At 36.9% G+C, this 52843-nt stretch carries 52 protein-coding genes (1 of these 52 running past the window's edge); 39 read left to right on the forward strand and 13 right to left on the reverse strand.

Annotated features, from left to right (window positions below):
• Positions 1-319, forward strand: partial view of a ferritin-like domain-containing protein gene (locus tag ES948_RS03485; RefSeq protein WP_152183547.1) — the 3' end only. 497 nt of this gene lie to the left of the window's left edge; 319 of the gene's 816 nt are visible here — the last part of the coding sequence; the start codon falls outside the window, past its left edge; its stop codon occupies positions 317-319.
• 1 nt (position 320) lies between these two features.
• On the opposite strand, the gene ES948_RS03490 is transcribed toward ES948_RS03485, so the two are convergent.
• Both ES948_RS03490 and ES948_RS03495 read right to left on the reverse strand, forming a co-directional pair.
• Positions 321-803, reverse strand: coding sequence for a nitrous oxide reductase accessory protein NosL (locus ES948_RS03490; RefSeq protein WP_152183548.1), 483 nt, complete (start codon positions 801-803; stop codon positions 321-323).
• Between the two features lie 64 nt (positions 804-867).
• The gene (locus ES948_RS03495; RefSeq protein ID WP_343029870.1) at positions 868-2868 is read right to left on the reverse strand and encodes a nitrate- and nitrite sensing domain-containing protein; all 2001 of its coding nucleotides are present in this window, start codon (positions 2866-2868) and stop codon (positions 868-870) included.
• Between the two features lie 144 nt (positions 2869-3012).
• On the opposite strand from ES948_RS03495, the gene ES948_RS03500 reads away from it, so the two are divergent.
• From ES948_RS03500 to ES948_RS03510, 3 genes are read left to right on the forward strand one after another with little or no spacing between them, the layout of a single operon-like run.
• A complete protein-coding gene (locus tag ES948_RS03500) occupies positions 3013-3819 on the forward strand; it encodes an NAD+ synthase (protein WP_152183550.1) in 807 nt (268 codons plus the stop codon).
• A 13-nt stretch (positions 3820-3832) separates the two neighbouring features.
• Positions 3833-4966, forward strand: coding sequence for a DegT/DnrJ/EryC1/StrS family aminotransferase (locus tag ES948_RS03505; RefSeq protein WP_188109439.1), 1134 nt, complete (start codon positions 3833-3835; stop codon positions 4964-4966).
• Between the two features lie 7 nt (positions 4967-4973).
• The gene (locus ES948_RS03510; RefSeq protein WP_152183551.1) at positions 4974-5855 is read left to right on the forward strand and encodes a tetraacyldisaccharide 4'-kinase; all 882 of its coding nucleotides are present in this window, start codon (positions 4974-4976) and stop codon (positions 5853-5855) included.
• Here the strand turns inward: ES948_RS03510 and ES948_RS03515 are convergent.
• Entirely contained in the window at positions 5848-6396 is a 549-nt protein-coding gene (locus tag ES948_RS03515; protein WP_246153813.1) for an HdeD family acid-resistance protein, read from the reverse strand. The genes ES948_RS03510 and ES948_RS03515 overlap by 8 nt on opposite strands.
• Before the next feature lie 133 nt (positions 6397-6529).
• On the opposite strand from ES948_RS03515, the gene argB reads away from it, so the two are divergent.
• The 13 genes from argB (at position 6530) to ES948_RS03580 (ending at position 18408) form a co-directional block, all read left to right on the forward strand.
• Positions 6530-7381, forward strand: coding sequence for an acetylglutamate kinase (gene argB, locus ES948_RS03520; protein ID WP_152183552.1), 852 nt, complete (start codon positions 6530-6532; stop codon positions 7379-7381).
• 46 nt (positions 7382-7427) lie between these two features.
• Positions 7428-7712: a DUF2018 family protein gene (locus ES948_RS03525; protein ID WP_152183553.1), complete on the forward strand. Its 285-nt coding sequence runs from the start codon at positions 7428-7430 to the stop codon at positions 7710-7712.
• Positions 7713-7724: 12 nt separating this feature from the next.
• Positions 7725-8141, forward strand: a complete 417-nt coding sequence (locus tag ES948_RS03530; protein ID WP_425505067.1) for a hypothetical protein — start codon at positions 7725-7727, stop codon at positions 8139-8141.
• Positions 8142-8150: 9 nt separating this feature from the next.
• Positions 8151-9038: a polyprenyl synthetase family protein gene (locus ES948_RS03535; RefSeq protein ID WP_152183555.1), complete on the forward strand. Its 888-nt coding sequence runs from the start codon at positions 8151-8153 to the stop codon at positions 9036-9038.
• Positions 9038-10318 (forward strand): glutamyl-tRNA reductase, encoded by a 1281-nt coding sequence (gene hemA / locus ES948_RS03540; RefSeq protein WP_152183556.1) that lies wholly within the window; start codon positions 9038-9040, stop codon positions 10316-10318. The genes ES948_RS03535 and hemA overlap by 1 nt, the downstream gene beginning before the upstream one ends.
• A gap of 3 nt (positions 10319-10321) precedes the next feature.
• Positions 10322-12025, forward strand: coding sequence for a proline--tRNA ligase (locus ES948_RS03545; protein WP_152183557.1), 1704 nt, complete (start codon positions 10322-10324; stop codon positions 12023-12025).
• On the forward strand, positions 12026-12460 hold the full coding sequence (locus tag ES948_RS03550; RefSeq protein WP_152183558.1) for an FxsA family protein: 435 nt from the start codon (positions 12026-12028) through the stop codon (positions 12458-12460).
• Positions 12423-13247 carry a thioredoxin domain-containing protein gene (locus ES948_RS03555; RefSeq protein ID WP_246153814.1) on the forward strand — a complete coding sequence of 275 codons (825 nt, stop codon included), beginning with the start codon at positions 12423-12425 and terminating at the stop codon, positions 13245-13247. Before ES948_RS03550 ends, ES948_RS03555 begins: the two co-directional genes overlap by 38 nt.
• Positions 13248-14207, forward strand: coding sequence for a hydroxymethylbilane synthase (hemC, locus tag ES948_RS03560; RefSeq protein WP_152183560.1), 960 nt, complete (start codon positions 13248-13250; stop codon positions 14205-14207).
• 2 nt (positions 14208-14209) lie between these two features.
• Complete coding sequence (locus ES948_RS03565; RefSeq protein ID WP_152183561.1) at positions 14210-16024, forward strand: menaquinone biosynthesis decarboxylase; 1815 nt, start codon at positions 14210-14212, stop codon at positions 16022-16024.
• 97 nt (positions 16025-16121) lie between these two features.
• The gene (locus tag ES948_RS03570) at positions 16122-16457 is read left to right on the forward strand and encodes a cytochrome C (RefSeq protein ID WP_152183562.1); all 336 of its coding nucleotides are present in this window, start codon (positions 16122-16124) and stop codon (positions 16455-16457) included.
• 95 nt (positions 16458-16552) lie between these two features.
• The gene (gene argH / locus ES948_RS03575) at positions 16553-17938 is read left to right on the forward strand and encodes an argininosuccinate lyase (RefSeq protein WP_152183563.1); all 1386 of its coding nucleotides are present in this window, start codon (positions 16553-16555) and stop codon (positions 17936-17938) included.
• A 5-nt stretch (positions 17939-17943) separates the two neighbouring features.
• Positions 17944-18408: an OsmC family protein gene (locus tag ES948_RS03580; RefSeq protein ID WP_152183564.1), complete on the forward strand. Its 465-nt coding sequence runs from the start codon at positions 17944-17946 to the stop codon at positions 18406-18408.
• A 12-nt stretch (positions 18409-18420) separates the two neighbouring features.
• Here ES948_RS03580 and ES948_RS03585 read toward each other — a convergent pair whose 3' ends face one another.
• Both ES948_RS03585 and ES948_RS03590 read right to left on the reverse strand, forming a co-directional pair.
• The gene (locus tag ES948_RS03585) at positions 18421-19578 is read right to left on the reverse strand and encodes a murein transglycosylase domain-containing protein (RefSeq protein ID WP_188109440.1); all 1158 of its coding nucleotides are present in this window, start codon (positions 19576-19578) and stop codon (positions 18421-18423) included.
• Positions 19579-19582: 4 nt separating this feature from the next.
• On the reverse strand, positions 19583-19939 hold the full coding sequence (locus ES948_RS03590) for a histidine triad nucleotide-binding protein (protein WP_152183566.1): 357 nt from the start codon (positions 19937-19939) through the stop codon (positions 19583-19585).
• Between the two features lie 113 nt (positions 19940-20052).
• On the opposite strand from ES948_RS03590, the gene pheS reads away from it, so the two are divergent.
• The 4 genes from pheS to ES948_RS03610 are packed head-to-tail and all read left to right on the forward strand — an operon-like array spanning position 20053 to position 25488.
• Entirely contained in the window at positions 20053-21045 is a 993-nt protein-coding gene (pheS, locus tag ES948_RS03595) for a phenylalanine--tRNA ligase subunit alpha (RefSeq protein WP_152183567.1), read from the forward strand.
• Positions 21042-23378: a phenylalanine--tRNA ligase subunit beta gene (gene pheT, locus ES948_RS03600; RefSeq protein ID WP_152183568.1), complete on the forward strand. Its 2337-nt coding sequence runs from the start codon at positions 21042-21044 to the stop codon at positions 23376-23378. The genes pheS and pheT overlap by 4 nt, the downstream gene beginning before the upstream one ends.
• The gene (aroA, locus tag ES948_RS03605; protein ID WP_152183569.1) at positions 23378-24661 is read left to right on the forward strand and encodes a 3-phosphoshikimate 1-carboxyvinyltransferase; all 1284 of its coding nucleotides are present in this window, start codon (positions 23378-23380) and stop codon (positions 24659-24661) included. The genes pheT and aroA overlap by 1 nt, the downstream gene beginning before the upstream one ends.
• On the forward strand, positions 24658-25488 hold the full coding sequence (locus ES948_RS03610; protein WP_152183570.1) for a 4-hydroxy-3-methylbut-2-enyl diphosphate reductase: 831 nt from the start codon (positions 24658-24660) through the stop codon (positions 25486-25488). The genes aroA and ES948_RS03610 overlap by 4 nt, the downstream gene beginning before the upstream one ends.
• On the opposite strand, the gene ES948_RS03615 is transcribed toward ES948_RS03610, so the two are convergent.
• Together ES948_RS03615 and ES948_RS03620 are read right to left on the reverse strand one after the other, a co-directional pair.
• Positions 25485-25760, reverse strand: coding sequence for a hypothetical protein (locus ES948_RS03615; protein ID WP_152183571.1), 276 nt, complete (start codon positions 25758-25760; stop codon positions 25485-25487). The genes ES948_RS03610 and ES948_RS03615 overlap by 4 nt on opposite strands.
• A 31-nt stretch (positions 25761-25791) precedes the next feature.
• Positions 25792-27696: a hypothetical protein gene (locus tag ES948_RS03620; protein ID WP_152183572.1), complete on the reverse strand. Its 1905-nt coding sequence runs from the start codon at positions 27694-27696 to the stop codon at positions 25792-25794.
• Positions 27697-27833: 137 nt separating this feature from the next.
• Here ES948_RS03620 and ES948_RS03625 point away from each other — a divergent pair, with 137 nt between their 5' ends.
• The 3 genes from ES948_RS03625 to serA are packed head-to-tail and all read left to right on the forward strand — an operon-like array spanning position 27834 to position 31572.
• Complete coding sequence (locus ES948_RS03625; protein WP_152183573.1) at positions 27834-29492, forward strand: 30S ribosomal protein S1; 1659 nt, start codon at positions 27834-27836, stop codon at positions 29490-29492.
• 9 nt (positions 29493-29501) lie between these two features.
• Complete coding sequence (locus ES948_RS03630) at positions 29502-29984, forward strand: hypothetical protein (RefSeq protein WP_152183574.1); 483 nt, start codon at positions 29502-29504, stop codon at positions 29982-29984.
• Position 29985: 1 nt separating this feature from the next.
• Positions 29986-31572 (forward strand): phosphoglycerate dehydrogenase, encoded by a 1587-nt coding sequence (gene serA / locus ES948_RS03635; RefSeq protein WP_152183575.1) that lies wholly within the window; start codon positions 29986-29988, stop codon positions 31570-31572.
• A gap of 45 nt (positions 31573-31617) precedes the next feature.
• Here serA and ES948_RS03640 read toward each other — a convergent pair whose 3' ends face one another.
• From ES948_RS03640 to ES948_RS03660, 5 genes are read right to left on the reverse strand one after another with little or no spacing between them, the layout of a single operon-like run.
• On the reverse strand, positions 31618-31887 hold the full coding sequence (locus ES948_RS03640) for a hypothetical protein (RefSeq protein ID WP_152183576.1): 270 nt from the start codon (positions 31885-31887) through the stop codon (positions 31618-31620).
• 59 nt (positions 31888-31946) lie between these two features.
• On the reverse strand, positions 31947-33644 hold the full coding sequence (locus ES948_RS11135; protein ID WP_152183577.1) for an efflux RND transporter permease subunit: 1698 nt from the start codon (positions 33642-33644) through the stop codon (positions 31947-31949).
• A 1-nt stretch (position 33645) separates the two neighbouring features.
• Positions 33646-35262 carry an efflux RND transporter permease subunit gene (locus tag ES948_RS11140; protein ID WP_152183578.1) on the reverse strand — a complete coding sequence of 539 codons (1617 nt, stop codon included), beginning with the start codon at positions 35260-35262 and terminating at the stop codon, positions 33646-33648.
• Position 35263: 1 nt separating this feature from the next.
• The gene (locus ES948_RS03655; protein WP_152183579.1) at positions 35264-36019 is read right to left on the reverse strand and encodes an efflux RND transporter periplasmic adaptor subunit; all 756 of its coding nucleotides are present in this window, start codon (positions 36017-36019) and stop codon (positions 35264-35266) included.
• Positions 36020-37384, reverse strand: coding sequence for a TolC family protein (locus tag ES948_RS03660; RefSeq protein WP_152183580.1), 1365 nt, complete (start codon positions 37382-37384; stop codon positions 36020-36022).
• 114 nt (positions 37385-37498) lie between these two features.
• Here ES948_RS03660 and ES948_RS03665 point away from each other — a divergent pair, with 114 nt between their 5' ends.
• The 3 genes from ES948_RS03665 to ES948_RS03675 all read left to right on the forward strand — a co-directional run bounded on the left by ES948_RS03665 (position 37499) and on the right by ES948_RS03675 (position 41339).
• Entirely contained in the window at positions 37499-39466 is a 1968-nt protein-coding gene (locus ES948_RS03665; RefSeq protein ID WP_152183581.1) for a thioredoxin domain-containing protein, read from the forward strand.
• A 93-nt stretch (positions 39467-39559) separates the two neighbouring features.
• Positions 39560-40009 (forward strand): DUF4395 domain-containing protein, encoded by a 450-nt coding sequence (locus ES948_RS03670; protein WP_152183582.1) that lies wholly within the window; start codon positions 39560-39562, stop codon positions 40007-40009.
• A 19-nt stretch (positions 40010-40028) separates the two neighbouring features.
• Entirely contained in the window at positions 40029-41339 is a 1311-nt protein-coding gene (locus ES948_RS03675) for an APC family permease (protein WP_152183583.1), read from the forward strand.
• Between the two features lie 110 nt (positions 41340-41449).
• On the opposite strand, the gene ES948_RS03680 is transcribed toward ES948_RS03675, so the two are convergent.
• Entirely contained in the window at positions 41450-41764 is a 315-nt protein-coding gene (locus ES948_RS03680) for a hypothetical protein (RefSeq protein ID WP_152183584.1), read from the reverse strand.
• A 153-nt stretch (positions 41765-41917) separates the two neighbouring features.
• Here ES948_RS03680 and ES948_RS03685 point away from each other — a divergent pair, with 153 nt between their 5' ends.
• The 12 genes from ES948_RS03685 to ES948_RS03740 all read left to right on the forward strand — a co-directional run bounded on the left by ES948_RS03685 (position 41918) and on the right by ES948_RS03740 (position 52810).
• The gene (locus ES948_RS03685; protein ID WP_152183585.1) at positions 41918-42358 is read left to right on the forward strand and encodes a heme-binding domain-containing protein; all 441 of its coding nucleotides are present in this window, start codon (positions 41918-41920) and stop codon (positions 42356-42358) included.
• A gap of 91 nt (positions 42359-42449) precedes the next feature.
• Complete coding sequence (locus tag ES948_RS03690; protein WP_152183586.1) at positions 42450-43703, forward strand: TolC family protein; 1254 nt, start codon at positions 42450-42452, stop codon at positions 43701-43703.
• A complete protein-coding gene (locus ES948_RS03695; RefSeq protein ID WP_152183587.1) occupies positions 43696-44835 on the forward strand; it encodes an efflux RND transporter periplasmic adaptor subunit in 1140 nt (379 codons plus the stop codon). The genes ES948_RS03690 and ES948_RS03695 overlap by 8 nt, the downstream gene beginning before the upstream one ends.
• Positions 44835-45980, forward strand: coding sequence for an ABC transporter permease (locus ES948_RS03700; RefSeq protein ID WP_152183588.1), 1146 nt, complete (start codon positions 44835-44837; stop codon positions 45978-45980). The genes ES948_RS03695 and ES948_RS03700 overlap by 1 nt, the downstream gene beginning before the upstream one ends.
• Before the next feature lie 2 nt (positions 45981-45982).
• Positions 45983-46699, forward strand: a complete 717-nt coding sequence (locus ES948_RS03705) for an ABC transporter ATP-binding protein (RefSeq protein ID WP_152183589.1) — start codon at positions 45983-45985, stop codon at positions 46697-46699.
• 11 nt (positions 46700-46710) lie between these two features.
• Positions 46711-47874: an MFS transporter gene (locus ES948_RS03710; protein WP_152183590.1), complete on the forward strand. Its 1164-nt coding sequence runs from the start codon at positions 46711-46713 to the stop codon at positions 47872-47874.
• An 81-nt stretch (positions 47875-47955) separates the two neighbouring features.
• Positions 47956-48174 carry a hypothetical protein gene (locus ES948_RS03715; protein WP_152183591.1) on the forward strand — a complete coding sequence of 73 codons (219 nt, stop codon included), beginning with the start codon at positions 47956-47958 and terminating at the stop codon, positions 48172-48174.
• A gap of 12 nt (positions 48175-48186) precedes the next feature.
• The gene (locus ES948_RS03720; RefSeq protein WP_152183592.1) at positions 48187-48399 is read left to right on the forward strand and encodes a hypothetical protein; all 213 of its coding nucleotides are present in this window, start codon (positions 48187-48189) and stop codon (positions 48397-48399) included.
• A gap of 16 nt (positions 48400-48415) precedes the next feature.
• Positions 48416-50740 (forward strand): putative bifunctional diguanylate cyclase/phosphodiesterase, encoded by a 2325-nt coding sequence (locus tag ES948_RS03725; protein ID WP_152183593.1) that lies wholly within the window; start codon positions 48416-48418, stop codon positions 50738-50740.
• Positions 50741-50756: 16 nt separating this feature from the next.
• Positions 50757-51077: a hypothetical protein gene (locus ES948_RS03730; protein WP_152183594.1), complete on the forward strand. Its 321-nt coding sequence runs from the start codon at positions 50757-50759 to the stop codon at positions 51075-51077.
• Positions 51077-51703 (forward strand): type III pantothenate kinase, encoded by a 627-nt coding sequence (locus ES948_RS03735; RefSeq protein ID WP_152183595.1) that lies wholly within the window; start codon positions 51077-51079, stop codon positions 51701-51703. Before ES948_RS03730 ends, ES948_RS03735 begins: the two co-directional genes overlap by 1 nt.
• 60 nt (positions 51704-51763) lie before the next feature.
• Positions 51764-52810 carry an IS256 family transposase gene (locus ES948_RS03740; protein ID WP_188109441.1) on the forward strand — a complete coding sequence of 349 codons (1047 nt, stop codon included), beginning with the start codon at positions 51764-51766 and terminating at the stop codon, positions 52808-52810.
• Positions 52811-52843 lie beyond the last annotated feature (33 nt).

Here is a 52843-nt window from a genome sequence, read left to right on the forward strand (position 1 = left end):
GGAAGCAAATGGGCTTGATGCAACACCGATGATACTCAAAAAGCTCAAAAAACTTCCAAAGAGCCAAATGATAGAGAAGATCATAGAGAACCTGGAGATTATTTTAGATGAAGAGGTTGATCATGTCAAAAAAGGAGATGTCTGGTTTAAGTATGCCTGTGAGAGAGAAAGTGTAAGTGAGGATGTCTATTTTGACATTATTGCAAAATATTACCCTCGCGGTTTTTTACGGCCAAATGATCTGAATATCGATGCACGTAAAGAAGCAGGATTTTCCTGCTCTGAATTAAAAGTGATGGCAAAAAGAGAGGTTTGTTAAATTAAAAATCTTTTTTTGCTTCATTGTAAGCTGCATTAAAGTCCATAACAGTTCCACCGTTTTCTTTGGCAAACTTTGCGGCATCTTCGAGATTTTTAAATGCATATTTACTTATCATACTCATAGTTCCTTTTTTCTTTGAACCTACAACATAGTATGCTTTTGTAGCATCGATGAACTTTAGAGATGTCACATCTACTACTTTGATATCTTTCGTATCTGCATGGTTATGCTCTTTATCATCTACAAGGCAGTGCAGTGAACAGTACTGTTTCTCTTTACCATCAACATTTGCAGCATGGTTCGTTTTATAAAACATTGGAAGATTCATGCCACAAACAGGACAAGATTCCTTACCTTTTTGAACAATAGTTGCTTCTTGCGGTGAAACTGATTGAAAGAGCTCCATTATCTTATCTGCGTTGAGAATAACAAGTGAACTGGCAATAATCAGTCCTGCTAAAAGTATTTTGATTGCTTTCATTGAGATCCTTTAAAAAAGTACCTGTATTTTAGTAAATAATTGTTACATTAGTGTTAAGGGAGGATTATTCTTGCATAAAAGAGCTCGTATCTCTATAATAATCACGAATTTGTAGAAACTCATCAAGATGTTCAAAGAAAATATCGACGAGTTGCGGGTCAAAATGTTTTCCTCTCTCTTCTTTTAAAAATTTAAAAATGCGTTTATCATCCCATGCTTTTTTATAACATCTATCAGAACCAAGTGCATCAAAGACATCGGCAAGTGCAGTGATACGACCATAGATATGGATTTTTTCACCTTTTAAGCCTCTTGGATATCCACTGCCATCATATTTTTCATGATGCTCATAAGCAATGATAGCAGCTGTTTTTAGAAGTGGTTTGTCTGAATCTCTAAAGAGCTCATAGCCAATGTTAGCATGTGTTTTCATCGTTCTCCACTCTTCTTGTGTCAGTTTTCCCGGCTTGTTCAAGATTGAGTCGGGGATACCGACTTTCCCAATATCATGCATAGGGGATGCTGTTTTTAGATAGGTGATTTCTTGAATAGAGAGACCATAATAATGAGCGAGCAGTTCAGAATATTTTGCAACTCTTTTCACATGAAAACCTGTCTCTTGAGAGCGTGTTTCACCGATCTCACCCATTCGATAGATCAGATCTTCTTGAGTATGTTCTAAATCTTCATGAAGTTTTACCACTTTGGTGATATCGTTACGAATGGCGATGAACTCCTCAATCTCCCCATCATGGTTCAAGATAGGATTTATCGTTACCTCTACGATATAAGAACCTCCATCTTTTTTCTTATTTTTTACAATACCGTACCAGGGTTTTTTAGCCAGTATGGTTTCCCACATATTTTTAAATGCGGATTTTGGCATGTCAGGATGTCTTACTATGTTATGTGGCTTTCCTAAAAGCTCTTCTCTTGCATATCCGGATATGGAACAAAACCTGTCATTGGCATAGATGATTTTTCCTGTGATATCTGTTTTTGATACGATGCCGCTTCTGTCAACTGCATTTTTATACTCATTTAAAAGACGAATATTTTTAATGATCTCATTTTTTAGTTTTAAACTAATCCAAAAGGTGAAAAAGAGTATAAGTAAAAAGAGTAAAATATCGATATAAAGTTCTATCATAGTGTTGTTGATTTTATGTGTTATATATATGTCAATATTAGAGAGGTATTTTTTTTCAATTTGATAGAATTGATTGATAACATGTGTCGTTTTTTGAAACCATACTTCCGGATTTTCCAAACTCTTTTGAGGAGTATGTGAAAAGTATGCAGTTGTTACTGTTTCAATGTATTGATAATCACTGCTTGATTTTACGTTGTCTAAAAGTTCTAAGAAATCTTTGGAGGCTACAGATTCATAACGATGCATGGATGTATCGTACATCCCTTTTGCATGAATTGCTCTGTGAATGAGTTCTTTATCAATTTTGTTTTGGGTCAAAATACCATTAAAGGTACCTCGTATCTGTCCAAGAGCCTCTTTCATAAAAGAGAGGTTTGTGTAGCATTGGAGCTTGTTGTTTAAAAAGGTGTCATCAACATGAATGGCACTTTTAAGATAGATAAACTGTATATGCTTAATTCTTTTTGTAAAAAAATCAAATGCATTGCTTGTTGCAATCTCTTTAGTATCAATCTTTTTGCGTATTTGTGTCACAATTCTTTTTTTCGCAAGATAACTCTCTTTATCTTTGCCATAAATCTGCAAAGAATTTTCAAATGCTGTATCTACAGCTTTGCGTATTTGAAGAAGTTTTTGTTTGAACTTTTCACCATCGCTTCCAAGATAGCCACTGCTCAAACCTCTTTCTTGCTGCAGATGATTGATAAGTTTTGATATCTCTGTAATATGTGTGACATTCGCTTTTAAAGTATGCAGTTCTGTAAGCTTATTGTATGAGTTGATAATAAAAAATACAAAACCAATAGTAATAATAATGAGAGGAATAAAGGTCGAAAATTTTAATTTTTTGATAACACTTTGTGACTTTATAAGATCTCCTTTGTATCTTTTTTGTAATAATACTTTATATATGTTACATTTATGTTAAAAAAAACTATATCTCTTTAGAGAAAATTCTCATTGAATAAAAATAAAAGCTATACTTTCATAGAGTTTTGTTACAAAACTTCGATATAATTTATTTTGTTAATAATTTTTAAAGGTTTTGTAGAAAAAATGAGTAAATATTCTCAAATAACTGACTATCTTGTACGTTTTTTAGAAAATGAAGTAAAAAAAACAGGAATTCAAAAAGTTGTGGTCGGTTTAAGTGGCGGGCTCGATTCTGCAGTTGTTGCAGTTTTGGCACAAAAAGCCTTTGGAGATGACTTACTGTGTGTGAAGATGCCATCACAATACTCTTCACAAAGTTCTTTGGATGATGCCGATGCTCTGTGTAATGACTTTGGTCTAAGAAATATTACCTGCTCTATCGCACCGATGCTAGAAGCCTATGAAGCGATGCATCCTGAGTTAGACAATCTTCGCAAAGGAAACTTTTCAGCACGAATGCGGATGGCGACACTTTTTGATATCTCGGCACGTGAAAATGCACTTGTGCTGGGTACGAGTAACAAGAGTGAGCTGATGCTGGGGTATGGAACACTCTATGGTGATCTGGCATCGGCCGTCAATCCCATAGGAGATCTCTATAAGAGTGAAGTTTTTGAACTAGCAAGATATCTGGGAGTAACAGAGGCTATTATCAAAAAGGCACCGTCGGCAGATTTATGGAGTGGTCAGAGTGATGAAGCGGATTTGGGCTACACTTATGCTCAGCTTGACGGGGCAATGAAACTTTATGTAGATGAGAGACTCTCACGTGAGGATGTCATTGCAAAAGGGGTTGATGCGAAGATGCTAGATATGATTATACAGAGAATCTTTCGTAACCATTTTAAGCGAAAGATGCCAGTGATTGCAAAGCTTACATCACGAACATTGGGACATGATTTTAATTATCCACGGGATATAACCCTATAAGAAAGGAAAAAGTATGAAAAAAACGATAACAATACCATTTAGCAGATATGAAAGCTCACGTGAGGCACATTCTAATGTGAGTGACGCACTCGATGGTGAAGATATCAAACAGGTAGAAGAGCTTGAAGCTGAATTTGCAGCTTATGTTGGAGCTTCATATGCACTGGCAACTTCACATGGAACAGCGGCACTGCATTTAGCGATGTTGGCACTTGATTTAAAGCGGGGTGACAAAGTGGTCTGTTCGGTAAATGCACATCCGAGTATTCCTGAAGTTGTACGCCATTTTGATGCAGAACCTGTGTTTATTGATATTGAAGAGGATACATACAATATCAATCTTGACAAACTTGAAGCTTATCTCGATGCGAACAGCTCAAAAAAGCTCAAGGCTGTCATAGTAACACATCTTGGTGGTGTGACTGTGGACTTGGAACGTCTCTATGCTATGGGTAGAAGTTATGGTGTAAAAATTGTTGAAGATGCGAGTGATGCTCTTGGTGCAACCTATAAGGGTAAGAAGATTGGCTCAACAGGAGCGGATATAGTATGCTTTAATTTCTCTCCGCATCTGAAGAAAAACATCTGTAATGGTGGTATGCTTGTAACAGATGATGATGAGATTATTGAGCGTGCAAGACTGCTTGCAAATCATGCAATGGTACGTGATGAGGATGCACTCGAATATATCTATGATGTTGTAGATATTGGAAATGATTACCTTTTAAGTGAGCTCAATGCTGCTTATATTCGTGCACAGATTACAGAACAAGATGAAAACATCAAGCGCCAAAAAGAGATAGCAAAGATGTATTCAGAAAGTCTTGATGGTGTAGAGCATGTTACTGTTCCACAGATGATTAACGAAGAGAATCCTTTTTCTTTATATATCATCAAAATAGATAAAAACCGCGACTCTTTTGCAGTTGCTCTGCGTGAGGAGGGAATAGGTACAGGATTACATTATATTCCTCTGCATCTTTTAACATACTATAAATCAAAATATGCACTGCGTGTCAATGATTTTCCAGTTGCGCTTCGTTCATTTCAGCAGGTACTCTCTTTACCAATCTATGCAAATATGAGTGATGAGGATGTGGAAAAAGTGATTTCTACTATTAAAAAGATAGCAAAAACAAGAGTATAGTATATCTTTGAAAAAAACAGTAGTTTTGTGGGTTGAGAAGTACTTCTACAACCCTTCGCTGCTGCAAAAATTTCTCTCATATTTCCTTCTGCCACTCTCATGGCTCTATTGCTTTATCATGTATTTGCGATATAAACTCAAAACGCCCCAAGATTTTGGTATTAAAATCATCAGTGTCGGTAACTTGACAGTCGGTGGCAGTGGAAAAACTCCTCTTGTAACTGCTTTGGCAAAGAAAGAGAAGGACCCTGCCATCATTTTACGCGGTTATGGAAGAGTATCGCGAGGTTTGGTCATTGTCAAAGATAAAACCGAGATACTGTGTGATGTTGCAACAAGTGGTGATGAAGCGATGATATATGCAAAAAAGCTGCCTCACGCAACGGTCATTGTCAGTGAAGATAGAAAACCGGCCATCATAAAAGCAAAAGAGCTAGGTTGTGATATCGTTTTTCTTGATGATGCGTATTCAAAACATGATATTAAAAAGAGAGATATTATCATTGATGTTGCTACAAAGAATGGTTTCTGCCTGCCAAGCGGACCGTATCGTGAGCGTTTATGGAGTTCTAAAGAGGTAAAGGTTCTGCGTGAGGATGTTGATTTCTCCCGTGAGGTTACTCTTGTTGATGCAACAGCAAAGATGTCACTTGTGACTGCCATAGCAAGACCACAACGACTAGACAGATATCTGCCGGATAATATTGTGGCAAAACACTATTTCCCTGATCATTATAGTTTTTCAAAAGAGGAACTTAAGAAGATATTAGCCCAGGATGGTGCAACGTCACTTCTTGTAACATATAAAGATTATGTAAAGATAGAGCATTTTGGCCTGAAACTTTCACTTCTTGATCTGGAAGTAAAAGTCAAAGCAGATATTATTTAGACATTTTTTTAAAGATGGAACCTGTAATCAGGAGTGCGATACCATCAAAAAAGAGGCTAAATCCTACAAGTAATCCGATAAGATAGAGTGAGCTAAACGGCCAACCAACGATAAATAAAATACCAATGAGCATAGAGAATATTGCATTGATCATCCACCATATCCAGCCTTTTGCAGGACGCATAGAAAGTGCCAGAGAAAAACCTGCAAAGGAGTCCATAAAGAAGTATATTGCAAGAAGCAGTCCTACCGTCCCCACACCGCTCATTGGATAAAAGATTATAAAGAGTGAAATAGCAATGAGAATGAAGCTCTTCAACCATCCAAAAATATCACTTTTGTTACTAACGTAGGTAAAATAGCCTGCCATAAATCCTGCAAACATCATCAACCATGCTACAAAAGTAACTGTTGCATAGGTCATAAAGACAGGTTCAACAATGCCCACAATTCCTAAAATAATAAAAATAATACCTGTAATCTTTGAGTATTTACTGAATTTTTCAAATAAATCTTCTTCTATGGGATATTTCCACATCATAAATCCTTTTTTAATCTAACTTCCAAAAGTATAATACTATTAAGACAATCACAATGTTATTTATGTAGCATTTATCAGTAAATAATATAAAATTAGATAAAATTCTCCATTATATTGCAAGAAGGATAAAGCATTGCAAGCAAAAATAGAGACTGTAAAAACACTCCTTGAGGCACTTCCGTTTATACGTGAATTTAGAAAAGAGATAGTAGTTATAAAATATGGTGGTTCAGCACAGACATCACCACAACTAAAAGAGAAGTTTGCCGAAGACATTTTATTGATGCACCTTGTAGGTATTAAACCTGTTATCATTCACGGTGGTGGTAAAAAGATCACCGATATGTTAGAAGCTTTGAAAATCGATACGAAGTTTATCGATGGACAGCGTGTCACAACAAAAGAGACGATGCGAATTGTTGAGATGATACTCAGTGGTGAGATAAACAAAGAGATCGTTTCCCTTCTCAATTCTCATGATGCAAAAGCGATAGGTATCAGTGGAAAAGATGCACACTTTATTACGGCTCAAGCAAAAGATTTTGAGAAGTGGGGGCTTACCGGTAATATAAACAAGGTAAAATCTGATGTAGTGCTAAACCTTGTAAAAGATGGCTTTATCCCTGTTATTGCACCAATTGCTGCGGGTGAGGAGATGGGACATCCCGGATTTAACATCAATGCAGATTTGTGTGCTTCTTATGTGGCAAAATCAATCGGAGCAAACAAGATTATCTTCTTAACAGATACTCCGGGTGTGTTAGATAATGAAAAGAACCTACTCTCATCTTTAACAAAAGAAGAGGTTGAAAAGCTTAAAGACAATGGGACTATTCACGGCGGTATGGTACCAAAGGTAGATGCCTGTCTTGAGGCGATTGACGGGGGTGTTGCAAAGGCACACATCATTGACGGACGTGTAGAACATTCAATGTTACTTGAACTTTTTACATCAGAGGGTGTAGGAACCCAAATAGTTAAGTAATTGTTGCTATAATCGCAGCATAAATATTAAATTAAAGGATACGTAGATGTACGAAGCACTATTTGAAGATGAAGATGATATCTTTGGAGGTTCTCCAAAGTCAAAATTCATGGATGTTGTTTTTAATGCAAACAATGACATTGTAAGACAAGAACTTGCAAACTTTATAGAAAAGGTAGCAACGATGGAGTTGATGCTAGAAGAGCATGTTGGTGAAGATATAGAGAGAGCTATACAACAGTACTATATCAAGCATCAAGATGCGTGTGATACAAAAGCAAAAAGTTTGTATGTTGAACTTATGGGCGCAGTACTTTCACAAAGCGAATAGTGTAAAGTGAGGTTGATTTTACAAGTTTTAGTGGCACTTTTTTTTCTCTTGAACAGTGTCATTTTTGCCAATGATTTTAGAGAAGATTTTAAAATTACTCTAAAAAAGGATGAGCAAAAGAAAATTCTTGTAAAATACGGAAACAAAGAGAAAATTTTTGCATTTAGATGGACACTTTATGTAAATGACGGACTTGTCGTACTGCATTCGTATGATAAATCCGTTGCTCAAAATGTGTTGTATCTAAATCATAAAAATCAATCGATTCGGATTGTTTTAAGAAATGATGGGAAGAGTTTTTACAACTCTCCCTATTTTCTTTTAAAGTTTAATGAGTTTGATGCCAAGAAAAATGAAGCGAAATTTGAGCTTTATCTGTATGACAGTGCAATGCAGATTGAGTTGAAATTTTTAAAAAATAAAAATTAGAAGAGATATATGCAAAGAGTAGAAGCAGAATTAGCAAGATTGATTGAAGAGATAGATTATGATGAGGTAACGCGCCTTTTTAATAAACTCAGTGGCGGAAAAAGATTGCGTGCGAAACTAATACTAAAAATTGCAAAAGATGTAAAGGAAGCACCACTTTTAGCAGCTATCGTAGAGCTTATTCATGCTGCTTCACTCTTGCATGATGATGTTATCGATGATGCAGATACACGTCGTGGTGTAGCTTCGGTAAATGCAACTGATGGCAGTAAAACGGCTGTAATGCTTGGTGATATTCTCTATTCGAAAGCTTTTACAGAGCTTGTTAACTTTGACAAAGAGGTAGCTCGTACTATCGCAGCATCCGTTACAGCACTTTCTAAAGGTGAGATGATGGATGTGAAGATGGCAGAGGCATTTAACTCTGATGAAGCTGCATATCTGGATATGCTCTATCTTAAAACTGCTACACTTATTGAAGCTGCAGCCAAAGCCGCAGCACTCCTTGCAGGAAAAGATGCTGAGTCTCACGCACTCTATGGAAGAAACTTAGGTCTTTCATTCCAGATCATCGATGATATTTTAGACATCACTTCGGATGAGGCCACACTTGGAAAACCTGCGATGAACGACTATGTTGAAGGTAAATGTACACTGCCGTATATCTATCTTTATGAAACACTTGAGGGTAATGAAAAAGAGCGTCTTAAAGCTGCTCATGCAAAGAAGCTTGATGCAGATGAAAATGCATGGATAAAATCTAAAATGGATGAACATAAAACGATTGAGAAGTCATTTGGACTTGCAGTTGCACTCTCAAATGAAGCAAAAGAGGCTCTGCGTGAGGATGCAGAACTTGTCGGCATCTTAGATACCATGATACAAAGAAGTTACTAATGCACTATTTAACAGTCAGTCTATCACATAAAAACAGCGATATTGAGTTACGAGAAAAGTTTACATATACAGATGATGAGAAAGAGGGCTGCCTGAAGCGTTTGGTTCAGTCTCCTTCTATCAGCGAAGCGATGCTGCTTGCAACGTGTAACAGAATGGAGATCAGTGTTTGTTGTAGTGATATTGATGATGCATTGAACCATATTATGACACTGCTTACCTTTAAAGGTGGGCTCTCAGCCGAGTACTTAAAAGAGACGGCAGAGATCGTTGATGACAGTAGTGCGATTCATCACCTTTTTGCAGTGGCAAGTTCTATTGACTCTATGGTTGTCGGCGAGACACAGATAGCAGGGCAGCTTAAAGATGCTTTTCGTTTTGCACATGAAAAAGGTTATGCCGGTAAGAAGATGTCACGGGCACTCTCACACGCTTTTAAATGTGCTGCAAAAGTAAGAAACCATACAGATATCTCTTCCAAACCTGTCTCCGTTGCTTCTGTTGCAATCACACAGATAAAAGAACAGGTAAGTGAACTGCATACAAAAAAAGCACTTGTTATCGGTGTAGGTGAGATGAGTGAGATATGTGCAAAACATTTAGTTTCGGATGGAGTAGAGACATACATTACAAACAGAACAAAACAAAAGGCTGAAACACTTGCGCAAGAGTGCAGTGCAAAAGTGTATGATTTTGGAGATCTGCATAAGGCTGTCAATGAATTTGATATTATCTTTACGGCTACGAGTGCTTCATATCCTATCATTACCAATGAACTCGTTGAAAATGTAGACTTTAAAAGATTTTGGTTTGATTTGGCGATTCCAAGAGATATCGATATAAACCAAAGAGATGATATCTATCTTTTTGTAGTCGATGATATTCAAGATATTGTTGAAGCAAATAGAGCTGAGAGAGAACAGTATGTACGTCAGGCACACGGAATTGTAGGACGTAGTGTTGTTGAGTTCTTTGAATGGCTTGATGCACTCAATGTTGAGCCGATTATCAAAGAGATTTACAAAAAGGCAGACAAAGCGGTAGAGACGGAGACACAACGTGCTCTTAAAAAAGGATTTATTCCAAAAGAGTATGAAATGCAAGCCAAAAAGATGGCTCAACAGGCAATCAAGAGATTTTTGCATGATATGACAAAAAAGATGCGTGAAGCTTCCCATGAAGCAAAGAGTGATACGGTAACGGGTGCGATGCAGTACATCTTAAATGATGAACATGACAATATCCCAGACCAATACAAACACCATTTAAAAAAGGATTAGATTTTGAGAAGAAGCAGAGCATTTATTCCCACAACGAAAGAGGCACCGAATGATGCCTCACTTCCAAGTCACATCTTTTTAGCACGTGCTGGTTTTATCTCTCAAGTTGCAGCCGGACTTTATAACTATATGCCTTTGGCAAAACGTGTTATAAAAAAGATAGAAAATATTATAAACGAAGAGATGGCAGCTGCAGGAGCACAAGAGGTTGAACTCTCTTTTGTAACACCTGCATCACTTTGGGCAGAGAGTGGAAGAATTGAGAAATTTGGAAAAGAGCTTTTACGTTTTAAAGACAGAAAAGAGAATCTTTTTGTTTTAGGACCAACACATGAAGAGATGATGGTAGATTTGGTACGTAACCGTGTAACTTCGTATAAAAATCTGCCATTAAATCTTTACCAGATCAAGACAAAGTTCCGTGATGAAGCACGTCCAAGATTTGGTCTTATGCGTGGACGTGAGTTTATTATGAAAGATGGCTACAGTTTTCATGCAACGACAGAGGATTTGGACCGTGAATTTGATGCAATGGAAGCGGCATATAAAAAGATTCTTACGCGTTTAGGACTCGATTTTAGAGTCGTTGAGGCTGACAGTGGTGCTATTGGCGGGTCTGGTTCAAAAGAGCTGATGGTTTTAGCGGATAGTGGTGAAGATACAATAGCTGTCTGTTCAAAATGTGAATATGGTGCAAATATTGAAGCGGCAAAAAGAAGTACAAGAGCAGTTATTCCTGAAGCACCTGAAGCAAATTTCAATAAATTTTTAACGCCGGATGTAAAAACAATCGATGAACTTGCAGAGTTTTTCAAGGTTGACCCGTACTATACTATTAAATGTGTTGCAAAGCGTGTTGTCTATGAAGATGAGAGTGAGATTGTTCTTTTCTTTGTACGAGGATGTGACAACCTTCAAGAGGTAAAAGCACTGAATGCTACAGATGCACTCGATATTGTTGATGTAGATGAAGAGGAACTGCGTGAGATTGGTTTGGTCCCTGGTTTTATCGGGCCACTTGACCAAGACAAGGCAAAACATGTTATTGATGCTGACCTCAAAGATGCTGCAAATATAATCTGTGGTGCAAATGAGCAAGATTATCACTTTGTCGGTGTTGACTTGGGTATACTCAGTGATGTTGCTTATTTTGCTGAGATAGCAGAGGTAAATGAGGGTGATATCTGTCCACATTGTGATGGAGTGCTCTCTTTTACAAAGGGAATCGAAGTAGGGCATATCTTTAAACTGGGTACTACATACTCAGAGGCACTTAAAGCTGAGTTCTTAGATGAAAATGGAAAGTCTCAGCCTTTTATCATGGGAACGTACGGTATGGGAGTGAGTCGTTTGGTTGCCGCTGTAATCGAACAGCATCATGATGAACAGGGTTGTAAATGGACGAAAGCAACAGCACCATATATGGTAAACATTATGATCAGTAACATTAAAGATGAAGCTCAGGTAGAGTTGGGTGAAAAGCTTTACGGACAACTTCAAGAGTCAGGTGTTGAAGTGATGCTTGATGATAGAAAAGAACGGTTTGGCTTTAAGATGAAAGATGCGGAACTGATAGGTTTTCCATATACTATAATTATCGGTAAAGAGCTTGCAAATGGTGCGGTACAGATTTATGATCGCCAAACGACTGAGAAAACATTAGTGCCGGCAGATGATATCTATGCACAAATTATGGAACTTCTTTAGATGATCTATTTTATCATTTATCTTTTTTTAGAGGTCCTGGTCTCTGTTAATATTTCATCAGCGATTGGGGGCCTTGCTACATTTTTTGAGATACTTTTCACTGCATTTATAGGTATCTCTATTTTAGTAAACTTTAGAAATACACTTGTTGAAAATATGACGGCAGTATCATATAACTGCATTGACCTTGAGCAGTTTCAACGCTTAAATCTTTTTACACTCTTTGGTGCGATTTTACTTATTATCCCTGGATTTTTGACAGATATTGTAGGTATCTTGCTGCAGTTCAGTGCTTTTACGAGTATGATTGTTAACCGTTATAATGTAAAATCAAACAGATGCAATACCTCTTTTGAGGATGAAAATATAAATATAAAAAAGGATTCTGATGTCATTGATGTTGAAATTATTGAGCACGACACTACTCTTAAGTAGTTTTATCTATGCAAACAATGTAAGTGAGAAGGTAGAAGACTTTTTAGACGATAAATTTATGGAAAACCCGAGACTGAAATCTGTTGATGTAACAGTTTCTGATGTAGTGCCTCTTAAGCAGTTAGCAGGCTGGAATGCTTATATAGTAGATGTTGAGGCCTATCTCAAGGCACAGCCCAAGAGACTCATTAAACAGAGAATGATATGGTTCTCTGATGGTCGCATCATTACAAAAGAGCTAACAGATATGCAAGGTGGAGAGAGTTTGACAGACTTGGTCAAACCACCATTTAAAGATGAATACTATAAAAAAGAGAATCTGCTCTTTGGAAATCCTGATGCAAAACACAAAGTTGCAATCTTTTCAGATCCGCTTTGTCCTTTTTGTAAAGGCTTTGTACCGGGTGCACTCGATTATATGAAAAAAGATCCGAAAAAATTTGCAGTTTATTACTACCATTTTCCACTAGAGCGTCTCCACCCGGCTTCTGTCCATTTGGTAAAAGCTGCTGCTGCAGCGGAACTGCAAGGAGATAAAAATGTCATTGAAAAGCTCTATCATGTGCAAATCAATCCGCAAGAGAGAGATGTGAAAAAGATTTTGAAAGCTTTTAACAAAGCAGTAGGAACAAAGCTCACGCCAAAAGATCTCAATACTCCGGCAGTTATCAAACAGGTCAATCGTGATCTGGATATTGCTAATGCTGTAATGGTAGGAGGCACACCTACGATCTATCTTGATGGAAAAGTAGACAATACAAAGAAAAAATATTTGAAAGTACAATAGATGAAAAAACTAAGAATTGCAACACGTGTATCAGACCTTGCTCTTTGGCAGGCATATCATATTAAAGCAAGAGTAGAAAAAGCCTATCCTGAGATAGAAGTAGAGCTGAACAAAATTGTCAGTAACGGTGATAAAGTCTTAGATAAACCACTCGCTCTCATTGGAGGTAAAGGTCACTTTACAAAAGAGCTTGAAGATGCGATGCTAAGAGGAGAGGCTGATATGGCTGTACACTCTCTTAAAGATGTACCTACATATATTCCGGAAGGTTTGGAGCTTGTAGCTGTAACCCAGCGTCAAGACCAAAGTGATGTTTTTCTCTCCCATAAATATGCATCTTTGGATGAGTTACCACAAGGTGCAGTAGTTGGTACAACTTCACTTCGAAGAAGAATGCAACTCTTACAAGTTCGTCCTGATCTGAAATTAAAAGATTTGCGTGGCAATGTCAATACACGTCTAAGAAAGCTCTCTGAAGGGCAGTATGATGCAATCATTTTGGCTTTTATCGGTTTGAATCGTCTTGATCTGCTTAAAGACATTCCACATGTTCAAAAGCTTTCTCTTGATATGATGATACCACCTATGGGACAGGCTGCACTTGGTATTGAGATAGTGCAGGGTAATGAGAAGCTGCGTGAGATAGCCATGATGCTCAATGATGAAACCACACATCTCTGTACACAGATTGAACGTGATTTTATTGCCAAGATAGGAGCAGGATGTTCTGCACCCGTTGCCTGTAACGCTGTAAGAGATGGAGAGAGTATAGTCTTTCGTACAATGCTCGGCTTTCCTGATGCTTCAAAGATTATGCAAGAGCGAGCAGTTGTTCCTGTAAATGAGAGTGCAAATCTTGGTGTAGAGATGGCAGAGCTGATGATAGCAAACGGTGCACTTGAACTGCTTGGGGAGGCTGAAAAAACAGCCTTTAAAGATGAAATGCCACAAAGGTTATAACAGTGAAAAAAACGATCAATCTTTTAAAACAGCATAATGAACTCAGAACTATAGACGAAGAGCTTGATATCTATCTAGAGATTCCACATATTGCCTATGCAGAAGTAAAAAAAGAGGATGGTGGTAAGGCAATTCTTTTTACAAATGTCATTGATAAAAAAACGGGGACAAAGTTTGAAGAGCCGGTGTTGATGAATGTGTTTGGTTCCTACAAGCGTTGTGAACTTCTTTTTGGCAGAACGATAGAATCTGTTGCTGATGAGATTACAAAACTGCTTCATATGAAACCGCCTGCAGGAATAATGGAAAAAATTTCGATGGCAAGTGAACTTTTTTCACTTAAAAATATTTTCCCTAAACGTCTTAAGGGTGAGGGAGAGTGCCAACAGATAAAATATCTTGATGATGAAGTTGACCTTTACAAAATGCCGGTTTTGACAACATGGGAACAAGATGGCGGACCATTTATCACTATGGGGCAGGTCTACACACAGAGTCTTGATGGTGCAATGGTAAATCTTGGAATGTACAGACTGCAGGTTTATGATAAAAATCATTTGGGAATGCACTGGCAGATTCATAAAGACTCTTCGCACTTTTTTGATCAGTACCAAAAAGCAGGTAAGAAGATGCCTGTCTCTATCGCTATCGGTGGTAACCCGCTTTATACATGGTGTGCAACTGCACCACTTCCTTATGGTGTTAATGAACTGCTTATGTATGGACTTATCACAAAAACTCCTGCACAACTTGTAAAGTCACTTACTACACCACTTTATATTCCTAAAGATGTTGATTATGTCATAGAGGGCTGGGTTGATCCGAGTGAACTCAAAATTGAAGGTCCTTTTGGTGATCATACTGGGTATTATACTTTGGAAGAGCCATACCCTGTGATGGAAGTATCTGCTATTACAATGAAAAAAGAGCGTACATTTTTGGCAACTGTTGTAGGAAAACCACCTTTGGAAGACAAATATATGGGTTGGGCAACAGGAAAGATTTTCTTTCCGCTTTTAAAGACTACTACACCGGATCTGCTTGATTATCATATGCCGGAAAATGCAGGTTTTCATAATCTAATTCTTGCTAAGATGCAACCACTCTATAAAGGGCATGCAAAACAGTTCATGCACGCTTTTTGGGGTGCTGGACAGATGAGTTTTGTAAAGCATGCTATCTTCGTTGATGAGAATGCTCCAAAGCTGGAGAACTATGAAGCATTTGCGACTTATGTACTTGATAGATTTACACCAAAATCTATGTTTATCACTGAAGGAATACTCGATGCACTTGACCACTCTTCTCCAGAGACATTAGTTGGAGGTAAACTTGGAATTGATGCGACTGCAGCAAACAGTGTAGAAGCTCCACAGCTTTTAGGTGATGCTGAGCTTTTAGAAAAAGTAAAAGAACTGATTCCTGATGTAGTTGATCTGCATCAGTTTATGCGTCGAACAAAAAATCCTATCACTGTTATAGCTGTAGAGAAGAGTAAGAATGTTAGAGAGTATTTTGATGCACTCCTTTCGCTCTCTCCACATATGCGTATCGTTGTTTTTGTGGATGCAAAGAAAAATGATGTTCGTAATGCATATATGCTTGTGTGGCGTGTTACAAACAACATTGATGCTGGGCGTGATATTTTTGTCTCAGGTTTGCTTGTAGGCGTGGATGGTACGAATAAAAATGCACTTGACGGTTTTACAAGAGAGTGGCCGGATGATGTTGACTGTACGCAGGAAGTTGTAGACAATTTAAAGACAAAAGGTGTATGGGACTTTGATGATACACTTTTTAAGAAGTTTCAATTATAGAACTTTTTTTATTTTGAAATCAAATTATCGTGATATAAGGAAAATATAATTATTTCTAATGTAATATGAAGTTAAATTTTTAGGGGATACAATAGCGATGATTAAATTTTTACTTATACTGATTTCACTTACGGTTTTATCGTTAAGTACCGCAGATGCAGCAATTTATAAAGGTCAAAGAGTCTTTATTAAAAAATGTCTCAAGTGTCATGAATCAGGACAGAATTTTGTTGCAAAATACAAGATGAAACAGTGGAAAAAGTGGATGAAGAAAAAAGGGAAACCGCTTGCTGAACTTCATTTGAAAAACAAAAAAGCAAAAAAATCTTGGAAATATTTTAAAAGTAGAAAATATGTTAAAAAATCCAAACATTTAAAACAGTTTTTAATTGAATATGCAAAAGATAGCGGAAACGTACCTGCATGTAATTAAAAAGAGTGAAGTTTTTTACTTCACGCTCTCTTCTCCTTTGTAAAATCTCTCTTTTTTGATAAAATATCAAACTTTTTAATCCTAAGGATATAATAATGGAAAAAATGTGGTCAGGCCGTTTTAGTGCGGGTGCTTCAAATCTTTTAGATGAATTTAATGCTTCAATCATGTATGATAGAAAACTCTATCGTGAAGATATTGAAGGTTCACTAGCACATGCACAGATGCTCGCAAAACAGGGTATCCTCACGCAAGAGGAGCTTAAACAGATTCAAGATGGTCTCGCTCAAGTAAAAAACGAGATAGAGTCAGGGGAGTTTGAGTGGAAGATATCTGATGAAGATCTGCATATGGGTATTGAGAAACGTCTCACGCAGATCATTGGTGACACAGGTAAAAAGCTCCATACTGCAAGAAGTAGAAATGATCAGGTAGCAGTTGATTTTCGCCGTTATGTTCTCAGAAAAAACAGTGAAATTGCAGAGGCTATCAAAGCACTTATGCAAGAGATATTGGTTGTGGCAGAGAAACATACAGATACTCTCATCCCTGGAATGACACATCTCCAACATGCGCAACCGATTAACTTTGGTTTCCATTTAGGTGCATATCTGTCAATGTTCAAACGTGATATCGAGCGATTTGAGAGCTCACGTGAGAGAAATAATGTCTCTCCGCTTGGATGTGCAGCACTTGCAGGAACACCGCATAATGTTGACCGTGAGTATACTGCAGAGCTTTTAGGTTTTGATAGTGTCAGCGTGAACTGTTTGGATACGGTTAGTGACAGAGATTTCGCTCTGGAAATTCTCTTTAACATCTCTACAATGATGATGCATATCTCACGATTATCAGAAGAGCTTGTAATGTGGAGCAGTTATGAGTTTGGTTTTATTGAGCTCTCAGATGAGTACTCAACAGGAAGCTCAATCATGCCACAAAAGAAAAACCCGGATGTACCGGAACTTTTACGTGGGAAAACTGGTCGTGTCTATGGCGCACTTGTAGGGCTTTTAACGGTTATGAAAGGTCTGCCACTGGCATACAATAAAGATACGCAAGAGGATAAAGAGGGTGTCTTTGATGCAGTGGAGACTGCTGAGATTTCCTTGGAGATTTTAAAAGAAGCAATCAAGACGATGCAGGTAAAAGCAGATAATATGGAAAATGCCTGTGCAATAGGGCATTTGAGTGCTACAGACCTGGCTGATTATCTGGTTGAGAAATGCAACATTCCTTTCCGTGAGGCACACTTTATTACAGGTCGTGCAGTAGCAAAAGGTGAAGAGCTTGGTGTGGATCTCTCAAAAATAGAATTTAAATATTTAAAAGAGATAGATGAGCGCATCAATGAAGATGTTATGGAGTATCTTGGACTTCGCCACTCTATGAATGCAAGAACATCACAGGGTGGAACGGCACAAGAGAGAACAAAAGAACAGCTACAATATTTTAAAAATTATCTACAAAACAAGGAGTAAGTGATATGAAAGTAACGATTACACATAAAGATGCGATGAAATTTGAGGCAAAGACGGAAAAGTCAAGTTTTATTATTGACTGTCCTACCATTTCACCGGTAGAGTATTTTCTCTCAGGAATTATTACCTGTAGTGCTACAGATATTGTACTACTTCCAAAAAATCAAGGTTTCAGTGTAACTGATTTGGTAGTAGAGGGTGATGCAACACGTGCAGAAGATCATCCAAGAAAGTTCGTGAAACTCCATCTTGATTATTCATTTAACTCTGATGGTGATGATGTTCAGGCAGCTCGTTGGGTTGCGGCTTCAATTGAGACATACTGTTCAACTATCAATACTATTCGTGATACAACAGAGATAAGCTACTCTGTAAAACACAATGGTAAGATGATTCGCGAAAATGAGAAAGTTATCAGTGGCGGTGGCAGTAATATCGATCTTGGTGAGATCGATGCTTGTTGTAGTTAGAGAGATAACTCTCTAACTCTCATAAATCTTCTTATAGAGCTTCATTCTTTTTCTTACTTTCATCAAATATCTTTTCGCTTCACTGTAACGTAAATCCTTCAGTAGTCTTGTATAGACTTCCTCAGGTGTAAGTCTGTTTATCATTTGTGCTGCTCTGTAGGTATCATTTGTCCCTACAAATGCACGAGCTACGTTTCCTGCACCGGTATTATACGCTGCTATAGTACAGTAGAGACGGCTTGTCGGGTTTTTGATGTGATGAAGATATTTATAATAAAGAACATGCAAATATGCAGAGCCCATTTTTATGTTGTTCTTGGAGTTGTAGAGATAGGAACTCCCTACAAGACGTTTCTTTTTATAAAGATGATAGTAAGCGTCAATCCCGGCAGTACGGGGTACGATTTGCATCAACCCGTATGCAGGTACGTAAGAGCGTGCCATCGGATTGAAACTACTCTCTGAATGTATAATGGCAAAAACCAAAGCAAGTGGAATCTGTTGTCTTGTTGCTTCTCGTTTTACATCCTCATAGTAGATAAATGAGCGCTTGATTGTTGCATCTTTTGGAAGAGAAATAGTAAGCGTATAGACTTTGTCTGTTTTGATTTTTGAACTTTTTTGTATTTGAATTTTCTCTGGCGTGACATTGTGTTTCACAAACTGATAGAGACTTTTTTTTGTCGGTTGTTCTTTAAAAAAAATGGGTGCTAAAACAGGTTCAGCATCAATTTTTGGTGTTGCTATTTTATGAGATGCTTCTATCTTTGCTAGTTGCTGCTCAAATTCATTGTTGTTATAAAAATCTTCTGTATTAAAAGTGACAGCCTGTGCCAAAGCTAAAGAGAGTTTTTGCTCTGCTTCTTGAGTGTCTTTTGCCAATGTTTCAATGGTGAGTCTGTTATGTTCAAAGTCTATGATAGTACGACTTTTTTTGTCTTTTGCATAGGAGACGAGTTTTTTCTTGCTCATCATTATTGGTTTTTTCCAATATTTCTCTAACTCTTTGATGTAGGAGCTAAAAGCTTTTTGCTGGGCTTTTTTGTAGTCTGAAAACTGTGATTTTTCTTGCGCAAAATTGCTTTTTTGAGATTTTTTATAGGAGTCAAAAGAGGATATAGCAGATGCACACGATATAAGGAGTGCAGATGCTACGAATGTTTTAAACATTGTGTTATATGAAGTCTTTTGGGTCTGCATCACTGAAGTGACCCCATTTAAGTTTTGCCCCTCCAAGGATATGAAAATGGAGGTGTTTTACCTCTTGACCACCATTTTCACCGACATTTGTAATGATTCTGTATCCGCTCTCATCTATTTTTGTCTCACGTGCTACTTCTTGAATGAATGTTGTCATTCCTGCCATCGTCTCTGGTGTTACTTCATTAAAACTCTCAACGTGAATTTTTAGAATAGCCAAAATATGTACAGGTGCCTTTGGATTAATGTCATGAAATGCTAAAAAATTCTCATCTTCTGCAATGATATTTGCAGGTATCTCTTTGTTGACTATCTTACAAAATAAACACATATTATTTTCCTTCTTTTTTGACTTATTGTAGCACATAATACGCTAAATGAAGCTGTTTATAAATTATATTTGCTATAATCTCTCTAAAATTTTACAATTATGGAGACTCTCAATTGAAAGAGTGGTACGATAAAATAAACGAAGCAACAAGCATTGATGCATTAGAAGAGATACGTATTGCACTGTTTGGAAAGAAAGGTGTCTTGGCAGCTGAGTTCGCTAAGATGAAAGATGTTCCAAATGAGCAAAAAGCGCAATTTGCAAAAGATCTCAATGCACACAAACAAAACCTGATGAATGAATTTACAGCGAAGAAAATAGTGCTCGAAACTGAAGCACTTAAAGAGGCTATGAAAGCAGAAGCTATTGATGTCTCTATGTTTAGCACTTCTTCATCAGCAGGAGCACTGCATCCGGTAATGGAGACGATGGACAGAATCGTAGAGTACTTCTCATCAATGAACTTTGCAGTAAAAACCGGAAAAATGGTAGAGGATGACTTTCACAATTTTGAAGCACTGAATCTTCCAAAATACCATCCGGCACGTGATATGCAAGATACTTTTTACTTTAAAGATGAGATGCTTCTTCGCACGCATACCTCTCCTGTACAAATCAGAACGATGCTTGAGACGAAACCGCCTATTCGTATGATAGCTCCAGGTGCCGTATTTCGTCGTGATTATGACCTTACGCATACACCGATGTTTCACCAGATTGAAGGGCTTTTGGTTGATGAGGCCGGAAAAGTCTCTTTTGCAAATCTGAAGTTTATTTTAGAGGACTTTTTGAAGTATATGTTCGGTGATGTGGCTGTACGTTTTCGCCCGTCGTTCTTTCCGTTCACAGAGCCTTCTGCCGAAGTAGATATCTCTTGTGTCTTTTGTAAAGGTGAGGGGTGTCGTGTATGTTCACATACGGGCTGGCTTGAAGTACTTGGATGCGGAATCGTTGACCCTAATGTATTTGAAGCGGTTAATTATAAAGATGTCAGCGGTTATGCATTTGGTCTTGGAGTAGAGAGATTTGCAATGCTGATTCATCAGATTGGAGACCTTCGTTCACTCTTTGAAGGCGATATTAAATTACTGGAGCAATTTCAATGATAGTTACAAGATCTTGGTTACAAGAGTGGATAGACCTTGAGGGAATTTCTACAGAAGATATTGCGAAAACATTTAATGCCATTGGTTTAGAAGTAGATCGTGTTCATGAGTACAGAGTTCCTAAAAAGATAGTTTTCGGAAAAGTTTTAGAATGTGAAAAACATCCGGATGCCGATAAGCTCAATGTTTGTAAAGTAGATATCGGCAGTGCAACACGTCAGATTGTTTGTGGAGCTTCAAATGTTCGTGCAGGACTCACTGTTGCCGTTGCAACAATCGGTGCTGAAATGCCAAACGGGATGGCTATCAAACCTGTAAAACTGCGTGGAGTTGACTCTGAGGGGATGATATGTTCTTCTTCTGAGTTAGGTTTGCCTGATACAGGTAATGGAATTATGGAGCTTGACAGCAGCATTGGAAAGTTTGAACTTGGACAGGAAGTCAATCAAAATCCTTTCTTTAATGATGATTTAATCGAGATAGAACTTACTGCAAACAGAGGAGACTGTCTGAGTATTCGTGGTGTTGCACGTGACCTTTCAGCTGCATTTGACAGACCGGTAAAAGAGTATACGGTAACTGATAATGACGAAAAAAGAGGTATTGGACGTATACTCTCACTAGTACATGAAAAAGATTTGGATGTAAATCTTCGCTACAAAGCACTGGATTTAAAAGAGCTCACACTGCCGTTTATTGTAAAACTCAGACTTGCGCAAATCGAAGAGAGCAGAGCATGTGATGTAGAGTCTATGATGCTCTATGTAACACACTCTACGGGAGTAATACTCAGAGCATACAGACATAACTTTTTTGCACATGATGATGAGAAGATGGGCAAAGTGATTCTTGGCGAAGATGAACATGGTTTTGCATGTATTGAAAATGAGCAAAAAGAGATTGCATCCATTGTTGGAATCATCCAAAAAGAAGAGTCGAAGATGAAAGATGGCAGTGGTACTGTCGTTCTTGAAGCCTCTTACATTCCACCGGACATTATCTCGAAAAAGATGGCAGAGTCTAAGATAGAATCAGGTCCAATGTTTTATAAAACCTCACGTGGAAGTGAGCCTGAACTCGAAGCTGGACTCTCTTACTGTATTGATTTGATTGAGGAGTATTCGAACTCTACTACTTTCAGCGGTACGGTAGAGCTCTCTAAATCATTCAAAGAGAAGATTGTCACAGTGACAAAACAGGAAATCGACGAGATTATCGGTGCAGAGATTGATAAAAGTGTTATTGCCAAGATACTTAAAAACTTAGGTTTTGACACATCAAAATCTTCAACGGACAACTTTGTCATTACCGTACCACAGTTCCGTCATGATATTGTCAATAAACAAGATATCGTGGAAGAGATTGTAAGAATGGTCGGGATTGATAATATCCCTTCAAAACCCTTCTTACTCCAAGAGGCAAACAGACTCGAAGATAACTACTTTGCTTATAAAAAACGCTCTGTATACAGAAAAAAAGCGGCACAAAGCGGATTTTTTGAATCAGTACACTTTGTATTTGATGAGAAAAAAGTGTTGGAATCTTATGGGTTTAAAACAACAAAAGATGAACTTGAACTTTTAAATCCGATCGTTCAAACACTCGATACTTTACGTCCTACACTTTTAACAGGACTATTAAAGGCAGCTTCACAAAATGTAAAAAATGGTTATGCATCTGTAAAACTCTTTGAAGTTGGTTCTGTTTTCTCACCGACAAGAGAAGAGACGCTCAAAGCTGCATTTCTTTTCAGTGGCCAAAGAGAGAATGAATCACTGAGTAACACAGGAAAACCTGCAAAAGTTGATTTTGCATATTTTGTTCAAAAGATTGCAGATATTATCGGTGATGTAGTACTGCGTGAGCATACGACAGAGCATAAACTTTCACACATCTACCAGTGTGCTGCAGTAGTACAAAATGGTGAAGTGATCGGTGAGCTTTTTAGAGTACATCCGGAAGTAGAAAAAGCGTATGATCTAGATATGACATTTATGTGTGAACTTGATTTTGACAAGTTAAGCTATGAGCTTAAAACAGCTCAGAAAAGATCAAAATATCAGGCATCTTTTAGAGATTTAAGTCTCATTATGCCAAAAGATATGCCGTATGAAAAAGTTAAAGAGATAATAGAAGCATCTGAAATACCTAACTTAGTTCGTTTTTATCCGGTTGATAAATATACAGATGAAACACTTGGTGAAAATATGAGTCTCTCTATCCGTTTTGTTCTGCAGTCAGCTGCAAAAACTCTTGAAGAAGAAGAAATAACAAATGTAATGGAAACGATTTTAGAACAGTTAGGTTCTCAACTAGGTATAGGATTAAGATAATGAGCAGTGTTGTTGTCACTTCAGCTAAAAATTTTGCACTGAGTATCTCAGAAATCGCACCCGATAAATCCATTTCGCACAGAAGTGTAATGTTTGCAATGCTTGCAGACGGAGTGAGTGAAATTGAGAACTTTTTACGTGCTGAAGATACCTTAAACTCTTTGGAAATCGTTAAAAATCTCGGTGCAAAAGTTGAAGATGACGGCAAAACCATTAAAATATCTTCTGATGGTATCAAAGAGCCATTTGAGATTTTAGATTGTGGAAACTCGGGAACGGGAATGCGTCTTTTCTGCGGGCTTTTAAGCTCAGCTGAGGGACATTTTGTCCTAACAGGTGATAAATACCTGCGTCGTCGTCCGATGAAGCGTGTAACGGCTCCACTTATCAGCATCGGTGCAAAGATTGACGGGCGTGAGCATGGTGATTTGGCACCGCTCTCTATTCGCGGTGCATCACTGAAGGCTTTTGATTATGAGTCTAAAATTGCATCAGCTCAAGTGAAGTCGTGTATGATCTTAGCAGCACTGAGAGCCGATGGTGTTTGTATCTATACAGAACCGGAACTCTCACGTGACCATACGGAGAGAATGCTGCGTGGAATGGGTGCAAAGATTGAAGTAGATGGACTAAAAACTACTGTTACACCGCTTGAGGGCTTACTTTTACCTCTTAAAATAAGAGTACCTGCTGACCCATCTTCTGCATTTTTCTTTGCAGTTGCCGCTGCTATTACTCCGGGAAGTGAAGTAACACTCGAAGGTGTAACGCTCAATCCTACGCGTATAGAGGCTTTTAAAGCACTCGAACGTATGGGAGCAGATATCTCTTATGAACTGCGTGATAACAAGTATGAACCAGTTGGAAATATTAAAGTAAAACATGCTCCTTTACATGGTATTGTAATAGAGGATAATATCTCTTGGCTTATTGATGAATTGCCGGCATTAAGTATTGCTATGGCATGTGCTGAGGGTGAGAGTCTTGTTAAAAACGCCGAAGAGTTGCGTGTAAAAGAGTCTGACAGAATTGCAACGGTAGTCGAAGGACTTCGTGCTTGTGGTATTGAAGTGCATGAGTACAAAGATGGTTATAGAATTGTCGGTGGTGAGCTAAAATCAGCAGAGGTTGAGAGTGATGGAGACCATAGAATAGCTATGAGCTTTATTATCGCGGGACTTCGTTGTGGCATGAAAGTAACTGACCTAGAGTGTATCAATACCTCTTTTCCAAACTTTTTTGAACTCTTGCAAAAGATTACAGATGTGGAGTTTGCAAAATGAAAATAGAACTTGCTGAGAGTTATGGTTTTTGTTTTGGGGTAAAGCGTGCGATTAAGATTGCAGAAGAGAATAGAAATGCGGCAACCTATGGACCGCTTATTCATAACTCCAAAGAGATAGCAAGACTCGACAGTGACTACAAAGTAGGGCTTGTTGAGGATTTTACAACATTCCAGCCAGGTGACAAGGCGATTGTAAGAACGCATGGAATAGTCAAAGATGAGCTTAAAGCTTTAAAAGAGAGCGGTGTTGATGTTGTTGATGCAACCTGTCCCTTTGTGACAAAACCCCAAGAGATCACTCAAGAGATGAGTGAAGCAGGGTACAGTGTCGTTATCTTTGGCGATGAGAAGCATCCTGAGATAAAAGGGGTAAAATCATACGCTACGCATGGTGCTGTCGTTGTGACAGAAGTGGAAGATTTAGAAGAGTTAAAACTTCACGAGCGTATTGCTTTGATTGCGCAAACAACGAGAAAAGTTGAAGACTATATGAAGATAGCAAACTATCTTATTCCTCGTTATAAAGAGGTACGTGTCTTTAACACTATTTGTAATGCGACCTTTGAAAATCAGGATGCCGCGAGAAAGCTCTCTAAGCGTGCCGATGTGATGATAATCATCGGTGGAAAAAATTCTTCAAATACAAAGCAGCTTTTTAATATAGCCCATGAAAACTGTCCCGATTCGTATCATATCGAAGATGAAAATGAGATAGATATGTCATGGTTTGAAGGCAAAGAGCTATGTGGTATCTCAGCCGGGGCTTCCACACCTGACTGGATTATCCAAAATGTTGTGGATGCTATTCAAAAAGGTGTCAATTAAAGAGCTTTTTCTTTTTTAAACATATCAAGCTTGAAGCTTTCAACTTTATTAAACAGGTCAACTAAGATGTTGCCTCTCTTTTTAGGCACCTCCTCTTCATCATAAAGTTCATCATATCCATCATTGTAATAATTTTCATCAATGTTTTCTTGTGACGTTTGTGTAAGCTCATCTTCATTGCCATTGTCGCGACTTGCCTCATCTTCACTGCTTGATATCTCTTCAAATTCTTCATTTTCAGATTGAGGTTTACCGTTTTCAGAATCTTTCACAACTTGCTCCTGCTTTGAATTTTTTCATAAATTATAGATCCCCTTTATTTGAGTTATAGTCATTGTTGATAAGTTTTTCCATAAACTCTCTTGAAACTTCGGCTTGTTCTTCCTGTGCTTCAATCTGATAATCAATTCCGACATTAACATCTTGCATTTTAGTTGCCATTGCTTCAGAATAATCTGTTTTATGAATGCTTGCTCCTGCATTTCTCACATCTGTCATGTCACCGTAAGCGGATTTGCCACCCATTGCCTGCATTGTATTGAAACCTCTTGGGGTTGAGAATGCATTTTGAGCATATTGTGGTGCAGGAGAATATGTTTTTATGTCTTTTACCCACGATGGAGAAGCTCCTTGCGTTGGCGACATAGATTTCATTTTAGAAAAACTATTAAATTCTGCAGAGCCCAAATCGCTTCCCATAAGAGCTGAAGCAACTGGCGCCAGATAGTTTGCAGCATCCAATCCCGTTTCAACAGCTTTGCCCCATGAGATATTTGAATTGTTTGTACCTGACGATTTATAGCCACTGCTTCCAGGTGTTTGACCACTACCACCTTTAGGCCCATGGCTAGAAGTCATCCACTCTGCAACTTTTGACACACCCTCTGCTGCTCCTCCATCTGTAAGGTAATCATACAATTCGTAGCCGGCTCCAGCAACAGTAGCAGCAGCAAGGCCAAATTTGCCATGTTTTGCAAGACTTTTTAAGGTTTTGGATCTCTCCAGCTCTTTAACTGCATTTGCACGAGTATTGGAGTAGCCCGCATTTGCAGATTGCATCCCGCGCTCATACTCAAACAGTTTCTCTTTAGAAGATTTTATCTGACGATCGAGCCCATCAACATCAGCAGTCGGATCTTTTGCGAGAATATCGGCTCTTTTTTGTTCAAGTTGTCTGCGGTTAAGATCTTCACTTTTCCATGCCTCTTTATTTTTTCCATATTCTTCGGTATAATGTTTCATATCATCTTGAAAGGAGTTACCATGGGTGCCGTCGTTTTGATTTACGGTGTTTTGGGTTTGTTGGCTATTGGATTTTTGTGGGCCTTCGTCAAGGATGCCTTTAGTGGATTTTCCCGTTAATTTATCATAAACTTTCCCTGCTGCTCCAACAGTCGTCCTAATCGGACCTTTCTGTCCTCTTAACAACTGAAATGCCTCTGCTGATACTGCTGCTCCGCCTAAAAGAGCTGCTGCAGCCGCTCCTTCTGAATGGAAATCTGTTCCCATCGCTTTATTAAATTTGTCTAGCCCAAATGTACCTATATCTTCAATAAGGTGTCTTTTTGTATCTGTCATTGAAGTTCTATCTTTAAGCGTTTGTGCGACTTTATCAGGGTCTTCACTCTTTATCATTGCAGACATGTTGTCATAGGCTGCTCCCATACCTGCACCCCCTTCGACACCTGCTTTAAATGAAGCTGCTTCATACCCGCCTCTTTTTTCTGCACCCTTAATGGTTCCAACATCTTTTTCAAGTTTCCCAGCGGCTAACTTTCCTGCTGTCTCCTCCATCACCTCAGCAGCGCTCTTGCCAACCTTTTGACCTATTTTCTCTGCTTCACTTTGTAAGCCCTCAACGGCCCCTTTTTGCTGTGAGGCTTTCTGTGAGGCTTCCATCGCATCAATGCCAACTGCACCTCCTATACCGCCTTGAGCATCAAGTTTGGCTTGTGTTTTTTGTTGATTGCTCATCTCTCCATACATTGCATTGTCTGAGTAGATATTTGGATTAATTGCTTTATTGGCAAGCACACCTGCTGCCTGTCCCTCTTGTGAGTCAAGCTTTGAACTGTCAATAGATTTCATTGTTTCAGAGAGTGTCATCCCTTTTTTGTTTTTACCCTCTAAATCATCACCATACTTTTCTCTTAGATTATCTGCATGTGTTGCAGATCCCACGCCTTTCTCTGTGGCACTTGTTACCATATCTTTAAAGATTTCTTGTTTTCATAGAAAATATGGAAACAGGAAAAGCTAAATTCTCCAAAACTTCCCAAGTTTAATACCAATATAATCATATTTTAGTTACAATCACGCAATTTTTATGTAACAGAGGATAGGCAATGGCGTTCGATAACGAATCATTTGAAGAAGAAGAAAATTTTGCAGAGATGTTTGCTGCAAGCGAAAAACAACAAGAGACAAGCCGTATAGTAGAAGGCGAAATAGTAGAAATTCAGGCTGATGATAACAGAGCATTAGTAGGTGTAGGTGATAAACTAGAAGGTATTATCAATTTAGATGAGATCCGTGATGAGAACGGTGAACTGAAATTTGGTACTGGTGATAAAATCAAAGTAATGATTATGGGATACTACAATGAGCGTCCTAAAATCTCTTACAAAAAAGTGTTAGAGCAAGAGAAAACTATTGAGTTTATTGATGCACACAAAGAAGATTTTGAAAACTTAGTAATCGAAGGTGTTATTACAAAGAAAAACCGTGGTGGTTATGTAGTAGAAGCTGATGCAGTCTCTTTCTTTATGCCACGTTCACTTGCTGCTTTTAAAGACAGTGATGATGTAGTAGGTCGTAAGATCAAAGCACAGGTTGTTAAAATCGACCCGGAAGAGAACTCAATCATCGTTTCTCGTAGAAAACTTTTCAACGAAGAGCGTAAGAAGAAAAAAGAGATCATCGATCAACTTATGGCAGAAGATGTTGTAGTTGAAGGTGTTATCAAGAAAATCACTTCATACGGTATGTTTGTTGATGTTGGTGGTGTTGATGGACTTGTTCACTATAACGAGATCTCTTATAAAGGGCCGGTTAATCCGTCAAAACTTTATAACGAAGGTGATCCGGTAACTGTAAAAGCTATCTCTTATGATAAAGATAAGCGTCACCTTTCACTCTCTATCAAAGCAGTTCATCCAGATCCATGGGCTGAAGTAGAGTCTGAGCTTGATGAAGGTGATACTATCACTGTAACTGTTTCAAACATTGAAAACTACGGTGCATTTGTAGATTTAGGAAACGACATCGAAGGTTTCTTACATATCTCAGAAATCACTTGGAACAAAAATGTTAAAAATCCGGGTGACTATTTAGAAGTAGGTCAAGAGATTGATGTTGAAGTAATCGAGATTAACCCTAAAACTCATAAACTTCGTGTATCATTAAAAAGACTTCTTCCAAAACCATTTGATGAGTTCTTGAAGAAATATAACGAAGGTGATATCGTAACTGGTACAGTTACATCACTGACTGACTTTGGTGCATTTGTTCGCATCGATGGTGTTGAAGGTCTTTTACATAACCAAGATATCTCTTGGGACAAAAATACAAAAGCAAAAGATGTACTGAAATCTGGTGAAGAGGTTGAAGTGAAAATTGCTAAAATCAATGAGCAAGACCAAAAGATCTCTTTAAACAGAAAAACTCTTTTAGAGTCTCCTGTTGATCAATTTGCTAAAACACACAAAGTAAACTCTATCGTAAAAGGTACTATCCGTGATATTAAAGACTTCGGTGTATTTGTATCTTTAGAAGATGGTGTTGACGCGTTAATCCGTGATGAAGATTTAGCTCCACTGAACAAAGAGGAGTTAGAGCCAGGTCAAGAGATAGAAGCAGCAGTTGCTAACATCGATACTCGTCGTGATCGTATCCGTCTTTCTGTTAAAAAATTAGATTACATTAAAAATCAAGCAATGCTTGAAGAGATTAATGATAATGAGTCACACTCTTTAGGTGACTTAATCAAAGATAAGTTTAAATAAGAACTTTTCATGCAAAAGATTATGAAATGGTTTGCTCCTCTCTTAGCACTGGGAGTTGCCATCTTCATAACTATTTTTCTTGTCTCTATCAACTCTGAAGAGGTTTTGATAGAGAGTGAACCACTCAAACTAAAGAGCGAAGAAATCACACCAAAGTCAAAAGAGAAGATTTGGCTCAATCATCTGTCACAAACACAGAAAAAAGGGTACTTTTATCCTGTAAATGAAGTGTATGTAGAAGTTGATCTAAATGAAAAAATAACTAAAACTATTACCTATAAATTATCAGCAGTATTGAAAGACCCATATCAACTCTTTTGTCTTAAAGAAGAGCTCAAACGCCATGGACTTAAATACTTCTTAAAAAAAGATAAGCAGGGTGTAGAATTACTTATTTATTCAAAAAATATTGGTAAATTACACTCCTTAGTTAATGTACTGAAAAATTATAAAATCTTGGCACAAATCAAGCCATATAAAGAGGAATATTAAAATGCAAAAATATACAGTAGTCGTATGTGACCATATTCATGAAGCGGGTCTAAAAATGCTTCAAGATGATGAATCTATCAACTTTGTTATGGCAGCAGATGTTGATAAAAAAGAGCTTGTTGAAAAAATCATTCCAACTGCAGATGTTGCTATCACAAGAAGTTCAACAGATGTTGATGCTTTTTTCATTGAACATGCTACAAACCTAAAAGCAATCGTTCGTGCTGGTGTTGGTGTCGATAATGTTGACATCCCAGGATGTTCTAAAAAAGGTATCATCGTTATGAACGTACCGACTGCAAACACAATCGCTGCAGTTGAACTTACTATGACACATATGCTCTCTTGTATGAGAATGTTCCCATACTCTCATGACCATCTCAAAAACCAAAGAATCTGGAAACGAGAGAAGTGGTACGGGTATGAGCTTAAGGGTAAAAAACTTGGTGTTATTGGTTTTGGTAACATTGGTAGTCGTGTTGCGAAACGTGCAAAAGCATTTGAGATGGATATCGTAGCATATGACCCATATATCAACCCATCTAAAGTAACTGACCTTGATATGACATATACAAAGAACTTTGATGATATCTTAGGGTGTGATGTTATTACGATTCATACTCCTAAAAACAAAGAGACTATCGGTATCATCGGTGCAGAAGAGATCGCTAAGATGAAAGACGGTGTGGTTCTTGTAAACTGTGCAAGAGGTGATTTGTATAATGAAGATGCACTCTATGATGGACTTAAAAGCGGAAAAATTCGTTTTGCAGGGATCGATGTATTTGGAAAAGAGCCGGCAACAGATAATAAGCTACTTGATTTAGATAACATTGTAGTATCTCCTCACTTAGGTGCAAATACATACGAGTCTCAGTACAACATCGGTACACAGGCTGCAGAGAATGCAATCGCAGCTGCAAAAGGCATCGCATATCCAAATGCAATGAACTTACCGATTGATGAGAGTAAAATTCCTCCATTTGTAAAGCCATTCTTAGAGATGGGACAAAAAATAGGTTTTATGGCTTCTCAGATTAACAAGTCTAAAATCGTCTCTATCAAAGTTGGCGGTAACGGTGAGATAGGTAACTATGTTGATTCACTTGCTACTTTTGTAACAGTTGGAGCTATGAGCCACTCATCTGAGACTATCAACTATGTAAATGCTGACTTTGTTGCAAAAGAGAAAGGTATTGAGGTTGAGGCTGAAAACCTTGGTGACTCTATCGTATACAAAAACCTTATTACGGTAAAACTGACTACAAATGAGGGTACTACGACTATTCGTGCAACTATCTTTGACGATGGTGTTCAGCGTATTGTATCAATCGACGGTTTTGATAATGAGGTAGCAATTAAAGGTGATATGATTCTCTTTAAAAACTCTGATGTACCAGGTGTAATCGGAAGTGTTGGAACAATTTTAGCAAACAATAATGTTAACATCTCAGATTTCTCACTTGCTCGTAATGCAAACAAAGAAGCACTGGCAGTTATTCTTGTAGATACTGCAGTAAGTGACAAAACACTTGAAGAGTTAGCTTCACTTGAAGCTTGTAAAAGCGTAAGCTACGCTCGTTTATAATACTTCTTCTTTCTATTCTCTGGATAAAATTCAGAGAATAGCTTTTTACTTATTTTCTTGTAAAACTTTTTCTTTTATACAAGCATTATATTCATCATTATAAAATTGCATTGTTTTCATATAACTTCTATAGCTTTTCTCAAAACATTCAGCATGGTATTTTTCAATCGCTTTGCATAAATTTTCTTGTTTGCAGCTAAGCAGTTTTTCTGCTTTTATTTGAGAACTGATTTTGTTTTCATAAAAAAAGGAGATAAGAGAGGAGATTATAAAAATGATGACAATAAGAATGACCCATTGTTTTGTCCATTTCATATTATGTTCCTCTCAAAGAGATATCTTTCAGGTTTTTGCCTGAAAGATATAAAAAGTCTTTAGATAGCTTTTGTATTATCCATAAGAACTGGAATAAAAATAAGTGAAACAATAACAGCTGCAACTGTTCCAGAGATAAGTGCTACTCCAAGTCCACCAAAGACAGGATCACTTGCAAGAAGCGCTGAACCTAAGATAATGGCAATTGCAGTCAGCATAATAGGCTTTGCTCTTGTAGCACTTGCAATGGCGATGGCATGTCGTTTCTCTATGCCTTTTTCCTCCATTAAAGATTTAGCAAAATCTATAAGAAGAAGAGAGTTCCGTGAGCTAATACCCATAAGTGCAATAAAACCAATCAATGACGTAGCTGTAAGGAAGAAAACATCAACTGTAAAGAGGTCAGCTACCCAGTGACCAACAATTACACCAATGATAGATAAGAAGCTTCCTGCAAGAACGATACCACTGATAGCAAAAGACTTATAGTAGATAACAAGTAAAAGATAGATTAGAATAAGTGCAGCGATAAATGCAGCACCAAGGTCTCTAAAGGTATCAAGTGTTACTTTCATCTCTCCATCCCAGCGAAGCAAAAATTCATGACCTGTTTTTTGATTAATCAGTGTCAGGTCAAACATATAAGTAGAGATTCCCGGAGCTTTTTTTACTTCAAAACCATGTGACTGGAAGTACTCTATCATTTTCTCTCTTGCTTCAAGCAGAGGATAGACCTGTGATTCCATATCTGTTTCAGCTGTAACATTGACCATCGTTCGCAAATCTTTATGATAGATAGTCGGTGTTGATTTTATCTTAACAATATCAACAATCTCTGTAAGTGGGACCATCATCCCTTTTTTATTCATAAGATATAAAGAGCTGAGTTTTGCTCTTAAAGTTCTTAGTCCCTGATTAGAAAGCGTTTTGGAATCTTTGCTTAAGGAGATAAAGATACCGACTTGATCGTTTAGTTCAATAGTATTTTTAACTGCAACATTCATCCCTTTAAAAGCAAGGTATAAAATGTTATTTACCTGCTCAACACTGAGTCCACTCTTTGCAATTTTATCTTTGAGTGGTACGAGCTGATACTTATCATATGGTGTTTCACTCATAATATCGACATCAACGAGTTTTGGCGTTGCTTTAAGAATTTTTGCTACATCCTGTGCAATTTGCAGTACTTCATTGTTGTGAAGACCATAAACTTCAACTGCAATAGATGCAAGTGTTGGAGGACCTGACGGCATCTCAATAAATGCTATTGTAGTTCCTTTTATGATATTGCCACATGCATCTTTGATTTGGGGACGGAGTCTGTGTACCATTGTAAAAGACTTTTCGGCTCTTTCATGTTTATCTGTAAGATTTACAACGATTTCTGCAAAACGTTCCCCCTGTTTCAGAGCACTTCCCTTTACAAGCCCCGCATAATCAAGCGGTGCACCTTGAGCGTAAAAAGATTCAATGTCTGTAACCTCTTTTTCCTTGATAAGATGATCAATTACACACTGTGAAACTTTTTGTGTCTCTTCAATGGAACTTCCTGCAGGTGTTGTTACATAAACATTAAAAGTATTTGCACTTTTTCCCGGTAGCATTCTTGCTACAACAGTCTTTGTTGGAAGCATCATAATACTGCCAACAAGTGCTAAAAGTGTTGCAATAATTACAAATATTTTTTTCGAAGGGTTGTTTAAGATATTGTATACAAAAGTTTCAAATTTTCTACCCTTGTGATGATGGTGTGGCATATTACTTCTCCTCCTCTGTTGCAATCTTATGATGGTGGGCTCCATCCTCTTGACGGCGTAGTAGCTTTCTACTGAGATACGGTGTAAAGATATAAGCAACTATAAGTGATGCAAGTAGTGCAACTGGAACATTGAGTGGAATCGGCTTCATAAACTCACCCATCATTCCACCAACGAACATCATAGGTACCATTGTCAAGATAATTGCCAATGTTGCAATGTTTGTAGGACGTCCGATCTCATCTGTTGCTTTGATAAGCAGTGTATCCATATCTTTATGTTCACTGTCATGGTCATGAAGATGTCTGTGGATGTTCTCAATTACAATAATCGCGGCATCAACAAGCAGACCAAGTGAAAGCAGGAATGCAAATAGTGTGATACGGTTGATAGTCTGACCTGTCATATAAGCAACAAAAAGCGTGATTGCCAAAATTGCAGGTACTGTAAAAGTGACAATAAGAGACTCTTTCCAACCAAGGAAAAAGACCAGCATTACAGCAATGATAGCAATAGTGATGATAAGGTGATGAACAAGCTCATTTACGGCATCATCCGCTCTTACACCATAGTCACGTGTAATTTTATAGTTGATTCCTAGTTGATGGAGTCTCTCTTTGTACTTCTCTAACATCTCTTTGACATCATCTGCAACAAAAACAGCATTAGAGCCTGCAAGTTTTGAAACTGTCAGTGTGATTTGAGGGGTACTGAAGAGTTGGCTGTCATCTTTCATAATGAGTGAAGCACTCTGTTTGTTTTGAAAATCTATACCGTCTGTTATTGTTGCCACATCACGAAGGTATATAGGACTTCCCATGTACTGAGCAATAATGATATTCTCAACATCTTCAATACTCTCAACTGCATTTTTAACGCCAAAGACCACAAGTTTTCCATCTTCTGTTGGGGCATCCACATCAGGTGCAATCTTAGAGATTGCCCCAATACCTTGCATGATCTGTCCCAAAGAGATGTGATAACCTTTGAGTTTTGAAAGGTCAACATTGACATTGTACTGCTCTTTATGTGCCCCTTTAAGTGTTGTCTTTGAGACGTTATTTATCTGGCTGATCTCTTTTTTAAGGTTTTGAATCGTTTCTAGGTACTTACTGTATGGAAGTTTTGAGTTTTTGTCTTTCCAAAAGGCTACAGTCAGGATTGGGATATCGATGTCGATATCAAATGGTTTGACAAGCGGCTGCATGATGCTTTTTGGCATTTTGTCCATGTTTTGCATAACTTTATCATAGAGTTTGAGGTTTGATATCTCACGGTTCTGACCGATGTAGTACATAACATTAACAACAGCTACATTTTCCATACTCATAGAGTAGATATGCTCAACACCCTTAATCTCACGCAGCTTTTGCTCTAGTGGTTCAACGATGACTTTCTCTATCTGTTTAGGACTCATTCCAGGTGCAACAACGATAACGCTACCACCACTAATGGCAATTTGCGGGTCTTCCTCACGTGGCATAACTTCCAGTGAGATGTATCCCAGTACCAATAGAAAAACCGCAAGAAGAGCAGTCAAAGGATTGTATAAAAATCCTTTGGCAAGTTTTCCTGCATAATCGATGACCTTGATATGTGATAAATCTTTCTCTTTCATCTTAATCTACCTTTATGTCAACTGTTGCGTACATACCCGGATAAATTTTTTGGTTATTGTTTTTATTGAAACTGATTTTTATTTTAAAAGTATGTGTCATAGGGTTTGAGCTAGGAATAATAGCATTGACTTTCCCAATCGTTTTAAATCCGATAGATGGAATCGCAACTTTGACTCTTTTTCCGTAAGCGATAGCATTAAGATTAGTTTCACTGATCTCTGCCAGGATTTTAAGATTTGAGAGGTCTGAGAGGATGATAGCAGGCATACCAGGCATTGCCATCTCACCGACTTTTATATTCTTAGCAACAACAACACCGTCATTTGGTGCTTTGATAATGAGATATTTATACTGATTTTGTACCTCTTGGAGTCTTGCTTTTGCGATAGCAACCATATCTCTGAGGTTTTTCTCTGCGAGTTCGAGGTTTTCAACTTCATATTTTGAAACCATATCTTTTTCTAAGAGTCTTTTGTGACGTTCAAGGTTGATCTTTACATTTGTATATTGATTTTCATACATTTGTAGGCTGAGCTCTGCTTGACGTTTTGCTGAATCTATCTCACGTGAGTCAATAGTATAAAGAATCTGTCCCCGTTTTACCTTTTCACCCTCACTTACATTGACACTTGTCACAAAGCCCATAAAACGGCTTGTAATCATCTTTTGGTTGTCTGAGATTACACTTCCCGAGAGTGTAAGTACTTCTGCCATAAGTGAAGCACCAAGTGCTAGTATCAGTAGTATTTTTTTCATCTATTTATCTCCATTTGCTAATTTTTCTAAAGCGAATATTTTTTCTATACGTTTGTTTTTTGCAACTTGCAGTTGTAAAATCTTCTCTATCTGAGCAGATTGTTTGATGATAACATCGCTCATAGAGACAAGTTTTTCTTTGTATCTGCCTTCATAATTTTCATAGATTGCATTTGCAAGTTCTAACTCTTTTTTCAAAGAGGCGATTTGTGCATTTGAACTTTCAATTTCTGTACGTATTTTATCTAGTTTGAGAGCAATTCCATGTTTTGCAAGCTCTACTTGTGATTTCATTTTCAGTTGTTCGATTTTTGATTTTTCAACTTTTGCACTGTCTATACCACCATTAAAGAGATTCCATGTAAGTCTTGCACCTACTGTATATGCTTTATGGTCATTTGCATCGCCTAAAAATGTATCATCTGCTGTTGCTACTTCTCCAAAAGCACCAAGTGTTGGATAGTAAACTGCCTGACTTGCATCAAGCATACTTTTTCTTATCTCTAAACCTGTATTTGCTTTTTGTATATCGATATTTCTTTTTAGGATCTCTTCATTTGTAAAGTTTGGCATTGCAACTTCAGAAGCAGGTGGAATGATAGCATCAACCTTTTGATTGAGCAGAAAACTGATGTAGTGATAGAGCAGTTTTTTGTTTGCTTCCATCTGAATCAAAAGTCTCGCAACATTTCCCTTTTTTGCTTTGACTTCCAAGAGGTCTACATGCTTTGCATACCCTACATCTATCATTGTCTGTGTTGTTCTTTCCAAAGTGTTTATATTTTCTAAAATTTTATTTAAGTTTTTGATAGATGAGTTTAGTAGAGCCATATCATAGTAGCTTTTTCTAAGCTCATATGTTTTTTCTGTCAGAATTTTCTCTTTATCAAGTGTTTTGAGTCTTGTCATCTCATTCATGATCTTTGTGTAACTGCTGATAGCAAAACCTGTAAAGAGTGGTACTTCATACTTTAACTTACTTTGAAAGAAGTTTCTATCTTCCGGATAGTTTAAGTCATTTGGTTGAACTTTTAAGATATCTGTAGTACCTGGAGGTGGTGATAGAAAATCTGCAAAACCAAAATCTCCAAATGTCGCCTCACGTGAGGTGAGTTTAAATCCAAAGACATTCCCGGCATCATCTGAGCGTGCAACATCTTGCGTGAAAGTTAATTTACCCCAATTCATTCCCGATACACTGTCAGCTTCTGCTTGAGCACTTTTTATATCAAGCTTTGCAGCTTTAATCTCTAAGTTTTGAGATTTTAGAATATCAAGTGCTTGATTAAGTGAAAGTGCATCAGTCATCGTATCATTTGCATTGAGTAAAAGTGCAAATGAGAGAATACTTATGATTTTTTTCATCTTTTTTTTTGTCCTTTGAAATTGTTTCGAAATTTAAGTAGAGATTATAACATATATTTTATTTTCCTATATCACAAATGCATCACATTTAATTATTTGGAGTATAATCAGTAAATGAAGACAATATATGTAACGCTTTTTCTCATTTTTTTTCTGTTACCTACACAGCTTTTGACAAATGAGCTGGAAAAAGAAACATCACCTTACCTTTTGCAACATGCAGACAACCCTGTAGAGTGGATGCCATGGGGAAAAAAAGCATTTGAAAGAGCAAAAAAAGAGCAAAAACCAATTTTTCTCTCTATCGGTTATGCAACCTGTCATTGGTGTCATGTAATGGAAGAGGAGTCTTTTTCAAACAAAAAGATTGCGCAACTACTGAATAAATATTTTATATGTATAAAAATAGACAGAGAGGAGCTGCCACATGTGGATGTGCTTTATCAACAACTTTATAAAAAACATTATGGACGATTTGGAGGTTGGCCGCTCAATCTTTTTATGACAGCAGATAAAAAGGTTTTTTACATAACAAACTACATTCCACCCTTACATGAGAGTTATGCAGAGGGATTTGATACATTACTCCTCAAACTACATAATATTTATGAAAATAAAAAACTTTTAGAAAAAAATATGTATCTCTATAGGCATATACAAAAACGTTTCCCCAAAAGTACAAAAGAGAAGCAACTCTCTCTCAAAAGTTTAATAAGGTCAATAAAAAAAGAGTATGACAGTGAAGATGTCGGTTTTGGAAAAAGTAAGCGATTCCCTCAGGCCGCAAAAACTGCTTTAGTACTGCAACTTGCTGAACTTACTGATAATAAAGAGTTAAAGAAAAACTACTTTGAACTGCTTGATATCATGACCTTACGAGGATTGTATGACCATGTAGATGGCGGCTTTTTCCGTTACAGTGTCGATGAAGCGTGGGAGATACCCCATTTTGAAAAAATGCTTTATACACAGGCTGAGTTGATACCGCTTTATGTACGAGGCTATGTATTAGAAGCAAAACCACTCTATAAAGATGTCATAAAAGAGAGTATCGCTATGCTTGATAGATACTTTTTATATAAAGACTATTATTTTAGTGCTAGTGATGCAGATTCTAATACACAAGAGGGTGGCTTTTTTATTTTCACACAGGATGAGATTAAAAAAGCCTTGCGGCATAATCCTCACGCAAAAGCCATAGAAGAAGCGATGGAGTTTAGTTTTGAAGGGAACTTTCATGACAAAGTGCATATCAACTTTTATACAGATAAACGCCCAAAAGGATTTACAGTCTTTCAAAAAGAGTTGCAAAAGATAAGAGAGAAAAGAGCATATCCTTTTATAGATAAAAAGATAAATACAGCTTGGAATGCGATGATGATAGAAGCCCTCTACATAGCTTCAGTTGTAGATAAAAGCTATGCATTAAAAGCGAAAAACCATCTAGAGGCTTTAACAGAGCTAATGTTTGATAAAGGAGCTTTGTACCATCAAACTGTTCCCAAACGTAGACCAACACAAAAAGGGCTTTTGGAGGATTATGCTTTTTTTATCTCCGCTTTGATAGCTGCCTATGAAGTAGAGTATGATGAAAAAAGGTTGGATTTTGCAGCTTATCTTTTACAGCAGGCGAAAGAGAAGTTTTATAAAAATGGTATTTGGTACTTGAGTGATGATGATTTACATATAAAAGCTGATTTGAGTGATAAGTACTATACTTCCGCTCAGTCTAAGATGCTGCAAAATATTTTAAAGCTTGCTGCTTTAAAAGCCTCGTTTACTTATGAAAAATTTGCGCAGGAGAGTTTAAAAAATCTTCATAGCGAACTGCAAGAAAAACAGAGTACTGTACCTGCTTTGGCTTCAGCTTACCTAATGCAGAAGTATGGGATGGTTGTTCTAAAAAGTTCAAAGAAAAACCTTGTACAGCAACGCAAAAACATTGAAGAGATATGGTATCCCTACATTTTAAGAAAAGCAGAAAACTATAATGATTACCTTGCATGTACACTGCGTCGCTGCTTTGCAAAAGAGAGTACTATGAAAGCTATAAAAACAGTAATAAAAACTTTGAAAAGATAGGATGTCTAAGTATAAGAAAAATGTATAGCTGAATTTTAAGTTTATATCACTAAAATTTGATTTATATTTTAGCGTAAGGTAGGTGATTTTTTTATGGCAAATGTTTGTCCACTGAATTTTGTAAAAGTTGATTCAAATATTGCACGTTTCAGCTCTTTGTTTGTAGCGATGCTGGTGATGCTTTATCTCTATACAAACAATGTGTTTATACTCTATTTTTTAGCATTTGATTTTATTATGAAACTCTTTTTAAATCCCGGAGTCTCCCCCATTCATATGCTTGCTACATTTTTAAAAGATTTTTTTAAAATAGAGAGTAAGTTTACTGACGGTGGTGCAAAAAAACTTGCAGGTTTCTTTGGACTTTTTTTTGTCTTTTTATTAATTGTCTCACATTATATTGATATCTGGGATATTTCACTTGGTATTGCAGTAGTCTTTTTGAGCTGTTCTTTGCTTGATGTATTTTTTAATTTTTGTATTGGTTGTAAAATTTACTATATAATTAAAAAAGTATATCCAAACTTTATGAATAATTTGTAGAGTTTTTCATAGGAAATAGATGAGAAGCATAGGACTTTTAGGCGCTATTTCCATAGGGATTGGCGGTATGGTCGGTGGTGGTATTTTTGCCGTTTTAGGTGAAGCTGTATCACTCGCACACGGTGCAACCGCTGTTGCATTTGGAATTGCCGGTTTAGTCGCAATTTTGACAGCATACTCTTATGCAAAGTTCTCGGTTGTCTATCAAAGTGAAGGTGGAACAGTTACTTTCATCGATAAAGCATTTGGTGATAATATTCTCTCCGGAAGTGTCAACCTTATGCTTTGGCTGAGCTACCTCGTTACAATTTCACTTTATGCTACGGCTTTTGCATCGTATGGTGAGACGTTTTTTACATATAAAAGTATCTGGCTGTATCATGGACTTATCTCTGTATCTATTATTTTACCTGCTGTCATTAACCTTGTAAGTGCCTCTTTTGTCGGTAAAAGTGAGACCTTCATCGTTATTCTCAAAGTCTCTCTTTTGATATTAGTGATTGTGGCGGGTGCTTCTTATGTTGATACAGAGCGTATGTCTCCACAGAACTGGGGAACACCATTTTCCATCATCGTTGCGGGGATGATTATTTTTGTGGCATATGAAGGATTTGAACTTATAGCAAACTCTGCAGAAGATATTGAAAATCCTGATAAAAATCTTCCTCGTGCTTTTTATGCTTCTGTAATTATCGTAATTGCACTCTATATCTTAATATCGGTCATTACTGTTGGTAGTGTCTCTGAAGATGCTTTGATGCAAGCAAAAGATTATGCACTTGCCATTGCTGCAGAACCTGCATTGGGACATGTCGGTTTTGTACTTGTTGCTTCTGCCGCATTACTTTCAACATTTTCTGCAATTAATGCTACTATTTACGGTAATGCACGTTTAGGATATATCATTGCCAAAGATGGTAAACTGCCACGATCTTTAATGGATGAAGAGAAAAAGTCAGGTGTCCCTTTCAAAGGAGTGCTCTATACAACCGTACTAAGTTTGATACTTGCTAATACAATAGATTTGACAGAGATAGCGATTATCGGAAGTGCCGGCTTTTTATTGATATTTTTTATTGTAAACCTCAGTGCTTATAAGTTGCAAAAAGAGATTGATGCAAACAGAATTATCGTGAGTCTCTCTTCAATTTTTGCTTTTTTTGCATTAGGAACACTTCTGTATCACACATACAGCTCCAATCCTCGAGCAGTTGTGATTTTTATGTCCTTTATCATCGTCTCTGTACTTTTTGAGCTGATTTACGGGAGATATTTTCGTGGTCAGTTCTTTGATAGAAGATACAAAAACGTACAAAAAGAGAAACATTGACATCCTAAATCAGGATTTACTATAAACTTAATCAAAAATGGTTCAAAAAGAAAATATGCAATTATTTTTAGCAAGGTTTTCAAACCTCGCTAAAATGAACACTTTAGATTTTATACATAAGTAGAGAAATCATATGCTGCACTTGAAGTAGATTGTTCTGTATTTAATTGGTCGAGCATATCTAAAAGAGTCTGTGCATACTCATCACTACTCATAGATGTTGCATCAACCTCTTTCATTTGAGCGACCATTGATTGTTTGTCTGCTTGAGAGAGTGAACTCATCTGCTCTTTTAATGCACTTCTGTCTTCTGATGAGAGACTCTGCATGATATCTTTCATACCACCTTTGCCTTGTCCACCACCAGCACCGTACATATTTTGTATCTGCATCTGTTGCATTGAACCACTTGCATTTACATTCATAGTAAATCCTTTCGAGTTTATATATGTTAACAAGCAAAAAACATTCCTTATTAACACTATTCGTATTTTATAAAATGAATGTTAAGTAAACGTTAATGATAGCTTAATATTATTATGCTATATTTGTTGATAAATAATCACAAGGAGTGAGAGATGTCAAAAATAAAAACAATAACGATATCCGTAATATTGCTGGGTGTTATCATACAGCTTGTGCCTTATGGCAGAGACCATGTAAATCCACCGGTAGTACAGGAACCACAATGGGATACTCCAAAGACACGCGATCTTTTTATGCGTGCATGCGCTGATTGTCACTCCAATGAAACGAAATGGCCATGGTATAGTAATGTTGCTCCTGTCTCTTGGTTAGTACAGCATGATGTTGATGAAGGAAGAGAACATTTTAATATCTCTAATTGGCTCCATCAAAAGAAGAACAAAGGTGATGAAGCCGCTGAGGAGCTGCGTGAGGGAGAGATGCCTCCACTCGTTTATCTGCCTGTTCATCCAGAAGCAAGGTTAAGTGAAACAGAGAAAAAAGAGCTTATTAAAGGACTTGTCAATACTTTTGGTGAAGAGGATGACGAATAACTGAACTGTAAAGATTTTTTTCTTTCTAACGATGCCTTAATGCGCTTATGCAATAATACAGAATCAAAAGTAATTTTTATTAAGGTGTGAAATGAAAAAAATATTTTTAATTTCTGTATTGTTCTTTTCTCTTCTCAATGCAGAACTCTTAACGCTGCAGGAGAGTATAGATACTGTTTTAAAAAATTATCCTGATGTAAAATCTTTTGAGTTCAAAGTAAAACAGTCTGAGTCTTCTTATAAGTCAGCTTTTGCAGACTATCTTCCTCAAATTAATCTAAGTGCGCAGTATAATGCAGCACAGACCTTTGTTTTACCACAAAATGGCACTTTCCATACAGTAGATGATTCCGGATGGAATGCAGGAGTCAACCTAAAACAAAAAGTATGGGATTTTGAAAAGACATCATCTAAGGTGGCTGCTACAAAAGTTGATAAAGATATCTCCAAACTCTCATTAAAAGAGTTAAAAGCACTACTTGTTTTTAAGGTAAAAGGGCTTTATGAGTTGATGGTCGTCCAAAATGAAGCTATAAAGGTACGTAAAAAAGATTTAGAATCAAAAGCAGCATACTATGCACAGGCAGAAGCTTTAGTAGAACAGGGTTTGAAAACACAGGCAGATGCAAGCCGTTTCTTATCTGCTCTTTATCTAGCAAAAGATAATTTAGCAATTGCAGAAACTAGTTATGAAAAAGCAAAAACTACACTTGAACTTTATATGAATAAAAAGATAGCAGATGGTGTAGAGTTAGAAGAACAGGTACTGAAAAAAGAGTTGCATAAACTTCAAGGTATAGAAAAAGAGATATTAAACAATAACTATACACTCCAAATAGATGAAAAAAATATTGAAAAAAATATACTTTTACATAAATCGGCACAAGCATCACATTTTGGCTCTGTTGATATTGTTGCTTCTTATAATCACTTAGACACTTTAAATGTATATGATACAAAACTTGCAGGAATAACGTTAAATGTTCCACTTTACAGTGGTGGCAGAGTCTCTGCTGAAGCACAAAAAGCACAAATCAGTGCGGAGATAGCAAAAGAGCAGAGACGCTCACGTGAGCTTGCTTTAAAAGAAGAGATACAGAGCTTACTGCTCGACATTATACGATATGCCAAGACAATAGCAGCAAAAAAGGCACAGTTGAAATCAGCAAAAGATACAAAGAGTGTGTTGGATGCAAGATATAAAGAGGGGTTGGCAACATATATCGAAGTTCTTGATGCTACTTCTTTGGTATTAAATGCTGAACTTGGACTTTTAGAAGCATATTATTACAGAACACTCAGTATTGACAGAATTGATTATTTAAAAGGAAAATATAATGAATAGATGGATGAAATACGGCATTATATTCGTAGCACTTTTCATAGTAGGCAGTGTTTTTTATAACAAAGTCTATATTCCAAAAAGTACTTATGTAAAAGTAAGAGCGCAAAGAGGAGCTATGGATGTTTATGTTTTTGGCATAGGCAATGTTGGGGCTAAAAATATCTATGCTGTCAATGCTTTGAGTGCTGCGAAGATCTTAGAGATTAAAAAAGATGCAGGGGAGTGGGTAAAAAAAGGAGAACTACTGGTTGTTATGGACCCGGTTGATCTACCACAGCTTCTAGAAGAGGCAAAGATAGCGGTAAAAAAAGCCTCATTAGAGTTAATAGCTTTCAAAAAAGAGTTGCAGAGTCTCATCGCTCAAAAAAATCTTGTGCAACTGACATATGAGCGTTATGCAAAACTAAAAGAACAATCTTTTGCTTCGCAATCTGAGTATGATAAAGCAAAGGCTGATTTAGATGCTATTGATGCACAAATTGAAGCAACAAAGGCACGTATTGATTCTGCAAAAGCAGAAGTAAGACGAGCAAAAAAGAGTACTGAAGCGCTGGCAGTAAAGCTCTCACGCTATAAAATCACTGCACCTGTAGATGGTTACATTATTGCACGTGAGGCTGATGTTGCAGAGAGTGTCGTGCCAACGCAGGCTATTTTAAAAATAGTAGATCCTAAAACTGTTTGGATAAAAGCTTACATAGATGAGAAAATAAGTGGCAATATAAAAGTAGGACAAAAGGCCAAGATTACACTACGTTCTCGTTCAAATGAGAAGTTTTCAGGTTATGTTAGCCGCATTGTACCTCAGAGTGATGCCGTAACAGGTGAGCGTGAGGTGGATGTCATGTTTGAGAAATTGCCCATTCCTTTTTATATCAATGAACAGGCTGAAGTACTCATAGCAACAAAAAAATTAAAAAATGTTCTTAAAATTCCTCTAAATGTTCTTGTGCATAAAAAAAGTGTTACAGGAGTTTGGGTAGACAAAGATGGTAGAGCCAGTTTTAAAGAGTTGCAAATCTTAGCTGTTTCAGACAATGAAGTAGCGGTTGCAAATATAGATAATCAAGTTAAAATTATTCTTCCTGCTCAAAATAAAAAACCTCTTTTTGAGGGAGCAAGAGTACACTGATGATAAATCTTGCTCAAAAAGATATAGCCCATACATTTGGTAAGTTTATCGTTACTGCTATGGGTGTTGGTATGCTACTTGGCATTGTGCTTATCATGATAGGTGTTTATCGTGGGATGATAGTTGATGCGGAGGTGTTACTTGATGATTTGAATGTCGATCTGTGGGTAGTTCAAGAAAATACATTGGGACCTTTTGCTGAAGCATCACGAATTCATGAAGATTTGAAAAACACACTCCGGGTAATAGATGGAGTAGATAAGACTGCAGCATTGACTTTTCAAAATATTCAGTTACCGTCAAAATTTAAGCAGGTGCGTGTTGTTGCTGTTGGATTTGATCCTTTTGGTACTATTAACCCGATAAACCCTGAACGCATTGTTGCCGGAAGAGGTGTAATACGAAGTCATTACGAGATGGTTGTCAGTGATAAAGTTGGTTTTAAACTCAAAGATAAAATACCGTTAGGGCGCAATATCTATACTGTAGTTGGAGTCACTCACGGTACAGTTTCTTCAGGCGGTGACCCACTGGTATATATCAGCTTAAAAGATGCCCAGGAGTTGCAGTTTTTATACTCAAACTCACGTATTCGTAATGACAGAGCACGTGGTCTTAGCGGGGGTGATTCTCATATGGTAAATAGTATTGTTGTAACACTGCACAAAGGTTACTCTATTGATAAAGTTGCAGATGATATCAAACGGTGGAAGCATAAAAGTGTTTATACTCGAGAAGAACAAAAAACTATATTGACAAAAAACCTTATCGAGAGAGCTTCGAAACAGATAGGACTCTTTACTGCTATTTTGGTTGTTGTCTCTACCATTATCATAGCATTAATTATTTACACGATGACTTTGGAGAAGATGAAAGAGATATCGATCATGAAGCTAATCGGGATTCCAAACAGTATAATTATTAAAATGATTGTCCAAGAAACACTGCTACTTGGATTTTTGGCTTTTATATTTGGTAATATGTTTTCTCATCTTATCTATACGAAATTTCCAAAGAGAGTTGTTTTAGAGATTCCTGATGCCTGGATGCTTTTTCTGGTTGTTATCATCGCATCAATTTTATCCTCATTTATCGGTGTGAAAAAAGCAATTTCTGCTGATCCTGCTGCAGCGATAGGTGGTTAAGTATGAGTAGTAAACAAAGTATAAAAGTTGAAAATCTTGTAAAGCATTTTGGTAGTGGTGACAATCTTGTTCGTGTTATTGAAGGGGCAGATTTTCAAGTTGACAAAGGTGAACTCGTAGCTCTCATTGCACCGAGTGGAGCAGGAAAAACAACACTACTTATGATGATAGGCTGTGTGGAAGAACCAACAAGTGGAAGAATTTGGCTTGGTGATGATAAGGTTTATGATAATAAATGGCTTACACGTGAAACGAGAAAGATACGGCGTGAGAAGATAGGTTTTATCTTTCAGGCACACTATCTCATTCCCTTTTTAAATGTTATAGAGAATGTTACACTTGTCCCACAAACAAATGGAGTATCAAAAAAAGATTCGGAAGCAAAGGCAAAGGAACTTTTAGAATATTTTGATATAGGTAATAAAGCCAGAGCAATGCCATCGGAACTTTCAGGCGGACAAAATCAAAGGGTAGCCATTGCACGTGCTTTGGCAAACAGTCCTGAGATTATTTTAGCAGATGAGCCTACAGCCGCACTTGACCTGGCGCGTTCTGTTGATGTTGTTAAGATGTTAAAAAAGATAGCTATAGAGCAGGATGTGGCTGTAATTATGGTAACGCATGATGAAGCAATGCTGCCACTTTGTGATAGAATATTGAAGATAGAAAATAAAAAAGTGGTATCAAGTGATGTTCCAAAGGATATTCACATTTTATAAAAGGTGTAGCTGTGAAAAACATTGATTCGAATGTTATTGCGATTGGTTGGGTCAGTTTTTTTACAGATATGGCGTCAGCTATGGTGACGACATTGCTACCTATTTTTGTAGTTTATGTTTTGGATGAGGGTGTTGACAAGCTTGGTTATATTATCGCTATTGCAACATTTGTATCGTATGCACTCCGAATTCTGTTTGGATACTTGAGTGACAGGTATCAGATAGTCAAACCTTTTGTAGCAGGGGGCTATCTGATATCTGCACTCACAAAACCATTGCTTGCGTTTTCATACTCCTATACTTCTGTTGCATTGCTTCGTTCGTTAGAGAGGATGGGAAAAGCCATAAGAAGTGCTTCTAAAGATGCACTTATCAGTAGTTACAGTAAAAAAGAGAAAGAGGGGAAGAGTTTTGGTTTTCATAAGATGATGGATGTCTCAGGGGAGATGCTGGGCTCACTCATCATTGTGTTCGTATTTTTCTTCTCTTCTATACAGAATGAAACGCTTATCAGAGGTATATTTGCCTGGACATTTTTACCTGGAATGATGGGTGTTTTTATAGTACTGTTTTTTGTAAAAGATACACCGAAAAAAGAGAAAAAAAGTAATTTTGTAATTCAAAAAGAGGATTATAGGCTTTTTTGGGTTTTAGGAAGTTACTTTTTCTTTCTACTGTTTTTTATGAGTGACCAATATTTTTTACTGCGTGCAAAAGATGTTGGAATGACACTTTCACAGATTCCTCTCTTGGCTATTACTTCAACTTTGACACAAGTGGTTTTAAGTTACTACAGCGGAGTACTTATAGATAAAATGGGTGCTAAAATCATACTTTTGTTTGCGTATGTTTTTGGGATTTTCTCACTTCTATCGATGGAGTATGAGTTGGTATGGTTGTCATTTGCTTTCTTTGGAGCTTTTACTGTTGTATCTTTAAATGCTATGCGTGTATATATCTCTAAAAATGCGATCTCCCAAGGTTTTGTATATGGTGTTTTTTATGGGGGTATTGCAATCTTCAGTGCAGTTGGTGCTTTGTTGATAGGTCTTATCTGGTCACGGTACAGTTTTTATGTTGCGATAAACTTTTCGCTTTCTGGTGCAGTGTTTATCACGATTTTGCTTCTGGGAACTATTCTTTTTACTAAGAAAAACAAAGGTGTTGTTAAGTGATAATTTATAATAAAAGAGTACAATTTTTATGAGAAAGGATGAAAAGACATACTTATTGAAATAAACAAGAAGGATGAAAAAATGAGTCAGCAAGATACGGTTATCAAAGAGTTGCTAAGTAGAAAAGGTGAGATTCAAAAAGAGTTAGAGCTTCTTTTTAAAGTAAATATGAAAATTACAGACTGGGATGTTCCTGAGGCTGATGATAAAGAAGCGGCTAAGGTCTTAATTGATATGATGCAAGAAAAAATAGATGCAATCCGTGTAGATATTGAAGCTGGAAAATATAACAATTATTAAAAAGGAAAAAGAATGAGCGCACATAAACATAGAGAACATTTAGAAAAAATCAAAGATGCTGTTACAAAGGCAAAAGAGTTAAGTGACAATGAAAAAAGTGACAGTGTCAAACGTATTGAAGAGTGGTATGAAGAAGATAAGGCTTTTGGTCTTTTAAAAGAAGAGTTGTTAGAAGTGAGTGAATATTTTGAGACACTCTTTGCCGAACTGGGTTTAAGTAAATAAGGCAGTTGGATACTATATGAACAGAGGGTTTCGAGTTTTTTTAGTCGGTTTTATCTTACTGGCAATTATATTTAGCTTTTCCTATATCTATACTACACAGCGTGTAGATGACTTAAAGGCTAAAAAATATCTCGAAATTTCAAAAGAGATGCGTAATGATCTTGAATTGTTGATACGTGAGAAGTCTGAAGCTGTACTGCTTGTCTGTTTGACACTCTCTGAAGATAAAATAGTCAAGAAGATAATAAGAACAAAACAATATAGTAAATTGGCACTCAACAATCTTTCATCGCTACTCCAAAAATATACATCTTTAGATAATGTCTGGTTTCAAATCATTGATGATAACGGTGTAAGTGTTTATAGGAGTTGGACATCGCAAAAAGGTGATAATGTAGCGAGTATTCGCTTGGATGTTGCAAAAATGATACGTCTCCCAAAGGTTATGTCGAAAATTAGTGTAGGAAAATTTGATTTAACTTTTAAATCAATGGTTCCTATTTATGATAAATATAACAGGTTTATAGGTATTATAGAGACTTTAGCAAAGTTTAACTCACTTGTTACCAAACTAGAAAGTAAGGGTTATGAGACTCTCATAGTTGTTGATAAACAGTACAAAAAACAACTTACACATTCAATTTCAGGTATCTTTATTAATGATTATTATATTGCTAATCCACACAGTAATGAGCATATTTTTAATATCTTAAAAAAACGAAATATCAATTATTTTACAGACATTGATGACTATAAAATTGATGAACAAAATGGTTACCTTTTTACTGTTTTTAAAGTAGATGGCATTAATAATCGTCCGATGGCCTATTTCATCATATCAAAACCACTGAGTGAAATAGATATAAGTGAGATATATCAGACAAGAGATAATATTATTAAAACACTTGTATTGATCTTTTTCTTTTTACTGCTCTTTTTATATATTATCTATAATGTTAATTATAAGCGATTTATACAGCAGCAAAATGAGATACTTGAGTATGCTGTAGAAGAAAAGACAGAAGAGCTACAAAAACAGAGCAAGAAAATGAAATATCTTGCTCACCATGATGCTTTGACAGCACTACCAAATAAAAACCTTTTCCTTGATAGATTGAAGCAAGGTATTAAACATGCTAAAAGAGAACATCAATCTTTGGCTGTACTCTTTTTGGATTTAGACAGATTTAAAGAGGTCAATGATACCTATGGGCATGATGTCGGAGATGAACTACTTAAAAGTATTGCAATTAGATTGCTTGCATGTGTGAGAGAAGATGATACCGTAGCTCGAATAGGTGGAGATGAATTTACTGTTTTACTGCCAAATACCAACCAGGTAAGTGTTATAAAAGTTATTGAAAAGATTTTTGATGTTATGCGAAAACCATTTTTACTCTTAGGTGTAGAGATACATACAACTTTCAGTGTGGGTGTCAGTGTGTATAAGCAAGATGGGGAGAATCCTGATATCCTTCTGAGAAATGCAGATACAGCTATGTATAAAGCAAAAGATAGCGGGAAAAATACCTATCAGTTTTATAATGAGAAAATGACGGAATTAGTCAGAAAACGACTAGAATTAGATGCCGATATCAGAAATGGTTTGCGTAAGGGTGAGTTTGAAGCTTACTATCAACCAAAAATAGATGCAACAACACTGCGTATTGTAGGACTTGAAGCACTTATTCGATGGAAGCATCCGACAAAAGGTCTACTTTATCCTATAGAGTTTATTCCTTTTGCTGAAGAGATAGGATTAATTGTAGAGATTGACAGATATATGCTGGAACACTGTGTAAAACAACTTGTAGAGTGGAGAGCCGTTGGATATAATACTGGAAAACTCTCCATCAACATCTCTACGAAAAAACTTGAAAGTGAAGATTTTAGAAGTGAGCTTTACCAACTCGTTGAGAAGAGTCGTGTAGATACGAAATTTTTAGAACTGGAGATTTTAGAGTCTCAGATTATGAAAGATCCGGAACGTTCTATTGACATTTTACGCTCTATTAGAAGTCTTGGTATCTCTATTGCCATTGATGATTTTGGTACAGGTTACTCATCATTGTCTTACTTGAAAAAACTTCCAGTTTCTCAACTAAAAATTGATAGAAGTTTTGTTATGGAGATACCTGAGGATGAAGATGATGCTGCTATTGTAAAAACAATTATTGATTTGGCAAGAAACTTAGAGCTTGAGACAATTGCTGAAGGTGTGGAGACAGAAGGACAGGTTGAGTTTTTAGTACAAGCAGGATGTCATAATATCCAAGGTTTCTACTATTCAAAAGCACTTTCAAAAGTAGATTGTGAAGCATTTATGAAAAAATACTCGTAAAGGATGTCGTATAGATATGCAGATGGTTGTTGATTCCCTAAGACAAAAGGGTAAAATTTTTAAAAAGATGCAAGAGATCCCACCGAAGGATTTAGGTATTAGAAACAGAATCAAAATCTATAAAGCAACTGATGTTAATGGTTATTTTTGGACTATTTTTGCAGTAAGTCAAAAGAGTAGAATTTTGATGAAAGATGTGCATAAATTTGAAGAGATTTATGCAAAGCTGACACTTTTTTGTGAACATAACTTTAAGTATAAGATTCTTTTCATCGATGCACCGCTTTGTTCTAAAGCTGCAAAAGCCTTTAAAGAAGCAGGCTGGAAAATCCAGTAATGTTACTGTGTGACATTGGAAATACCTCATATCATTTTTTAAAGGGTGATAAAGAGTTTAAAAAGGATGTAGATACATTTGATCCTTCAACTATAAAAGAGAGAACTTATTATATCTCTGTAAATAAAGCTGTCTCTCAAAAACTACATCTTTTAGAGAATTGGATAGACCTCTCCTCTTTCATTGATTGGGAGAAATATTATGAGACAATGGGTGTTGACAGAATTTTTGCCATAGAAGCAGTTGAGAATGGTATAATCATTGATGCCGGCTCTGCGATAACCGTTGATGTGGTTCATAATGGAGCATTTGAAGGAGGATTTATCTATCCTGGACTAAAAGCCATAGAACTCGCATATAAAAATATTTCTCCTGTTTTGGAAACTACAATAAATTTTGAATTGGATATGAGCTGTTTGCCAAAGAATACCCATAATGCAATCAGTTATGCCTATTTAAAACCTTTACGGGATGAAGTGCTCTCACATAATTTACCTATTATATTGACCGGTGGTGATGCAAGTCAACTGAAAAAGATATTTCCAGAAGCAAAAGTAGAAACAAAATTGATTTTCACATCTATGCAGAAAATCATTGCCTCTGGTAGTGTAAAAATAACTGTGTAAATTCTAAAAATGAGAATATTTGGTATAGTACCAAATATAAATTTATTAAGGATTTACATAATGAGTTTATTAAATAAAGAAGAGTTAAGAAGACAGATAAGAGAAGGTAAGGAGATAAGCCTTGATGGAATTTTAGATGAATTCAAAGGCTTACTCAAAGAGGCACTGCAAACAGCCAGTGAAGAGGAGTTGACTGCACATTTAGGATATAACAAATATCAACCATCAGATAACCCGAATTATTGCAACGGGCATAGTAAAAAAACCTTAAAATCAAAATATGGTGAGATTAATGTAGCGATACCTAGAGACAGAGATGGTTCATTTGAACCACAACTGGTAAAAAAGAGAGAAAGACTTCTTGATGGTAGTGAAGATTTAATCTTGTCACTCTATACCAAAGGTATGAGTGTCAGAGATATACAGCATCACCTTGATGATTTATATGGCTATGAACTTTCAGAACAGACAATATCCAATATCACAAGCGCAATTATTGAAAAAGCAAAAGAGTGGCAGAATCGTCCACTTGAAGCGATCTATCCAATTATCTTTATGGACGCAACCGTTTTAAAAATAAGAGTAGATAGAGTTGTTAAAAATATTGCAGCATACATAATGCTTGGCATCACCCTTGATGGTAAAAAAGAGATTATTGGTATTTGGATAGGAGAAAATGAGACAAGCAAATATTGGCTCACACTTCTTAATGAACTCAAAAACCGAGGTGTTGAGGATGTGCTTATATTTGCTATAGATGGTCTTAATGGATTTAATCAAGCAATACAAGCAGTTTACCCAAAAGCTGAAATTCAAAGATGCATAGTGCATCAAATACGAAGCTCTTTGAGATATGTGTCTTGGAAAGATAGAAAAGCAGTTGCAAATGACTTAAAAGCAATATACACTGCACCTACTGAAGAAGATGGACAGCTTGCCCTTACAGAATTTAATGATATTTGGGGTAAAAAATATCCACATATTACTCTGTCTTGGCAATCTAACTGGAATGAACTTGCAACTTTTTATAAATATCCAGAAGCTATAAAAAAGCTGATTTATACGACTAATCCGATTGAATCACTTAATTCCAATATCAAACTGTAGGCACGCATCCCATTTGGCCACCCCGCGCATTTT

The sequence above is a fragment of the Sulfurimonas indica genome (genome assembly GCF_009192995.1).
Taxonomy (GTDB): Bacteria; Campylobacterota; Campylobacteria; order Campylobacterales; family Sulfurimonadaceae; genus Sulfurimonas; species Sulfurimonas indica.

What these genes read in the sequence shown, in the direction of transcription:
- ES948_RS03625 (WP_152183573.1), top strand. Translation starts at nt 27,834, where the DNA reads ATGGCGTTCGATAACGAATCATTTGAAGAAGAAGAAAATTTTGCAGAG.
- ES948_RS03505 (WP_188109439.1), top strand. Translation starts at nt 3,833, where the DNA reads ATGAAAAAAACGATAACAATACCATTTAGCAGATATGAAAGCTCACGT.
- ES948_RS03670 (WP_152183582.1), top strand. Translation starts at nt 39,560, where the DNA reads ATGGCAAATGTTTGTCCACTGAATTTTGTAAAAGTTGATTCAAATATT.
- ES948_RS03580 (WP_152183564.1), top strand. Translation starts at nt 17,944, where the DNA reads ATGAAAGTAACGATTACACATAAAGATGCGATGAAATTTGAGGCAAAG.
- ES948_RS03515 (WP_246153813.1), bottom strand. Translation starts at nt 6,396, where the DNA reads ATGATGTGGAAATATCCCATAGAAGAAGATTTATTTGAAAAATTCAGT.
- ES948_RS03555 (WP_246153814.1), top strand. Translation starts at nt 12,423, where the DNA reads ATGTTGAAATTATTGAGCACGACACTACTCTTAAGTAGTTTTATCTAT.
- ES948_RS03725 (WP_152183593.1), top strand. Translation starts at nt 48,416, where the DNA reads ATGAACAGAGGGTTTCGAGTTTTTTTAGTCGGTTTTATCTTACTGGCA.
- ES948_RS03730 (WP_152183594.1), top strand. Translation starts at nt 50,757, where the DNA reads ATGCAGATGGTTGTTGATTCCCTAAGACAAAAGGGTAAAATTTTTAAA.
- aroA (WP_152183569.1), top strand. Translation starts at nt 23,378, where the DNA reads ATGAGCAGTGTTGTTGTCACTTCAGCTAAAAATTTTGCACTGAGTATC.
- ES948_RS03525 (WP_152183553.1), top strand. Translation starts at nt 7,428, where the DNA reads ATGTACGAAGCACTATTTGAAGATGAAGATGATATCTTTGGAGGTTCT.
- ES948_RS03640 (WP_152183576.1), bottom strand. Translation starts at nt 31,887, where the DNA reads ATGAAATGGACAAAACAATGGGTCATTCTTATTGTCATCATTTTTATA.
- ES948_RS03740 (WP_188109441.1), top strand. Translation starts at nt 51,764, where the DNA reads ATGAGTTTATTAAATAAAGAAGAGTTAAGAAGACAGATAAGAGAAGGT.
- ES948_RS03720 (WP_152183592.1), top strand. Translation starts at nt 48,187, where the DNA reads ATGAGCGCACATAAACATAGAGAACATTTAGAAAAAATCAAAGATGCT.
- ES948_RS11140 (WP_152183578.1), bottom strand. Translation starts at nt 35,262, where the DNA reads ATGAAAGAGAAAGATTTATCACATATCAAGGTCATCGATTATGCAGGA.
- ES948_RS03700 (WP_152183588.1), top strand. Translation starts at nt 44,835, where the DNA reads ATGATAAATCTTGCTCAAAAAGATATAGCCCATACATTTGGTAAGTTT.
- hemC (WP_152183560.1), top strand. Translation starts at nt 13,248, where the DNA reads ATGAAAAAACTAAGAATTGCAACACGTGTATCAGACCTTGCTCTTTGG.
- ES948_RS03620 (WP_152183572.1), bottom strand. Translation starts at nt 27,696, where the DNA reads ATGGTAACAAGTGCCACAGAGAAAGGCGTGGGATCTGCAACACATGCA.
- ES948_RS03695 (WP_152183587.1), top strand. Translation starts at nt 43,696, where the DNA reads ATGAATAGATGGATGAAATACGGCATTATATTCGTAGCACTTTTCATA.
- ES948_RS03590 (WP_152183566.1), bottom strand. Translation starts at nt 19,939, where the DNA reads ATGTGTTTATTTTGTAAGATAGTCAACAAAGAGATACCTGCAAATATC.
- ES948_RS03630 (WP_152183574.1), top strand. Translation starts at nt 29,502, where the DNA reads ATGCAAAAGATTATGAAATGGTTTGCTCCTCTCTTAGCACTGGGAGTT.
- ES948_RS03675 (WP_152183583.1), top strand. Translation starts at nt 40,029, where the DNA reads ATGAGAAGCATAGGACTTTTAGGCGCTATTTCCATAGGGATTGGCGGT.
- ES948_RS03705 (WP_152183589.1), top strand. Translation starts at nt 45,983, where the DNA reads ATGAGTAGTAAACAAAGTATAAAAGTTGAAAATCTTGTAAAGCATTTT.
- ES948_RS03685 (WP_152183585.1), top strand. Translation starts at nt 41,918, where the DNA reads ATGTCAAAAATAAAAACAATAACGATATCCGTAATATTGCTGGGTGTT.
- ES948_RS03535 (WP_152183555.1), top strand. Translation starts at nt 8,151, where the DNA reads ATGCAAAGAGTAGAAGCAGAATTAGCAAGATTGATTGAAGAGATAGAT.
- ES948_RS03570 (WP_152183562.1), top strand. Translation starts at nt 16,122, where the DNA reads ATGATTAAATTTTTACTTATACTGATTTCACTTACGGTTTTATCGTTA.
- ES948_RS03690 (WP_152183586.1), top strand. Translation starts at nt 42,450, where the DNA reads ATGAAAAAAATATTTTTAATTTCTGTATTGTTCTTTTCTCTTCTCAAT.
- ES948_RS03735 (WP_152183595.1), top strand. Translation starts at nt 51,077, where the DNA reads ATGTTACTGTGTGACATTGGAAATACCTCATATCATTTTTTAAAGGGT.
- serA (WP_152183575.1), top strand. Translation starts at nt 29,986, where the DNA reads ATGCAAAAATATACAGTAGTCGTATGTGACCATATTCATGAAGCGGGT.
- pheT (WP_152183568.1), top strand. Translation starts at nt 21,042, where the DNA reads ATGATAGTTACAAGATCTTGGTTACAAGAGTGGATAGACCTTGAGGGA.
- hemA (WP_152183556.1), top strand. Translation starts at nt 9,038, where the DNA reads ATGCACTATTTAACAGTCAGTCTATCACATAAAAACAGCGATATTGAG.
- ES948_RS11135 (WP_152183577.1), bottom strand. Translation starts at nt 33,644, where the DNA reads ATGCCACACCATCATCACAAGGGTAGAAAATTTGAAACTTTTGTATAC.
- ES948_RS03500 (WP_152183550.1), top strand. Translation starts at nt 3,013, where the DNA reads ATGAGTAAATATTCTCAAATAACTGACTATCTTGTACGTTTTTTAGAA.
- ES948_RS03665 (WP_152183581.1), top strand. Translation starts at nt 37,499, where the DNA reads ATGAAGACAATATATGTAACGCTTTTTCTCATTTTTTTTCTGTTACCT.
- ES948_RS03715 (WP_152183591.1), top strand. Translation starts at nt 47,956, where the DNA reads ATGAGTCAGCAAGATACGGTTATCAAAGAGTTGCTAAGTAGAAAAGGT.
- ES948_RS03585 (WP_188109440.1), bottom strand. Translation starts at nt 19,578, where the DNA reads ATGTTTAAAACATTCGTAGCATCTGCACTCCTTATATCGTGTGCATCT.
- ES948_RS03655 (WP_152183579.1), bottom strand. Translation starts at nt 36,019, where the DNA reads ATGAAAAAAATACTACTGATACTAGCACTTGGTGCTTCACTTATGGCA.
- ES948_RS03660 (WP_152183580.1), bottom strand. Translation starts at nt 37,384, where the DNA reads ATGAAAAAAATCATAAGTATTCTCTCATTTGCACTTTTACTCAATGCA.
- ES948_RS03610 (WP_152183570.1), top strand. Translation starts at nt 24,658, where the DNA reads ATGAAAATAGAACTTGCTGAGAGTTATGGTTTTTGTTTTGGGGTAAAG.
- ES948_RS03490 (WP_152183548.1), bottom strand. Translation starts at nt 803, where the DNA reads ATGAAAGCAATCAAAATACTTTTAGCAGGACTGATTATTGCCAGTTCA.
- argH (WP_152183563.1), top strand. Translation starts at nt 16,553, where the DNA reads ATGGAAAAAATGTGGTCAGGCCGTTTTAGTGCGGGTGCTTCAAATCTT.
- ES948_RS03550 (WP_152183558.1), top strand. Translation starts at nt 12,026, where the DNA reads ATGATCTATTTTATCATTTATCTTTTTTTAGAGGTCCTGGTCTCTGTT.
- ES948_RS03680 (WP_152183584.1), bottom strand. Translation starts at nt 41,764, where the DNA reads ATGAATGTAAATGCAAGTGGTTCAATGCAACAGATGCAGATACAAAAT.